Raw genomic sequence first — 56,423 nt, forward strand, 5'->3', positions numbered from 1 at the left:
CTCGAAGACCAACTCGAAGAAGCCCAACGCATCAACGCCGAATACCGCCGCGCCGCCAACACCACAACCAGCCCCTCCAGCCCCGCCTGACGCGCTGTGTCACCAGCTGACGGCGTCGTCCATCGACTGCTGCCAGTACGTGACCTTGAGGGAGTCGTCGACGTAGGTGCCCTTCGCGGGCAGCGAGGGGTTGGCGGCCCTGCCGACGGTCCCGTTGCCGGAGCGGCCCTGGAAGTAGACGGTCAGGGTCTTCGCGGTGTAGCCGTTCGCCCCGCTGCCGTCGGTGGCGGCGAGGTTCACGGAGGCGTAGCCGGACTCGCCCGGTGCGAGCGTGACGACCGCCTGCGGCTGCGAGTCCTCGATGACCGGCGGCACGGCCTGGGCCTCGCCGAAGCGGACGACCGGGTAGCCGTACAGGTAGCAGTTCTTGCTTCCGGTGTTGGTCACCGTGAGCAGCATGTGGTTCACGGGACGGGTCAGGGGGGCCGCGACCGTCCTGGTGGTGGAGCCCTCGCAGGTGACCGGCTTGGCGGAGGAGGGCGCCTTCGCCACGGGGGTCCGGTTGGCGGACGCCGGGGTGCCGTCCGTGGGCCCGGTGCCGGAGGAGGAGCCCGTGGCGGCCGCCGAGTGAGTGGTGGCCGAGGGAGCCGGGGAGGACGCGGCCGGGGAAGACGTCACGGCGGACGGGCTCGTGCCGGTCGCGCGGCCCTCGTCCTTGGTGCCCGTCCCGTCACTGCACGCGGTCAGCGAGAGCGCGGCGAGGACGGTGGTCGCGGCGGCGGCGACGAGACGGGTACGGGAGGTGCTGGACATGTCGATGTGCCCCTTCGGAGTTCGGGTGGCGGTGGTGATTGGATGACCGAAGCTTGTGAGGTGATCCGTCCCGACCGCCACGCTCAGCGGGCGGTTGGGGACACTGGAACGCCGAAATGGGCTCTGACCAGGGGGAACGCACATACCCTGGAATGCGTGAATGGGACGCGGGGGGTTGAGGGGAACGGGTGTCAGGGGCAACGGGGACCGAGCGGAACGAGGCGTTCGCGCAGCTGCTGCGGGAGCTCAAGGACCGGTCGGGGCTGAGCTACGGGACGCTCGCCAAGCGTCTGCACATGAGTACGTCGACGCTGCACCGCTACTGCAACGGCACCGCGGTGCCGGTCGAGTACTCCCCGGTGGAACGCCTCGCGCGGGTCTGCCGGGCCACACCGCAGGAGCTGGTGGAGCTGCACCGGCGCTGGATCCTGGCGGACGCGGAACGGGGGCGCAGGCCTGACCAGGCCGCGGCCAGGGGTTCCGCTCTGGAGGCCGGTTCCGATGAGGGCGACGCCGAGGCCGAAGACGGGACGGGGGCCGGGGACGGTGAGCCCGTCGTCATCGACACCGCCGCCGAGGCCGCACCACCCCCGCGCCCGTCCCGGTTCCGTCGTCGCGGTACCGCGCTGATCGCCGCCTTCGCGGTGGTCGCCGCGCTGGGTGCCGTCGCCTACGCGCTGCGTCCGACGGCCCTCCGGGCCGGGGACACCACGGTGCCGGCGTCCACCGGCACCCTGGACGCCGGCACCGCCGCGCGGCCCACCGCCACCCCGTCTCCCGGCGGCAGCGGACACAAGCCGTCCGCCTCGACCACCGCCTCTCCGACCAGGACAGCCGGTGCCGAAGGTGGAGGGTCCGCCACCTCGAAGGGCGGGGGCGGACAGGGCGCGGACAGCGGCGGCGGCGCCACCGACACCGTCCCGCTCACCGTCGGCGTCCGCCCCTACGTCTACGACAGTCCGTGCAGCCAGCACTTCCTCGTCGACAGCGACCCCGCGCAGGTCGGGCCGCCGGCGTCCGAGCAGGACGCGCCGCGCTGGGCCGCCGCGTACGGGGCGGTCTCCTCGGGCGAGCAGCGGATCGCGCTCACCGTCCAGGGCACCGGCGAGGAGACCGTCGTCCTGAACGCCCTGCACGTCCGCTTCCTCACCAAGGACGCGCCGCTCGCCTGGAACGACTACTCGATGGGCGTCGGCTGCGGAGGCGGGGTCGGCACCAAGTCGTTCGACATCGACCTGGACAACGGCAGCCCCACGGTCGCCGTGAAGAACGGCCAGCGCGACTTCCCGTACAAGGTCAGCGAGTCCGACCCGGAGGTCTTCTACATCAACGCCCACAGCACGGCGCACGACGTCCGCTGGGACCTCAGCCTCGACTGGTCCAGCGGCGGCCGCAGCGGCACCGTCCACATCGACGACGACGGCAGGCCGTTCCGCACCAGCGCCGACGTGGGCCGCCCGGGCTACGACTATCCGCTGGGCGGCGGCGAGTGGATCGAGCGGACGGGCGGCTGAGCCGGGCGCCCGCCGCGGTTCACAGCAGTTCGGGCTGCGGTTGCGGCGCTCGCGCCGGCGCGGTCGCCGGTTCCCACCGGGCGACGGTCCGCAGATAGCCGTAGATCACCGAGGCCATCGCCAGCAGGAGAAGCGGTCCGGCCAGCCACGGGTACTCGGCCATCCGTACCGGCAGGAAGCGGTACGAGATCAGGAGCGCGACGAAGACCGCCGCGCCGTAGGCGGTCAGCCGGAGGCCGGACCGGTCCCAGCCGTGGTCGAACGCGCGCACCCCCGCCTCGATGGTGAGGGTGAACACCACACCGGCGACGAGGTCCACGCCGTAGTGGTAGCCGAAGCCCAACGTGGCGCAGAGGGTGGCGATCAGCCAGAAGGTGCCCGCGTACCGCAGGAGGCGGGGGCCCGTGCGGGAGTGGATGAAGATCGCGACGGCCCAGGCGGTGTGCAGGCTGGGCATGCAGTTGCGGGGGGTTACCTCGTCGAACGGTATGGAGTGGGGGGCGGATATCGGCGGCGGTGTCTGCGGCCACAGGTTCGCCACCGCCCAATGCCCGTCGCTGGGTATCTGCGGTGACCACAGGGCGATCGACGCCCAGTGGTCGGTCCCGGTGCCGTAGGCGAAGACCGGTCCGACCACCGGGAAGATCATGTAGATGGCCGGTCCGAGGAGGCCGATCAGCAAGAAGGTGCGCACCAGGTGGTGGCGTGGGAAGCGGCGCTCGGTTCCCACGTTGCGCAGTTGGTACAGCGCGACGACCACCGCGGCCACCGCCAGCTGGCCGTAGATGGTGTCGAGGAAGTTGAAGCCGATCGCGCCGGTGGCGGTGACGATCCGGCCCATGATCCACGAGGGGTTGCCCAGGGCGTGGTCGGCGTTCGCCAGGTACGGGTCGAGGACCAGGTGCCGGCTCTTCGCGGTGATGAGAAGCCAGGTGTCACCGGTCTTGCGGCCTGCCACCAGGAGCAGGCCAAGACCGACACCCTTCAGCAGCAGGACGCGGTCCGGGCCGGTGCGGCGGGTGAGGGCGATGACCGCGCAGCCCACGATCACCCAGAGCGCGCCGTTGCCGAAGGGGTGGCCATGGGTCACCTTGATGTCGAGCGTCCACCGGACCGCCGCGATGGCGAGATCGACGCCGATCGCGGCACCGAGGGCGAGGAACCGTTGCCGCCAGGTGAGCACCACCATCATCAGGGCCAGACCGGCGTACAACAGGGGGCCCGACTTGGGCGGGTACACGAACTCGCGCATCTGAGTGCCGAGCGGCCCCGGCAGGCCGTAGCGATGTGCGGTGAGCTCCATCGCGACGAAGAACCCGAGCGTCACGACGGCCGCCACGGCCCAGAGTCTCGCCCGCGAACGAATCTGCGGTGGCATTTGTATCAATTTCGGCCAATTTCACTAGATGCTCGTCAGAGAACCGCCCGCCCGACTGAGAAAGAGGGAAGGATCGCGGTCCGGGTTCCTGTGTCCCCCCTGAGAAGCCCGGCTCACCGAAGATGCAGGGTATGACATGACGGCGGTAATCGAACACCGTTCGGCGGCGCCGTCCTGCACGAGGATCCGGATCAGGCCCCGGCCGATCGCCAGGCCGTGACGCCACCTGGATGGAGGTGCGTGTGATGGATCACGCCGACGTCCGGGGGGGATGTTTCGGGCGGTTCGGCGGAGTGCGAAAGTCTGGTGTGACGGCGTCACATATGCGTGGGCTCCGACATCAGGATCAGAAGTGCCTCGGCGTCCGGCTCTGCTCGTCCCGGGACCAAGGTGCCAGGGCCCGCCCAGGCCTCTCGGCGACGAAGGCCGACCCATCGGCACGACGGAGCGGACCTCCGACCCTCCCCTGAGACGACGAGACGCGTCGACCGCCCGACGAATAACTGTCGCCGCCACGACAGAATCACGTGCGGGGCGCGGCGAAGTTTTCGGAGCGGCCGCCACCAGAATGCAGGGCGACGTAGAGCCGCCCACCTACCGTGTGTTACCGTGATAAAAGTTGCAGTTTTGGTTTCCGGAGAATTTCTATGAGTTCACCGGCGTCTTTCCGGGTATCCCGGGGGGAGTCCATCGCGGCGACTCGGGGTCCGTACAGTGCGGGTCCCGGCACTGCCCCCTAGGGAGATTCAATATGGCATCTGGCACCGTGAAGTGGTTCAACGCGGAAAAGGGCTTCGGCTTCATCGAGCAGGACGGCGGCGGCGCCGACGTGTTCGCGCACTACTCGAACATCGCCACCTCCGGCTTCCGCGAGCTTCAGGAAGGCCAGAAGGTTACCTTCGACGTCACGCAGGGCCAGAAGGGCCCGCAGGCCGAGAACATCGTTCCCGCCTGACGCTGACGCGTATCTTCACGGCTGGGGCCCGCACTCTTCGGGTGCGGGCCCTGTCCCATTGCCGCGAAAGAATCTGATTGTCCCGAAGAATCTGATTTTCTTCGTTTCTCCCCGGCTCTTTCTTGCGAATTCTCGTGCGGTTTCGCCGCGCCTCGGAGGAATTCCTCGACACGTGCCGCACGCATCGAGGAAGGGTTCCCCTCCCATGGACCGCACCCGCCGAACCGGGAACACCGGGAACAACACGTCCCGCCTCCGCTCCCGGGGCGCGAGCCATCAGCGCTCCCGCCCGGCCGCCGCACCTCGCGGCGAGTTCACCCTCCCCACCACCGTCACCGAGGCCCTGCCCGCGGTGGAGGCGTTCACCGACCTCGACCTGCCCGAGCGCCTGCAGGCCGCGCTCCTGGCCGAGGGTGTGACCACGCCCTTCCCCATCCAGGCGGCGACCCTGCCGAACTCCCTGGCCGGCCGTGACGTCCTCGGCCGTGGCCGCACCGGCTCGGGCAAGACGCTCGCCTTCGGTCTGCCGCTGCTGGCCCGACTGGACGGAAAGCGCGCCGAGCCCCGGCACCCGCTCGCCCTGGTCCTCGTACCGACCCGTGAACTGGCCCAGCAGGTCACCGACGCGCTCACCCCCTACGCGCGGGCGCTGCGCCTGCGCGCGGCCACCGTCGTCGGCGGTATGTCGATCGGCCGGCAGGCGTCCGCGCTGCGGGCCGGCGCCGAGGTCCTGGTGGCGACGCCCGGCCGGCTCAAGGACCTCATCGAGCGCGGCGACTGCAGCCTGAACCAGGTGACGATGACCGTCCTGGACGAGGCCGACCAGATGACCGACATGGGCTTCATGCCCCAGGTCACCGCCCTGCTCGACCAGGTGAGGCCCGACGGCCAGCGGATGCTGTTCTCCGCCACGCTCGACCGCAACATCGACCGGCTGGTGCGCAACTACCTGCACGACCCGGTGGTGCACTCGGTCGACCCGTCCGCGGGCACCGTCACCACCATGGACCACCACCTGCTGCACGTCCGGGACGACGACAAGCACGCCACCGCCACCGAGATCGCCGCCCGCGACGGCCGCGTGATCATGTTCCTGGACACCAAGCACGCGGCGGAGCGCCTGGCCAAGCACCTGCTGTCGGTGGGTGTGCGGGCCTCGGCGCTGCACGGCGGCAAGTCCCAGCCGCAGCGCACCCGCACCCTCGGCCAGTTCAAGGACGGTCAGGTGACCGTCCTGGTGGCCACCAATGTGGCGGCCCGCGGCATCCACGTCGACGACGTCGACCTCGTCGTCAACTTCGACCCGCCCGCCGACCACAAGGACTACCTGCACCGCGGCGGCCGTACCGCACGCGCCGGTGAGTCCGGCACCGTCGTCACGCTGGTCCTGCCGCACCAGCGGCGCTCGGTGGACCGGCTGATGTCCGACGCCGGCGTCACCGCGCGGACCACCCGGGTCCGCCCGGGCGAGGCCGAGCTGAACCGGATCACCGGCGCCCGCACCCCCTCCGGCGTGCCCGTCACCCTCCCCGCCCCCGCGCCCGCCGAGGCCCCGAAGCGTTCCGGGTCCGCGGGACGCAACCGCAGCAGCCGCTCCGCGCGGGGCCGCCGCCGCTCCACCCCCACCAGCCGATAGCCGTACGACCGCTGACGGGCCCGGTGGCCGTGCCGCCGGCGTCCCCGTCGAGAAGGAGACGAACAGGGCCGCACCCTGGCCGTTCTCACCGTCACGTCCCGACCGCTCCCCGTGGAGGCACCATGCGCATCGTCATCGCACGTTTTCCCTTCGACCTGACCATGAGCGAGGTCGAGAGGTCGATGGACGGCGTCCAGCCCGAACCCGCCACCGGCCTGTGTGTGACCGTCGGCCCCCACGTCTACCCGGTCAAGCAGGTCGGTCAGGTGATCACCCGGCAGGACCGCCGCGACTTCACCGCCAGCGAGGTGGGCCGTGCCCTGACCCGGCTGGGCTTCACCTGTCACGAGGTCCAGCCGCCCCGCCAGGAAGCCTTCAACGACCCGGCGGCATCCCTCCCCTGGGCTGCCGACACCCCGCTGGGCTGACATCACCCGGCACCCGGCACGGCGGTCGCAGCACGGCGGTCACGGGACGGCGGCTCCGCACGGCAGAGCCGCCGTGTTCCTCCTGTCATCGCTTGACATCGCTTGACATCTCTTGAGCGGGGAGCTGAGCGGCGGGACGCTGGGAGCATGGACAGCAGGGGCGGCACACCCGGAGGCACCGTGGAGGGACGCGTACCCGAGGACCTGGCCGTCGTCGTCGACGCCGGCGGGACCATCACGGTGTGGAGCACCGGGGCGCGTCAGCTGCTCGGATACGAGGCCGAAGAGGTCGTGAGCCGGCCGGCCGCCGCACTGCTCGCCGCCGACCTGCCCGAGTCCGCGCGCCGCCATATGGCCGAGGGCCGCGGCTGGGCCGCCGAGATCGCGCTGCGGCACCGGAGCGGCGGCCGGGTCGTCGTACGGCTGAAGGCCACACCGCTCACGGACGGCGACGGCGCGCGGCCGTGGCTGATGACCGCCGTCCCGGAGCACATGGCCGGGCCCGTCGGAGCGGACGCGCAGGCCCTGTGGGACCTCACGCTCGCGCAGTTGCCCGTGCCGGTGGCGGTCTACGACACCGAGGCCCGGCTGGTGTCGGCCAACGAGGTCATGACCCAGGTCATGGGCCGCAGCGTGGCCGAGATGCGCGGTCTGAGCCTGTGGGAGATCGAGCCGACCCCGCCCTTCGACGAGTACGACCGCCTCCAGCGGCAGGTGTTGCGCACCGGCGAGCCGCTCTTCCACGAGAACTACGGACAGGCCCCCGGCGAGGTGCGGGGCCATGCCTGGTCGATGTTCCTCTCCCCGCTGAAGGACGAGAGCGGGGCGGTGCGGGGTCTGTCCGCGGCCGTCTTCGACACCACCGAGCAGTACTGGGCCCGCCGCCGCCTCGCCGTCCTCAACGACGCCAGCCTCCGCATCGGCAGCACCCTGGACGTGTCCCGGACCGCCGAGGAACTGGCCGAGGTGGCCGTATCGGGCTTCGCGGACTTCGTCACCGTGGACTTGCTGGAGTCGGTGGCGCTCGGGGAGGAACCGGCACCGGTGCCGCCGGACCAGCCGGTCACGGTACGCCGTACAGCGCAACGGTCGGTCCTGGACGGCTGCCCGGAGGCGGTGATCCCCACCGGCGGGAGGACCTTCTACCCGGTGGGCACGCCCCCGATGCGTGCCCTGATCGCCGGCCGCGGCACCCGCCCGGAGTCCGGGGACCCCGGGATGCGGGAGTGGATCCACTCCTCCCGGGCCCGCGCCGAGACCGTGGCCAAGTACATGATCCACTCGGTGATGATGGTGCCGCTGCGCGCCCGAGGGGTCACCCTGGGCCTGGTGCACTTCCTGCGGCACCGTACGGCCGAGCCGTTCAGCCAGGACGACCAGCTGCTCGCGGAGGAGATCGTCGCGAGGGCCGCGGTGAGCGTGGACAACGCCCGCCGCTACACCCACGAACGCCGTACCGCGCTCACCCTCCAGCGCAGTCTGCTGCCCGAGCGCCCGCCGGACCTCGCGGCCATGGAGGTGGCGTACCGCTATCTCCCTGCGGGCTCCGGCGCGGACGTGGGCGGGGACTGGTTCGACGTGATCCCGCTGTCCGGCGCCCGGGTCGCCCTGGTCGTGGGCGACGTGGTGGGCCACGGCATCCACGCCTCGGCGACGATGGGCCGCCTGCGCACGGCCGTACGGACCCTCGCTGACGTGGACCTCGCCCCCGACGAACTCCTCACCCAGCTCGACGACCTGGTCGTCAGGCTCGACCGGGAGGAGGGGCCGGACACCCGCGACCGGGGTGCGGAGGCCCCGACCCCGAGTGAGGTCGGGGCCACCTGCGTCTACGCCGTCTACGACCCGGTCTCCCGCCGCTGCACGATGGCCCGCGCCGGCCACCCGCCACCCGCCGTGGTCACCCCGGACGGTGAGGTCCGTTTCCTGAAGCTCCCGACCGGCCCGCCCCTCGGCCTCGGCGGCCTGCCGTTCGAGTCCGTCGAGGTGGAACTGGAGGAGGGCAGCCTGCTCGCCCTCTACACCGACGGTCTGGTCGAGGCGGCCGACCGCGACATCGAGGTCGGCCTGAACCTGCTGCGCGGGGCCCTCGCCGACAAGGCGGGGCCGCTGGAGGAGACCTGCGAGGAGGTCCTGCGGACCGTGCTTCCCGCCCGCCCCGCCGACGACATCGTCCTGATGCTGGCCCGCACCTCGGCCCTGGGTGCCGAGAGGGTCCGCACCTGGCACCTCCAGCGCGACCCGGCGGCGGTGGCACGGGCCCGGAAGGCGGCGAGCGAACAGGTGACGTCGTGGGGCCTGGGCGACGCGTCCTTCGCGACGGAGCTCATCGTCAGCGAACTGGTGACGAACGCCGTCCGCTACGGCGACGATCCCGTCGTCCTCCGGCTGATCCGTGACTCGACGCTGATCTGCGAGGTCTCCGACGGCAGCAGTACGGCTCCGCACCTGCGGCGGGCGAGGGTGTTCGACGAGGGCGGGCGGGGGCTGCTGCTGGTCGCGCAGATGGCGGAACGGTGGGGGAGCCGGCAGACGGCCACGGGGAAGACGATCTGGGCGGAGCTGGGGCTACCGGACGAGTGACATCGCGGGTGACTGGGTCTCCCGGGTTGCCCGGTCGCCGCGGGACGATAAACGGAACAGCGAATTCACCCGCCTGTGCGACGATGCGGCCGTGAACGCACCCTCCAGCCCTTCCGCCGGCCCGTCTCTCACCGAGCCGGCCCCCAAGTCCCCTGGTTTCGCGGCGGAGTTCAAGGACGCCGTCACGTTCAGGGCCTTCGGCCTGGTCCTCGGCGGCCTGCTGGTCCAACTGGCTTTCGTCGTCTCCTACGTAGGCGCCTTCCACTCCCCCACCCCCCACCGGATCGCCGTGGCGGTGGTGGCCCCCCAACAGGCCTCCGCGAAGATCGTCGCCCAGCTGAACGCGCTGGACGGCGACCCGGTGAAGGCGACTGCCGCTTCCAGTACGGCCGTTGCCCGCGACTGGGTCATGACGCGCCGCACGGACGCGGCCTTTCTCTTCGACCCGAAGGGCACCGAGGACACCCTGCTGGTCGCCTCGGCGGGCGGCCCGTCGGTCTCCCAGACGGCCACCCAGATCGCCCAGAAGATCGAGGCCTCGGAGAAACGCCGGATCACGGTCAAAGACATCCGCTCCCCCAACTCCGGGGACGGGCGCGGCATGACGTCCTTCTACCTGGTCCTGGGCTGGGTGATCGGCGGCTATCTGACCGCGACGATCATGGGCATGGCGTCCGGCTCCCGGCCGGCCAACCGCCCCCGCACCCTGATCCGCCTTGCGGCCCTCATCCCGTACGCGGTGGTGTCGGGCGTGGCCGGAGCGGTGATCGTGGGCCCGGTGTTCGACGCCCTCGGCGGCCACTTCTGGGCCCTGAGCGCGATCGGCACCCTGACCGTCCTGGCCTCGGCGACCACGGCACTGGCCCTGCAGACCCTGCTGGGCCTGCTCGGCACGGGCCTGGTCATCCTGTTGTTCGTGGTCCTCGGCAACCCGAGCTCGGGCGGCGTCTACCCGGCCCCCCTCCTCCCCGCCTTCTGGAGCGCGATCGGCCAGGCCCTGCCGCCGGGTGCGGGGACGACGCTGGTCCGCAACACGGTGTACTTCTCGGGGCATGCGACGGGGTCGGCGTTGTGGGTGCTGGGGGCGTACGCGGTGGGCGGGGCGGTGCTGGCCTGGGGAGCGTCCTGGTGGCGCGAAGGCCGAGGAGCTACTGCGGGGACGGAGGCCTCGGCGGCCGTCCGATGAGCGGTACGGCCGAGCCGTAGCCCCGGCTTCACATCGCGGTCGGCGCCCGACTACGTCGCCACGGCCGGCACCGGCCCCCGTGCCCTCCCCACGTGTGCCCTTCGGAGGAACGGCTTTTCGACGGCGTAGTACGACAGGAGGGCCATCAGCAGCGTCAGCGTCACCGTCGCCGCCAGTCGGCCCTCCTCCACGCCGAGGGAGGCGAGGAGGCGTACGACCGGGTAGTGCCAGAGATAGATGCCGTAGCTGAGGTTGCGGCCCACCCAGGTGAGCGGGGTCAGGGCCAGCAGGCGGGACAGACGATCGTCGGGGCGCAGTTCCAGGGCCGTGACCAGGGTGGCGGACAGGGCCGCCACGGCAAGGAAGCCGATCGTGTACCAGGCGGCCGTCCAGGCACCGAGATCCCCGGTGACCGGGAACCGCCAGGCGACCAGGCCCAGCAGGGAGAGGGCCGGCCAGGCGAGGCGGGCGGACCAGGTGCGCAGGAGGGCGAGGCGGGGGTCGTCGGACCGCAGGCGTGCCAGGGCTACGGCCACCAGGGCGCCGGCGAGGAGCTGGTCGGCGCGGGTGTCGGTGCCGTTGTAGATGCGGTGGGCCGCTTCCGGGTTCCACAGGACGCAGCGCCAGAGCAGGGGGAGCACGCACAGGGCCGCCGTGCACAGCAGGACCGTGCGGGCCCGCAGGCGTCGCAGCAGGAGGAGCAGGACCAGCGGCCACAGCAGGTAGAACTGCTCCTCCACGCCCAGGGACCAGGTGTGCGCGAGCGGGGCGGTGAGCTCGGAGTAGGGGCCGGGCTCCAAGGCCCGTACGACGTTGGTGAGGAAGGCGGCCGTGAAGCCCGCGGCCTGGAGGGAACCCCGGAAGCCCCACAGGTCGGTCGTGGACGCGAGCAGCACGCAGAACGCGCACACGGCCAGCATCGCGGGGACCAGTCGCAGCCAGCGGCGGCGGTAGAAGGACATGAGGGAGATGCCGCCGCGGCGGACGTACTCGGCGATCAGCAGACGGGTGATGACGAAGCCGCTGATGGTGAAGAAGACGTCCACGGCGACCGCGCCACCCGGCAGCACGTCGGGCTGCACATGGTGGACGACGACCAGCGCGACCGCGAGGGTGCGCAGTCCGTCCAGGCCGCTCACCCGGCCGGTGCGGGAGACCGCTGACGGAAAACCCCGGCTCGCACGGGGTGCGACCGGGGCTGGGGGTCTGCGGACGCCGACCGTCGGGTCCGCCGCCTCCCGTCCTTCCCGTTCCGTTTCCGCCGCGGCTGTCGAGTCCGGTGCCTTCGCCATGAAAGAGATCTCTGCTCACCTGCCCGCTGAATCGAGTAATCCCGGTGCGCCTAACCGGAATCCACGCTCGCATGCCTGCCTGGGCGCGGGCTGTGCCGCATCACACGGGGAGGGCGGGGTTTGGGTGAGCTGGTCGCCGCCTCGCCGGTCTGTGCCGAAAGCGGGCGCGGGCCGGGCCGAAAGCGGGCGCGGCTGAGTCTGGGCGCGACGAAATCTGGGCGCGACGAAGTCAGCGCCGGCGGAGATCCGCTCCCGCCTGCCGGACACGTAGGTCACCTGGGCGGGTCGTGTTGTCCGGGCCCCTGGCCTGCGCGCACGGCGCGAGCCAGGGGGGCGGCCCGATCCGGAAGCAGGTCCATTCGATGGCCCGCGCTCCGAACGGCAACGACCACGGAAAGGAGCTCATCGGGCAGCGCTGTCCGACCTCACCGCGCGGTGAGGCGGGCTAGGCCGCTTCCGGCCTCGGGAAGGTCTCGTCCTCGTCGTCCCCGAAATCCGGGGCCTTGAAGGGGTTCGTGGTGGGGGGCGGCAGGGCCGCGGGGGTGCGCTGGGGCTGCCCTTCGGGGGCGGAGAACAGCGAGGTCAGATCGATGAGAGGGGGTCCTTTCTCCTACAGCTTGGTCATCTTCGAGTACGGACTCAGGATCCGCATCTGCGACGAGCCGAAATCAACGAGGACCGCGATTCCGTCCTCGACGCCGATCACCCGGCCGAGTCCGTACATGTCGTGTGTGACCTGGTCGCCCACGGCGAAGTGCTTGGGAGCGGGTGCGACCGGTGCCTTGAAGGGGCTGGTGGGCAAGTGACGCTTCGGTGCAGCAGGCTTTGTCATCTTCCTCAGTATGCGCCTATGGCCGCCCCGCCCGCGCCGTCTGTCCCGGACCGATACGAACACGCAACGGGCCGCGGGCCGTGAAAGGCGTCGCGAAGGGCGTCGCGAAGGGCGTCGCGAAGATCGCCGGGAAGATCGCCGGGAAGGGCCCGACAGGGGTGGGCCACCGATCCGGCGGCCGTACTGAGCCGGCCGGCGCCCTCACCCCCGTGCGCTGCCCATCTCCGCCATGAAGCCCGTGGGGTTGCTGTCGAAGCCCCTGATCAGCTCCGCGAGGTGCCACGCCCCCGACGGGTCCCGGGTGAACTCCGCAATCGTCGCGGCCGTGGCGTCCGCGACGCCCGCGAAGTCGTCCGCCAGCAGCTGCCGGTAGCCCTCCACGACGAGCACCCCGGCGTGGGAGAGATCGCCGAAGGTGCGGGGACCGCCGTTCTGGTGGATGGCGACGCCGACCACCACCCGGCCGTAGGCGGACGACAGGCGCTCGAACTCCAGCTCCATCACCTCGACGAACCCGAGGCCGAGGCCGGTCTCGCTGTGCCGGGTCATGTTGATGGTGCCGTCCGGCGAGCGGCTCTCGGTGTGCACGACGTACTCCGGCCGTCCGTACGGGTCGCCCGCCGCGTAGGTCGCGGCGACGATGTCGAGGTGCCGGGCCGGTTCCCCGTAGGGGCTGGGGTCCCACTTGAGCCGCACCTGCACCTTGCCAAGACCCGCACCATCGGCATGCATCAAGCCGCTCCCCGTCGGAGTTCCCCCGGGACTCTCCCGCTTGCTGAAGTATGTGCTCCGATCAGCGTCTTGATACCTCGCTGACGGTTGTCTCCTGGTCAGGTCTCGCCCAGGAGACCGTCAGCCGGCCGCTGCCCCCGACCTGCGCCAGATGTCCGCCGTCTCCTCGGCGGCGCCCGGCGCGACTAGGAGCAACGGCTGGTTGTGGGAGGGCAGTTCGGGCAGGGCGACCGCTCCGGCCTCCCGCGCGATCAGCAGTGCCGGGAGCCCGTCGACCGCGTGGAAGCCGCCGATCGCCGCCGCGGTCGCCCGGCCCGCCGCGACCTGGGCGAGGGAGAGCGCCGTCGAACCCATCACGCGTACCGTGCAGTGCCGGTCGGCGAGTTCGGTGAGCAGGGCGTCCATGCCGGGCCAATGGGCGTGCGCGGCCCACTCGGTCAGGAAGAGGTGACCGGTGAGGGTGGTATGGGCGGCCGCGTGCACCCGGGTGCCGTTCAGATACGCCCCGCGGCCCCGGACCGCGGTGAACGTCTCGCCGCGCCACGGGTCCGCCACCACGCCGAGCAGCGGGGTGCCGTCGGCGGCGGCCAGGCCCAGCGAGTAGGAGCACCAGCCCAGTGAGTGGGCGTAGTTGGTGGTGCCGTCGACCGGGTCGACCACCCAGTGCGGGGCTTCGGCGGCGCCCCGCGTCGTGCCGTACTCCTCACCGACGATCCCGTGGTCGGGGAAGGCCCGCCCGAGCACCTCGCGGGTGTGTGTCTCCACCGCCTCGTCGGTGGCGGTCACGATGTCCGCGGGCCCGTCCTTCTCCCGCACCTCGGCACCCGGGTCGCGCGGGCGCCGGATCGTCTCCGACGCCCAGGCCGCGAGTTCCGTCGCGACCTCCAGTGCCCGGTCGAGATCCACGTCAGCCATGCCGGCCACCCTACGGGCCCGGGGCCCGGCGGCCGGCGACCTCCCGGTGAACCCCGGATGGACCCTGTCCCACGGCCGGGACCCAGCCGCTCACGCCGTCTCCTCCCCGCTCACCGAAGGCTGCAACGGCAGTGCCGTGCTCACCTCGAAGCCGCCCTCCGGGCGGGGTCCCGCCCTCAGTTCGCCGCCGATGGAGTGGGCGCGTTCGCGCATGCCCATCACGCCGAAGCCCTTCGCGGGCTCGGGGGCGGCCGCGGTGGGCGGGCCCTCGTCGGTGACCGTGATGAGGAGGCGGGAGCCGTCGTAGACGAAGCGGACGTGCGCGGTCTGGGTGGCCGCGTGCTTGGTGACGTTGGTGAGCGCCTCCTGCACGATCCGGAACGCGGTCAGGTCCACGCCCGGGGAGAGGGGCTGCCGCTCACCCTCCGTGGTGACGGTGACGGTGATCCCCGCGGAGGCGCACGAGGAGACCAGTTCGGGCAGCCGGGCCAGCCCGGGGGCCGGTTCCAGCGGGGCTCCCTCGTCGTCGGTCTGCCGCAACAGGCCCAGGGTGGCCTTCAGCTCGCGCAGTGCGGAGGAGGTCGTACCCGTGAGGTCGTGCAGGATCTGCTTGGTCTGCTGCGGGTTGGCGAGCGCGAGGTGTTCGGCGGTGCCGGCCTGGGCGTTGGCGAGGGCCAGGTGGTGGGCGACGACGTCGTGCAGCTCCCGGGCGATCCGCATCCGTTCCTCGGTGACCCGGAGCCGGGCCTCCTCCTCCCGGGTGCGCTCGGCGTGGTCGGCGCGGGCCTGGGTGGCCGCGAGGTAGGCGCGCCGCAGCCGGGTCATGGTGCCGGCGGCGAGGGGAAGGAGGAGCCAGAAGACCGGGCCGATGGTCCGCAGGAGCAGCGACACGTGGTCCATGGAGTCGGAGACGGCCGCCGCGATCGTCAGCACCACCATGGTCGGCAGGCCGTAGGCGCGGATGGTCTCGCGCTCGGTGAGGGTGGCCAGCCAGTACAGCGAGGCCATGACGGGACCGAGCAGCAGGGGGGTGAGGAGGTAGCCCTGCGCGATCACGACCGTGGCGCAGAGCGCGTTGACCACGACGGTGAAGCGCGGGTGGGTGCGGTGCACGAGCAGGGCGAGACAGGACACGCCCATGAGGACCACGGCCAGCCGGTCGTCGTCCGGCGGCGCGGCACCGGGCAGCGTGAGCGAGGCGCCGAGGGCCGCGGAACCCATCAGTACGAAGACCAGTGCGAGGTCGACGAGGAAGGGATGGCGTTCCGAGAACTCCTCCAGGCGGTCCGTGTAGCGCCGCTCCAGGCTGGTGGTCATCATGCTGCTCCGATGGGTGGGCCTGGGCCCCATGGTGGTCGAACGGGGCCGCCCGTGCCGTACGACACGGGCGGCCCCTGGTGGGGGGTGGGTCAGACGCGGGCGGCCTCCTGGTCGGCGGGGGCGGGCTCGGGGGTGTCGGCGGCCCTGGTGAGCGCCTCGCCCTCGACGTCCACCCGGGGCAGGGCCCGGTCCAGCCACTTCGGCAGCCACCAGGCCTTGTCGCCGAGCAGGGCGAGGACGGCCGGCACGATCGCCATCCTGACCACGAAGGCGTCGAGCAGGACGGCGGCGGCCAGGCCGAACCCGATCATCTTGATCATGGAGTCGCTCTCGCCGATGAACCCGGCGAAGACCGCGATCATGATGAGAGCGGCGGCCACGACCACCCGGGCGCTGTGCCGGAAGCCGGAGGTGACGGCCTGGTGGGCGCTCTCGCCGTGGACGTACGCCTCGCGCATCCGGGAGACCAGGAAGACCTCGTAGTCCATGGCGAGGCCGAAGACGATGCCCACCAGGAAGATCGGCATCAGGCTCATGATCGGGCCGGTGGTCTCCACGCCCAGCAGTCCGGCGCCGTGCCCCTCCTGGAAGACCACGACGACCGCGCCGAGGGAGGCCAGGACGGAGAGCAGGAAGCCGAGGGCCGCCTTCAGCGGGACGAGCAGGGACCGGAAGACCACCAGCAGCAGCACGATCGCGAGGCCCACCACGACGATCAGGTACGGCACCAGCGCGGACTGCACCTTCTCCGAGATGTCGATGTTCAGGGCGGTGGTACCGGTGACCTCGAAGGTGGCACCGGTCTCGGACTCGACGCCGGGGCGCTCACCGCGGATGGTGGTGACCAGGTCCTTGGTCTTCTCGTCGGTCGGCGCGGTGGACGGCACGATCGAGAAGACGGCGGTGTCACCGGCCTCGTTGAAGCGCGCCGGGGAGACGGAGACGACGCCTTCGGTCGCGCCTATCTCCTTCGCGATCGTCGAGGCCGCCCCCTTGGCGTCGTCGTCGCCCTTCGCGTCCACGACGACGGTCAGCGGGCCGTTGAAGCCGGGCCCGAAGCCCTGGGCGAGCGCGTCGTAGGCCCGGCGTTCGGTGGTGGAGGTGGGCTTGGCCTCGTCGCCCGGCATGCCCAGCTGGAGGGAGGTCATCGGCAGCGCGAGGGCGCCGAGACCGACCACGCCGAGCAGCAGCACGGGCAGCGGGCGACGCAGCACGAACCGGGCCCAGCGGGTGCCGCCGTTGTCCTTGGTCTCCGCTTCGACTCGGCCGCTCTTGCGGGCCTTGCGCCTGAGGACCGCGTTCGGCCAGAAGCCGAGGAACGCCGGGACCAGGGTCAGCGCGATCAGCACGCCGACGACGACGGCTCCGGCCGCGGCGAGGCCCATCTTGGTGAGCATCGGGATGCCGACCACCGAGAGCCCGGCGAGGGCGATGACGACGGTCAGGCCCGCGAAGACGACCGCCGAGCCGGCCGTACCGACGGCGAGGGAGGTCGCCTCCTGGGGTGCCCGGCCCTTGGCGCGTTCCTCGCGGTAGCGGGAGACGACGAACAGGGCGTAGTCGATGCCGACCGCGAGGCCCAGCATCATCGCCAGGGTTCCGGTCGTGGTGGACAGGCCGAGGGCGTCGGACAGGGCGAGGATCGTGGCCATGCTGACGCCGACGCCGATGATCGCGGTCAGCAGCGGGAGTCCGGCGGCGGCCAGGGAGCCGAAGGTGATGAGGAGGACGACCGCGGCGATCGCGACACCGATCAACTCGGCCGCGCCGCCCGCGCCGCCGCCGTCGTCCATGGCGGTGCCGCCGGCGTCGACGGTCAGCCCGGTGTCCCGGGCCTGGTCGAGGGCCTGGTCCAGTTGATGCTTGCTGGCGTCGGTGAGGTCGTTGGAGGCGACCTTGTAGGTGACGGTGGCGTACGCCGTCGTACCGTCCTTGCTCACCGCCTTCGCCTGGAACGGGTTCACGGCGGTGGCGACCTGTGAGCCGTCGGCCAGGTCGGCGACGGTGTCCTCGACGGCCTTCCTGTTCTCGGCCTCGGTGACCTTCTCACCCTTCGGCGCGACGAAGACGACCCGGGCGGTCGCGCCGTCGGCCGTGGCCCCGGGGAAGCGCTCCTCCATCAGGTCGAACGCCTTCTGGGACTCGATGCCCGGCATCGAGAACCCCTCGTCGGCCGCGCCGGGCGCCTTCAGGGCTCCCAGCCCGACGGCGGCCAGGACGGCCGCCCAGACCAGGGCGACGTACCAGCGTCGCCGGAAGGCCAGGCGGCCCACGCGGTAAAGGAAAGTAGCCACGGCGGGGGTCTCCACATCTGATGCCGAACGGTCCCTCCAGGCTGTCGGGACGAGGGCCGCGAAGTCGTCGTGCGCCTGCCGACAATCCCCCGTACGCAGAACGCAGTACGCGCCCCTTTGCGGGTAGGCCCCCGGGATGACGGCGTGGCGGTGGGAACCGGTACGCAGGTTTTTCTGTGTTCTCTCTGTGAGAGGACCATTTCTTTGAGGCTTGACCAGCCCAAGGGGGAACAAGAGCAGTGAAGTTGAGACGACTCAGACTCGCCGGAGCCGCCGTGAGCGCGCTCGCCGTGGCCTGGACCGCGTCCCCGGTCTCCGCGGCCGCGCAGGACACCCTGACCGTGCCGTCCCCGACCGTGCCGACCCTGACCTGGTCGGACTGTCAGGGCGGCTTCGAGTGCGCGAACGCCCAAGTGCCCCTGGACTACCGGGATCCGCAGGGCAGGACCATCACCCTGGCCGTCATACGCAAACCGGCGGCCGACCCCTCCCACCGCAAGGGCACGCTGTTCCTGCAGCCCGGCGGCCCCGGCAACTCCGGCGTGGACTTCGTCCGCAACAACCACGCGGACCTGCCGGCCGAACTGCGGGACGACTTCGACGTGTTCGGCTACGACGTGCGGGGCGTCGGCCGCAGCTCACAGGTCGTGTGCTGGGACGACCCGACCTACACCGGCGCCGTGACCGCCGCCAAGGGCGTCCCCGGCCCCGACGCCTACGAGCCCGCGGTCCAGCAGGCCGCCGACTTCGACCAGGCCTGCCAGAACAACGCGGGCGACCTGCTGCCGTACGTCGGCACCCAGTACGTGGCCCGGGACATCGACCTGCTGCGTCAGGCGCTCGGCGAGGAGCAACTGACCTACTACGGCCGCTCGTTCGGCTCCTACATCGGTACGGTCTACGCCGCGATGTTCCCGAAGCGGGTCCGCGCGCTCGCGCTGGACGGGGCCTACGACCCGGAGCACTACACCAACAAGCCCTACGCCTACGACCGGCCGCAGTACCTCGCCCTGGACGGGGCGATGAATCGTTTCCTGGACTGGTGCAAGGCCGACCAGGCGACCTGCGGCTTCGGCGACGGCGACCCGCGAGGGGCGTTCGAGAAGCTGAAGGCCGACCTGGACGCCAACCCGGTGCCGACGGCCAACGGGGGCCGGGCGAACGGCTACACGCTGGTCTACCGGCTGATGTTCAACATCAACGAGGGCAAGGTCATCTGGCCCTCCTTCGGCGAGGCCCTGCGCAAGGCACAGCTGCGCGACAACACCTCGTTCCTGCTGCGACCGCCGTCCCCGGCCAGCTTCGACTTCCTCAACCCGAACGTCGTCGTCGAGTGCGTCGACAAGAAGTACCCGAGCGACCCGGCCCTGCTGAAGCGCCAGGTCACCACCAACGCCAGGCTGGCCCCGCTGCTGGGCCCGGCCATGGCCTACGGCCCGCCCACCTACGACCACCAGCACGCCACGGCCTGCGTGCAGTGGAAGGGCGAGCACACCAGCCGCTACGGCGGCAACTTCCACGCGAAGGGCTCCGCGCCGATCCTCGTCATCGGCAACACCGGTGACCCGGACACCCCGTACCAGGACGCGGTGGCTCTCTCCCGTGAGCTCGACAACGGCCGGCTGCTCACCTTCAAGGCGGAGGGGCACACCGCCTTCAACCGCAGTGTGTGCGCGACGGACGCGATCACGGACTACTTGGTGGACCTGAAGGTCCCCGCCCGCGGCGCAAGTTGCGCGGACGAGACCCAGCCGCCGTCGTCCACCCCGACGGTGGCCCCGCCCGGCACGACGCTCTCGGAACTCCGCAACGGCGTGAGTGAGCGGGTCGACCACATCGGCTCGCTGCGGTAGCGGTGAAGCCAGGAGGGCCCAGGTCTCCGGTCGAGACCTGGGCCCTCACGCGTCACGACGAGCGCGCTCAGTACAGCGCGATCCTCGGCTGCACGGTGCCCTGGGCGTCGGGGTCGACGACCGTGATCCGGTAGACCTGGGTGAGGGTCTGGCCCGCGTGCAGGGTGCGCTGGGCGGTCGTCAGATCGGTGAAGAGCGTGCCGGTCTGGCTCGCGGTCTGCACCGGCCGCCAGCAGCCGTGCGCGGTGCGCTGCTCGACCACGACGTCCGCCGGTGTGAGGAAGGGACCCGCGTCCGGCGACTCCACCAGGAGCTGCGGGGCTACGGTCAGGTCCGCCGAAGTGTCGTTGCGGTAGGTCACGGTGACCTGGTGCGACCGGCCGTCGGCCACGAGCGCGGCGGCGGGCAGGTCCACGAAGTCGACGGGTACCGAGGCCTGTTGGGCCCGGACGGCCGTGGTCGTGGTCGTGGGTGCGGCGGCTGCCGGACCGGCCGCCGCCAGACCGGCGAGGGTCATGGCCGCGGCGACGAAAGCCACCTTGAGACGAGTGCTGTTCATCAACACGTTCGCTGTTCCTTGTCGTGCGTGGGGGATGTCGTTCAAGGGGACCGCGGCAAAGGGAAAATCGTTGGTCGATTCTCGTGGATATTTCGTGGATACCCCCCGGTAGCTCACCCGGAGCATCCATTACGGCCATAGCGGACTGATAACTTCCGCGTCACCGGCCTGGGGGAGCTTCGAAGCCGGTACCCCCCACCCCTTTCTCCGAATGACCGGACGGAATTCCTTGCGTACTTTCCGTGAAAGCAGCGGCGGAAGACACCGCTGGCGCGTACCGAAAAGCCGGCGCGGCCGTATAGCGGCGGCCGGCGCGATGTCCGTGCTCTCGCTGGCCCTCATCGCCCCGCTGGCCTCGGCGGCCCTGACCGACCCCGCCGACCCGACGTCCGCCCCGAAGGCGGACCACATCACCGACACCTCCCGACTCCCCTCCGGCTGGCAGAAGTCCGGCGACCGGATCGTCACCTACGACGGTGACGGCACCGGACTGCACGTCCTGGTCGCCGACGCGGCCGACGCCTACAAGTGGCACACCGCGGCCACCCTGTCCGAGCCCGGCATCGACACCGACCAGTGGATCGGCCAGACCTGTGTGACCGGGTCCGGCGACCGTGCCGTCGTGGTCTACGCGCCCCGGCAGGCCGTCAACGACCAACAGGGCTTCCAGCAGGGCGCGTTCGCGGCCGTGGTCGACCTGGCGGACGGCACCGTGACCAAGCTGCCCGCGCTGGTCTCCCTCGCCTACTTCAACCCGGGCTGCGGCGACGGCGAACAGGCCGTCCTGACCCGGCCGCAGGGTGACGGCACGCAACTGCTCACCGTCGACGCCGCGAAGGGAGAGCTGGTCCGGCAGCAGACCGTCGCCGGTCAGCTCACCTCCGCCGTGCCCTTCGGGAACGAGATCGCGGCCGCCCTGGGCGACTCCGTGGTCTCGGTGGACGCCAAGGGCGCGACCAGCACCCTGGCCAGGACGGGTGGCACCCCCTTCCGGCTGGTGCCGGACGCGCACAGCGGGCTCGCCTACCAGGTACCGGCCGGGAAGAAGGTCCAGGTCCGCCGGGTCACCTCGGCGGGCTCCGACCGGCTTCTCGGCTCCGGCGCGCTCGGCGCCCTCGCGGTGCACGGCAACGGCGGCCGGGTCTTCGTTACCGGCACGGACGCCGAGGACGCCGTCACGACCCTGCCGAAGAGCTGGCGGACACTGGACGTGCCGGCCTCCGCCGAGGTCTCCACCACCGGCGGCCTCGCCCTGACCTCCGTCGGCAACGGCACCGAGGCGGCCGGCGGCAGGAAGGCCGCGGCGGACATCGCCCCGTCCGTCGGGATCGGCGCCGTGCTCCCCGGCAGCGACAGCACCGTCGACTTCACGGTGAAGCCGAAGATCTCCCGGAAGTCGCAGGGCGCCGAGCAGTCCCCCGCGCTGTCCGACGGCGTGCACACGGACAGCGTCACACCGGGCGACGACGACCCGTCGACCTCCACCACCGACCCCGACCGCGCCTGCGCCGTCACCCGCAACGACCCGAAGCTCCAGTCGCTCCAGCCCTCGAACGCGCAGGCCGAGTGGGCGACGGACCTCGCCGTGCAGGGCAAGCTCGACGTGCGGCGGCGCAGCGGCTGGAACGGCAGCGAACTCCCGTCGTACACCCCGCAGGGCCTGTTCCCGTCCACCGCGCTCAAGGGCGGCGGCCGGGTGCCCGCGCAGATCATGCTCGGGGTGCTCTCCCAGGAGTCCAACCTGCTCCAGGCGAGCTCCCGTGCGGCCGCCGGCGAGAGCGGCAACTTCATCCAGGGCGGCTACTACGGCAACGCCGGCAGCGTCCACACCGTCAACTGGGCGGCGGCGGACTGCGGTTACGGCATCGCGCAGGTGACCAGCGGCATGGCGAAGGCCGACACCGCCTACACCGCCGAGCAGCAGCAGGCGATCACCGTGGACTACGCGGCCAACATCGCAGCGGGGCTGCAGATCCTCCAGGACAAGTGGAACCAGCTGTACGACAAGGGGCTGCTCGTCAACGGCGGCGACCCGCGGTACCTGGAGAACTGGTGGCTCGCGCTGTGGGCCTACAACAGCGGCTTCAACCTGCCCAGTTCGACGGACGCCACCGCCCCCTGGGGCCTGGGCTGGTTCAACAACCCGGCCAACGGCCTCTACCCGGCCGACCGCAAGATGTTCCTCTCCTCCGGCTACGACGACGCCCGCAACCCCAACCTGTGGACGTACCCGGAGCGGGTGCTCGGCTGGGCGGCCTACTCCCAGCAGAAGACCGATCCGGCGACCGGGGCGACCGTCAGGGCGTTCACCGTCGGCGACTGGCCCGCGGGCGCGCCGGCCGCCGAGCCCGCGCACGACACGTTCTGCAAGCCCACGGTCAACGACTGCGACATCACCAAGCCGCACAAGGTCGAGGGCTCGACCCAGCCCGAGGGCCCCTGCCAGCGGGACGACTTCAAGTGCTGGTGGAACCAGCCGGTGACCTGGACCGACTGCACGGCCACCTGCGGCACCGAGGTGCTGAAGTACCAGGCCGGTGACCCCGAGCCGAAGGTCGCGGCCCCCCACCCGGCCGCCTGCGCGTCCACCCTCCCGGCGAACGCCCTGATCGTGGACGACGTGCCGAACACGGTGAAGTTCCGGGTCGGGGCCGCCAACCCCTGCGCGGGCGAACGGAACTGGAGCAGCCGGGGCAGCCTGACGTTCACCTTCGGGTCGGCCCAGCAGAACGGGGCGACCGTCTACCCCTCGAAGATCGACTTCCATCAGCTGGGCGCCGGTCTCGGCGGGCACTTCTGGCTCACCCACACCCGGGCGCCGAGCTACACCGACTCGGTCGTCACCGGCACATGGACGCCGGACCGGAAGCTGACCGGGTCGGCGGAGGTGATGGTGCACCTGCCCGACCACGAGGCCAACACCCCGTCGGCCGCGTACCGCATCGACCTCGGTGACGGCACGGTCGTGGAGAAGACGATCTCGCAGGACACGGGCGGGAAGAACGCCTGGGTGTCGCTGGGCTCGTACGAGTTCAAGGGCACCCCGAGCGTCTCGCTGAGCTCGGCCACGGCCGACGGCACCGGCGACGCCTCGATCGCCTGGGACGCGCTGGCCTTCGTCCCCCTGCAACAAAAACCGACGGACGCGTCGAAGTAACGAAAAGCCCGCGTCCGCCGACCCGCTCGGCGGACGCGGCACACCCCCTCAGGGGCGCGAGGAACTGCGCGACAACCCACAACGAGCCCGCGCCCGGGCCTCAGGGGCGCGGGGAACTGCGCGACAAGCCACGACGCACCCGCACCCGACGACAAACCCGCACCCCATCCCCCCAGGGGCGCGGGGAACTGCGCGACAAGCCACAACGGACCCGCACCCGGCAACAAGAGCGGCACCCCCGCGGCGCGTCCCCCAGGGGACTCACCCCAGAACCGCCCCCGCCCGAGCCGCCTCGACGAACGCGGTGATCAGGGCGGGGTTCTTCACACCCCGGCTCGCCTCCACGCCACTCGACACGTCCACACCCCAGGGCCGCGTGACCTCCACCGCCTCCCGCACGTTCTCCGGCGTGAGCCCCCCGGCGAGCAGCCACTTCTCCCCCGCGGCCGCGACCTGCTTCCGCGACCAGTCCCAGGCGATGCCGGAGCCCGGCACCGGGGCGTCGAGGAGCAGCATGTCCTCGCCGAACTCACCGCAGCGCGGCACGGAATCGCCGAAAGCGGCCGCGCGGATCAACGTCCAGCCGCCGCCGGAGAGTTCGTCGTAGTAGCCGCGGTCCTCGGGGCCGTGCAGCTGGACCGCACCGATGCCCGACTCGGCGGCAACCGAGCGGACGTAGTCGAGAGGCTCGCGGCGGAACACCCCCACGGTGAGGACGCTCTCGGGGACCCTCGCGGCCAGCCGTGCGGCCAGGGCGGGCTCGATGCGGCGCGGGCTGTCGGAGAAGACGAACCCGATGGCGTCGGCACCGGCCTCGACCGCCGTGTCGACGTCCTGCTCGGTCCTCAGGCCGCAGATCTTCACGAAGAGCGTCATGCCGCCCACCGTATCCAATTCGCATGCATGAACAACGATCACATACACAACCGTTGACGCGCCCATGGCAAGCGCTTACCTTCCGAACAATACGTGCCCCCGTCGCCGCACACCATGGAGACGAACGATGCACCTGAGACCAGTCATCGCATCCGTCGGCCTCATCGCCGGCACGCTCGTCGCACTGTCCGGCACCACCGCCCAGGCCGCCAGCACCCGCTACGAGGCCGAGGCATCCCCCGCCATCTGCACCGGAGCCGTCGAGACCGAGTACGCCGGCTATTCCGGCAGCGGATTCTGCAACGGCACCAACGCCACCGGCGCCTACGCCCAGTTCACCGTGTCCGCACCCGCATCGGGCACGGCGACCCTGAGCGTCCGCTTCGCCAACGGCACCACCACCGCCCGCCCCGCGGACATCATCGTGAACGGCTCGACGGTCTCGTCGGCGTCCTTCGAGTCCACCGGCACCTGGACCGGCTGGACCACCAAGACGCTCACCGTCCCGGTGAACGCGGGCAGCAACACGATCCGGCTGAACCCGACCAGCGCGAACGGTCTGCCCAACGTCGACTACCTGGACGCCGAGACGTCCGGCACGACGACCCCGCCACCGTCCAGCAGCGCCCTGTACGTGGCGCCGAGCGGCACCGACAGCGCGGCCGGCACCGTGACCGCGCCCACCACGCTCACCTCGGCGATCAGCCGGATCTCCGCCGGCGGCACGATCTACCTGCGCGGAGGGACGTACGCCTACTCCTCGACGGTGACCATCCCGGCCGGGAACAACGGCACCTCGGCCGCCCGCACCACCATCTCCGCCTACCCGGGCGAGACCCCGGTGCTCAACTTCTCGGCACAGAGCGAGAGTTCGACCAACCGCGGGATCCAGCTCAACGCCAACTACTGGAAGATCTACGGCCTGGTCGTCGAGCGGGCCGGTGACAACGGCATCTACATCGGCGGCAGCAACAACGTCGTCGAGCGCACGGTGACCCGCTTCAACCGGGACACCGGGCTCCAGCTGGGCCGGATCGCCTCCTCCACCCCGGCGAGCCAGTGGCCGGCCAACAACCTGATCCTGAGCGCGGAGTCCCACGACAACGCCGACTCCGACGGCGAGGACGCCGACGGCTTCGCCGCGAAGCTCACCACCGGCACCGGGAACGTGTTCCGGTACACCGTCTCGCACAACAACATCGACGACGGCTGGGACCTCTACACCAAGACCGACACCGGCGCGATCGGCCCGGTGACCATCGAGTACTCGCTGTCCTACAACAACGGCACCCTCAGCGACGGCTCACAGGCCGGCAACGGGGACCGCAACGGCTTCAAGCTCGGCGGCGACGACATCGCGGTCAACCACGTGGTGCAGCACTCCATCGCCTACCACAACGGCCATCACGGGTTCACGTACAACAGCAACCCCGGCTCGATGACCATCACCAGCAACGTCTCCGTCGGCAACACCGAGCGCAACTTCAACTTCGAGACCGGCACCTCGGTCTTCCGCGGCAACACCTCCTGCGACAGCGGAGGCAACGACCGGTACGCCGGTGACGCCGACAGCTCCAACCAGTTCTGGTCCGGCACCAACGGCTCCCGCTGCGCCACCTACGCGGGCGCCCTGGGCTGGTCCTACGCCTCCAACGGCAGCCTGGTCGTGACCTTCGGCGGCAAGCAGGTCACGCTGTAGGACACGGGGACCCCGGGCCGCAGGCCCGGGGTCCGCTCAGGTCACTGCTTGGGCGCGGCCTGCTGCACGACCTCGAAGCTCCACAGCGTCGACCCGGAGGCGGCGGGCCTGGGGCGCTCCCCCTCGCCGCCGCCCCCGTGCGAGGCCTGAGCCATCCCGGACATCCACGTCTGGAACGACTCCTCGTCCCGCCAGCGCGTGTACACCAGGTAGGTGTCGGTGCCCTCGACGGGCCGCAGCAGCTCGAACCACTCGAAGCCGTCCGAGTTCTCCACGGTCCCCGCCCGGGAGGCGAACCGCTTCTCCAGCGTCTCGCGCTGCTCCTCGGGGACCGTGAGTACGTTGATCTTGACGATGCTCATGTCGGCCATTGTGCGCCAAGGGGCATCAACGGGACGTCAGCGGGACGCAGACCCGGCCGGCACCTCGCCCTTCGTGTCCACGACGGCGGTCTCCATCACGGCGCTGGTGCCGGACAGGGTCTCCTTCGTGATGCCCCGCTGCGGGTCGGTGATGTAGAAGCGGGAGCCGAGCATCGCCAGGGTCTGCCTGTCGAAGATCCACTCGTCGCGGGTCGCGAAACCGGTGTCGTCGAGAGTGATGGCGATGCCGTGCCGGCCGGCCGCGTCGACGGCATCGGGGATCTCGCGCACACCGGGCAGCTTCGCGGCCGCCCGGTAGAACGCGGCGGCGTTGGCGGGCGGCATGATCGCGCCGCTGATCAGGCTGCCGATCAGGGAGAAGACAGCCTGGTCCGTCGTCTCGCCCTCGACCGGCCTGGCCTCCTTCCGGAGCCGGGCGAGCAGGGCGTCGGGATCGGTTGGCAGCGAGGCGAGCCAACGGTAGGTGGGGTGGTCGACGCCCTCCTGGACGGGCTCGCCGGCGTCGACCGGGATGAGCTGCCCGGGCATGATCGCGCCCTTGCCGCTCGACCTGAGCCATCCGGTGATCCGCAGCGGGGCCGGGTCCTGCGCGGTCCAGCGCTCCTCGGTGTGCAGTGCGCCGAGCTTGATCGGCCCTGCGAAGGTCCCCGTGTTCGAGCGGTCCAGCGTCCGCACGTACACGAACTGGTCGTCGCGCACCGGGACCTTGTCGCTCGCCATCGCGGCCGTGGCGATCCGGTTCAGGGTGCCGGAGGCGCTGGAGGTCCGGGCTTCCGGCGGCTGCCCGCCCGTGGTCAGCGTGGTGAGCAGGACTCCCGCCAGGGCCGCCGAGACCAGGGGGACCAGCACGGCCGGCCGGGCGAGCCGACGCCGTACGGAAGGTTTACCGGCTCGGTTCTTGTCGTCGTCGATGCGCTGCATCAGTACGTCCTTGAAGTGACGGTGACGCTCCCGCGGGAGGTCCCACTCCGCCGTGGCCAGGAGTTCCTCGGCCTCGTTCATAGGGTCTCCTCCTTCAGGAACAGGGCCGCGAGCGCGGCCTCACTCTCCATCTCTCCGTGGGCCGGGGGCGGTTCCGCCTCCGAGCTCAACCGGGCGAGCCGGGCACGGGCCCGCGACAGCCGGGACCGCACGGTGCCCACGGGCACCCCCAGGGCCTCGGCGGCCTGCCGGTAGTCGAGGCCGGCCGACACGCACAGCGCGAACACCTCACGGTCCTGCCGCCTGAGCCGACCCAGGGCGCGATGCACCACCGCGAGCCGCCGGGCGTCGTCGATCCGGCCCGCGGTCTCCTCGGCGAAGTCCTCGACCGGACGCGGCTCCGGACTGCGCGCCAGGAAGGCGAGCCTGCGCCGCACACCCCGGTTGGCGTTGTACGCCTTGTGCGTGGCGATGCCGAGCAGCCAGGGTTTCAGCGAGCCGCCCTCCGGCTCGACGGTCTCCCTCGTCCGCCAGGCGGCGAGGAACGTCTCGGACATCGCCTCCTCGGCCTCCGCCCAGTTCCCGGTCAGCCGCAGGGCGTGGTTGTAGACCGCCCGCGCGTACCGGTCGTACAGCTCGCCGAACGCCGCCCGGTCACCGGCCCGTATCCGCGCCCGGTCCGGTTCCGCCACCTCTGTTTCCCTCACACCCGTAACGCTCCGTACCCCTGTACCGAGTTCCTGTGCGCTGGATCACATGACGCGTTCCGTGGAGCACATACGCTGCGGTGTCATGGAACAACGCGAGGTCATGCAGAACGTCGTCGGCATCCTCACCGAGGCCCTGGAGATGCGTCGCCAGGTGCGTGAACACCCCGGCCGGCAGGCTTCGTTGACCGGAGCCATCTCCGCACTCCTCGTGGAGACCCTCCCGCGGATCCACCTCCCCGCCGACGCCAGCGGCCACGCCGCCGCGGACGCCGTGGTCGAGGAGCTGGGCCCCGCCATCGCGAGCATCGCCAACTGCTTCGCGTTCGCCTTCGTGCAACTGGCCGAGGTCCACGACGAGGGCCGTACCGACACCTCCGCCGCGGACGTCCTGCGCCGCATCTCGCTCCAGTTCGCGAACGGGTCGGGGAAGGAGAGCGGCGAGTCCGGCTGAAAATTGCCGTGCCACAACGACATCCGATCCACCGCGAGCGACGAACAGTTGCCGGGGATGCACCGAGACGGGCTCCCGGGGCGACGAGGGAGGCGCCGGGAGCCCGTACACGGATCGCAGGACACGGTCACCGCCGGGGCAGGCCCAGCCGCCCCCGCGTCGCGATCAGCAGGACCAGCGCGGCCGCCGTCGCCGCGAGCAGCACCGACAGCGCCGCGTCGCTCTCCTTCAGCGAGGGGAACATGTCCGACCAGGCGATCGAGAGGTAGTTGTTGACGCCGGTGTGCAGCAGCATGACCAGCGGCATGCTCTCGCCGGACCGGTTGAACACCCAGGTCATCATGCAGCTGAACGCGACCGTCATCGCCATGAACTGCGCGGGCACGGTCCACGCGACGTGCGGCCCTCCGCCCCACTCCGTCAGGAACAGCGGCAGGTGCCAGCAGCCCCACAGCACGCCGACGACGAGGGTCGCGGTCAGGGGGCCGTAGCGGCGCTGCATCCGCGGCATCGCGAACTCCCGCCAGCCGGGCTCCTCCGCGAGACCAGTGGTGATCATCTGGATGAGCAGTCCGGGGAGATACGCGGCGAGGATCATCGCGGACGGCAGTGCGGGGCCGCGGCCGGCCAGTGCGACCGAGGCGAGGGTCAGCGCGGCCGGCACCGCGAGCAGGACGACCAGGTACCAGCGCAGGCTCACCTTGAACTTCGTCATCCTGGCCCGCCAGGTCCGCAGCCCTGCGCGTCCCTCCGTGATCCCGGTGACCAGCAGGGCCGAGGCGATCGGGCCGAGGTAGGCGCCGGGCAGGACGCCGGTGAGCTGGCTGCCCGCGCGGCCGCCTGGGAAGACGAAGTGCCAGACGCCGAGGCCGTTCCCGGACAGCACGTACGGCGTCCAGGCGGCCCAGCTCAGTGCGAAGGCGAGCGCGAAGAACCAGGTCAGGGGGTTGCGGCGGATGCTGCCGCGCAGGCCGCCTGCGTCTTGCGCAACCGGTCGGGTCTCGATGCTGACGGGGGCTTGGACGCTCACCGCGGGTCCCTTCGGAGGGGGCTGATGTGATGCGTCCAGCACACCAGCGCCAGGTCCGCGGATCACTGCCGTACAGGGCCCAAGTCCGGTGCAGCAGGCTGTACTACGACCGTCGCCGCGCGTCCTCGAGATAGTGGAGTACGGCCGCCACGCGCCGGTCGACCTGGTCCGTCGGCGCCAGGTCGAGCTTGGCGAAGATGCTCCGGATGTGCTTGTGCACGGCCCCGTCGGTCACGAACAGCCTCTCCGCGATGGCGCTGTTGCCGAGCCCCTCGGCCATCAGGGCGAGTACGTCCTTCTCGCGCGGGCTGAGCCGCTCCAGCCGCACGTCCTGGTGGGACCGTGTGAACAGCTGGGCAACGACCTCGGGGTCGATGGCGGTGCCGCCGGACGCCACCCGGTGCAGCGCGTCGAGGAACTCCTCGACCCGGCCGACCCGTTCCTTGAGGAGGTAGCCCAGCCCGCCGACCCCGCCGGTCAGCAGCTCGGTCGCGAAGCTCTGCTCGACGTAGGCGGACAGCACGAGCACGGCGAGGTCGGGCCTGCGCCGACGGGCCTCGACGGCCGCGCGGACCCCCTCGTCGGTGTGTGTCGGTGGCATCCGTACGTCGAGGATGGCCACGTCGGGCTTGTGCGCGTCGATGGCGTCGAGCGCCCCCTCGGCGGTGTCGGCCGTACCGACCACGTCCAGCCCCTCGGCACGCAGCAGCAGCGCGAGCCCCTCCCGCAGCAGGGGGTCGTCCTCGGCGATCACGATCCGCATGACAGGTCCGTCTCCAGTGTCCTGATACCGCCCGGCGGGCCCGCCGGGCGAAGAGTGCGGCCACAGCCGCCGGGTCCGGTTCCGGCGCAGCCCCTCACCCGGCGCATGGCACACCGCCGGGCAGAGAATCCCCCCGCGGACCGCCGCCCCGCACGGCAGATCCGGACCCCGTCATACCCCGCACGGCAGATCGACCTCCAGCACCGTCGGACCGCCCGGGGGGCTCGTCAGGGTGAGGGTGCCGTCGTGGGCGGCGACCCGGTGGCGGATGCCGGTGAGTCCGGAGCCGCCCTTCTCGTCGGCACCGCCCAGGCCGTCGTCGGTGATCCGCAGCAGGAGCCGTGCGCCGGGGGCTCGGACGGTGATCGTGGCCCGGGACGCCCCGCTGTGCTTGGCGATGTTGGTCAGCGCCTCGGCCACGACGAAGTACGCGGTCGCCTCGACGGAGGCCGCGCAGCGCCCCGGCGTCTCGACGTCGACCGTGCACGGCACCGCGCTCTCCGCCGCGAGCCCGGTCAGCGCCCCCGCGAGACCCCGGTCGGCGAGCACCGGCGGCAGGATGCTGCGGGAGACGCTCCGCAGCTCCGCGAGGGCCTGTTCGGCCGCGGACTGGGCCCGCTCCAGGAGTTCGTCGGCGCCGGCCGGGTCGCGGGCGACCATCCGGCGGGCGGCCCCGAGCAGCACGGTGACCGTGACGATCCGGTTCTGGGTGCCGTCGTGCAACGAGCGCTCGATGCGCCGCAGTTCGGTGGCGTGGGCGTCCAGCGCGGCCGCCCGGGTCGCGGTCAGCTCCGCGACGCGCAGGGAGAGGTCGGCGTCGGGGCCGGCCGACAGGAGGCGGCGCCCCGGGTTCCCCTGGAGCCGTGCCAGGCCGGGCGTGAGCCCCAGGATGATGGCGATCCAGCCCACGCCGAGCAGGCACACCGCGAGGGCGTCCGCCCAGGAGTGCGCGACGCCGATCCCGATGGACGTGGCGGTCGCGTCCTTCGGGGCGAGCCGCCAGTACAGCGGGAACGCGGTGTCCCGCAGGGCGAGTACCGGCAGGACGAAGCCGACCAGGCCCAGCGGGAGGCCCACGGCCAGATGCCGGACCAGCCACAGCACCTCACGCCGGGTGGTGTCATCACCGAGGGCGGCCCGAAGCCGCGCGGGGGGTGGCGCGGGGGCGATGACCTCGGGGCCCCAGCGGGCGAGCCGGACGCGTTCCATACCGGCCAGGGCGTGCAGCACGCGCACCCCGCCGGGCGCCAGCACCAGCCACAGCAGCACGAACGGCGCGAGGACCGCCGTACCGAGTCCGGAGACCAGCTGGCCGAGCGCGGCGGCCGCGGTCGTCGCGGTCCCCACGGCAAGGCTCTTGACGTCGGCGGCGGCCATGCGAACCCTCCTCGGGCCGGAGGACAACGACCCTAGGCGGCGGGCGGGGTCACCGACAGGCCGGGAGACGGAAAGTACAGCCTGCTGTACCCCGGACCGGGCGGAGTGCTGGATCGTCCGGACCGGGCGCCGGCTCATAGCGTCGCCACCACCGGGAACGACCCGGCGACCCGTCCACCCTGGAGCGAACCGTGAACCTTCTTCTGTGGCCCCTGCTCGTCCTCAGCGTGCTCGGCAACGCGGTGGCGTCCTTCACCCCCGCCGACACCGCCGTCCACCTGGCCTTCGGCACGGTCACCGCGCTGACGGCCACCGCGCTCGTCGTACGACGGGTGCGCACCGGCCCCTGAGGGACGGCTACTTGAGGCCGATCGCCGCGCAGTCCGCCGCGTACTCGGCGGTGCAGATCTGCTTCACGGTGTAGACGTCGTCCTTGATCACCGTCTGCCGGATGTTGTCCCTGGTCAGGGCGACCACCGGCACCAGCAGCGACGGGATGTCCTTCTGGGTGGGGCTGTCGACCTTGTCGCGGATCAGCGCGTCGAACTGGAGGTCGCGGCCCTGGATCTTGTACACCGCGATCTGCGCCGCGTTCGTCGCCTCCAGCAGGAACGACTTGTACACGGTCATGTACTGCTCGCCCGACACGACCCGCTGCACCGCGGCGAGGCTCGCGTCCTGCCCGGTCACCGGCGGGATCTTGGTGGCCCCCGCCTCCTTGAGCTCCTCGATGACCGCACCCGCCATGTCGTCGTTGGCCGAGTACACGGCGGCGATGTTGTGCAGCCCGAAGGAGGCGATCGCCGCCTTCATGTTGGCCTTGGCGACCGACGGCAGCCACTCCCGGGTGTCGTACTGCTTGGCGATGACGACCTTGCCGTTGAGCTCGTCCAGCGCGCCCTTCTCGAAGAGCGCGGTGTTGGGGTCGGCGGGGGAGCCGTTCATCATCACGATCTTGCTGGTCTCGGCCTTGTCTCCGAGCGCCTCGACGACGGCCCGGCCCTGCACCTCGCCGACGAGTTCGTTGTCGTGCGAGACGTAGGCGTCGATCGGACCCTCGGCGAGCCGGTCGTAGGCGATGACGGGAATGCCCGCGTCCTTGGCCTTCTGGACGTCCGGCCCGATCGCCTTGGCGTCGACCGCGTCCACCAGGATCACGTCCACCTTGTCGGTGATCATCTTCTGGAACTGCTGACTCTGCCGCTTCGCGCTCGCCTCGGCGTTGGCGTAACTGACCTTGCCCTTACCGCGGGTGAGGCTCGCCACCTCCTTCTTGAACAGGGGGTAGTCGAACCGGTCGAAGCGGCTGGTGTCCCGGTCGGGCAGCAGCAGACCGAGCGTGATGTCGTCGCCCTTCTTGGGGCTCACCGCGGTGTTGCTGTCGCCCACTCCGCAGGAGGTGAGCAGCAGGGCCGACACGCAGACGGCCATGACAGGGGGGATGCGACGCATGGCGATCCTGTGGGTGGGGGGCTGTCACGTAGGCGCAACAGTAAGTGCCCTCAATCCCGATCAAACGCCCTGACGGTTTCCTTCAAGGGATCACCACCCGGTGTACGCAACTGGGTGCCGATGTGCACAAGTTGTACGTCGGTCAGGGCACGCACCATGAGGATCCCGGCCACGGCCGCGCCGACCACGGCGAGGTCGGCGACCAGCAGCGTGGTCACGCCGTGGTAGGCGCGGGCGATGACGTCGTCCGTGTCACCGTCGTACATCAGCCCCACGCCGGTGACCATGCCGACCAGCCACAGCGCCCACCACACGTTCACGACGACGGGGAGCTTCCGGTCGGGGGCGCTCTTGTGGTGGATGTCGGCGACGATGCCGCGGGGGATCCAGAGGTTGGCGACGGGCACGAACCAGGAGACGTAGACCCAGATGCCGGCGTAACGCGGAGGCTCGCCGGACAGGGCCCGCGCGTTGTCCCGCATCCGCCCCAGCCAGCCGATGAACAGGGCGGCGCACAGCAGCGTGAGGATGCTTCCCGCGGTGCTGACCAGGTGGTACGAGTCCTCCAGGGCGTTCAGCGGCCGGTGCCGGCCCTCGCCCTGGTCCGGCGGCCCCGAGGCGGGCTCCCCGGCGACGGCGAGCCGGACATGCCACACGGCCCGCACCGCCCAGGCGCCCCCGGCGAGCCCTAGTCCCACGACGGCGAGCCGGGCGGAGCCACGCACACTGCACAACTCGGGCCGAACAGCCTTCTCACTCACGGGGTCCCCCTTCGAAAGGATCACTTCACCCTCTCATCGCGACGAACCCGGGAATCGGTTCACGGGGAGATCGCGGGCGGGACCGACGGAGGGGTGGGGGTGGGGGTGGGGGCGGGGGCGGTGGGTACGAGGCCGACGGGTCGCGGGGCCAACGGGGCCCCGGGCCAGCGGGCCAGCGGTTGGTTGGTCCCGAGGTTGGTGAGGTTGGTTGGTCCCGGGGCGGACGGCTCCCGAGGCCGGTCGGCCCCGAAGCCGACGGGCCCGAAGCCGACGGACCCGAGGCTGGGAGTCCCGAGGCCGGTCGGTCCCAGGGCTGACGACTCTCGAGGCCGAAGGGGCCCGGAGCTGGTCGCTCCCGAAGCCGACGGGTCCCGAAACTGGTCGCTCCCGAAGCCGGGGCCCGAGGCTGAGGGCCTCGAAGCCGGTCGGCCCCGAAGCAGACGGCTGCCGAGGCTGACGGGTCCCGAAGCCGGGAGCCCCGAGGCCGACGGGCCCCGAAGCCGACGGGTCCGAGGCCGACGGGCCCCGAAGCTGGTAGGTCCCGGCGCCGGGGGTCCCAGGTCCGGGGGTCCCAGGTCCGGGGGGCCCGGGCCTGGCGGGTTCCGGGCCCGGCGGGTTCCGGGCCCGGCAGGTCCCCGGCCCGGCAGGTCCCCGGCCCGGCAGGTCCCCGGCCCGGCAGGTCCCCGGCCCGGCAGGTCCCCGGCCCGGCAGGTCCCCGGCCCGGCAGGTTCCCGGCCCGGCAGGTTCCCGGCCCGGCAGGTTCCCGGCCCGGCAGGTTCCCGGCCCGGCAGGTTCCCGAGACGCCGCACGGGCGATCGTCGCGCGGAAGTCCGGCCGACGGCATGTCACTTGTGGTCCACGCAACACCTCACGCCCCGGTTACGTTTCGCTCAACCTCTGGTTGCGGGGCGGTGAGCGGGCGACGATGGGCACATGACTCTGGCCGAGCGTGCCCTGGAGCGCCTGGAAACGTGGTCCGACCTCAGCACGGGCCTGCCCAGCTGCGGAGCGGGCCTGGCGCTGCGCTCCGCGCACAGCGAGATCGTGCACTTCCACCCGGGGCGGGACGTGGATCTGCACCTCACCGAACCGGCCATCCGCAGGTTCCACGACGACCTCCAGGAGTCGACCGCGGTCCGGCTGCTGCCGGGCTCCCGCTGGGTCACCGTCCACCTCGACTGCGAGACCGACGTCGACCTGCTGATGAGTCTGGTCAGCGTGGCGCTCAAGGCCCACCAGGCGGCTCCCCGCGCCCTCGGCCCGGCCGCGTGCAACTTCCACCGGGTCACGGTGGTCCCCAGGGACGTCTCTTTCGCGCCGATCCGGTGAAATAGGCGATAATCGGACTATGAGTACCGCGACGTTTGTCCTGGCGGCCTCGTCGAGCGAAGTACTCAACGTGATCGCCGCCTTTGCCGGAGGGTTGTTCATCGCCGGCGCGCTGGTGTGGGCCGTGCAATTCGGCATGCGGGTCCAGGACCGGGAGCTTCCACGGCCGCTCAGCGAGGAGCAGCCGCACCTCCCGGAGACCGGACCGATCCGTGAGGTCCGGGAGATGCGGGAGCCGGACGAGTTGCCGGCCCCGGCGGAGGGGCAGGACCGGCTGATGCCGTACCAGCTCCGTCACTCTGGAAGCAGACGAGGAGAGGACCAGCAGCGAAAACGCTGGCTGCCCGGCTCCAGCGGCGGTTTCGGCAGCGGCGGCCTCGGCCACGTGTGACCGGGTCGCCGAGTCACCGGGGAGGCCCGGCGTGCCGCCGGGTCAGCCCCGCATGTCCGGCCGGTACACCGCCAGCGCCCAGATGACGAAGAAGTCGATGCCGATCATGATGACCGACCACACCGGGGCGTAGGGCAGGAAGAGGAACTGGGCGAGCATGCTCAGCGAGGCGAGGAAGATACCGGTCATCCGTGCCCAGGCGGCGCCCCTGAGGATGAACGCGCCCGTGACGGCGGCGAGGGCTCCCAGACAGAGCAGGATCACTCCCCAGCCGGTGAGGTTGATCTTGTAGACGTAGTCGCCGACGCGGGCCCAGACGTCGTCGTCGGCGAGCAGGGAGATGCCCTGGAAGATCGCCAGAATGCCGTTCATCAGCATCAGCACACCCGCGAAGACGACCCCGCCGGCGGCCCACGCGGTCTCGGTCGGCGTGGGGCCGTGGCCCGGCACCGGGGTCGGGGTCGGGGTCGGGCCGGCGGACGGCTGGGTGGCGTGCGGTTGCTGCGTCATGGCCCTGTCCCGCCTTTCGTGGTCGATGTGCTTCGACCATCCGGCGGGGCGGGCCCGGCCACCACGGGAGTGGACCGTTCGGGTGACATGGGGCGTGCGGCCGTGGCGCGGGGGCCCTTCACTGGAGGGACCCGCACCCGGGAGGCGGGACGAGGAGGCGACATGACCCGCTGGACGACGGCCGCACTGGTGGCGGCCCTGGCCCTCACCGGCCTGACCGCCTGCTCCGACGACGACACCCCGTCGTCGGTGGCGAGCAAGGTCGCGTCGGCCGCCTCCCGCGCCGGGGACGCGGTGGCGTCGGCGACGGCGGAGGCGGGCAGACGGTTCGACGACATCAAGAACGGCGTCGACGCCAAGGACGCCGTACGGCTCGGTACGCCCGCGACCGCCTCCGACGGCCGCACGGCGGTCGAGGTCAGGGCAGCCAACGGCGCGGACTCGGCGAAGTCCTTCGCCGTCCAGGTCGACTTCACCGACGGGTCGGGCAAGCTGCTGGACGCGGTGGTGGTGACGGTTCGGGACGTCCCGGCGGGCGGCACCGGGAAGGGCACCGCCCGCAGTACGCACGACCTGTCGGGCGACGTGCGGGCGAAGGTGTCCCGGGCGGTGCGCTACTGACCAGCGGCCGGGGTCACGCCATCCAGAAGAAGACGGCCGTCATCCGCTTCTCCTCCAGCGTGCTGCCGCAGTAACCGGTCGCGCTGTGCACGAGGTTGGCGTTGTAGAGGAGCAGCCGGTTGTACTTGTGCGGTACCCGTACGTCCTCCTCGAAGGCGTCGGGCGCGACGAACCGGGTGCCCAGGGCCTCGACGAGGTTGTTGTGCGGGGCCTGTACGACATTGCCGCCGAGCCGCCCGCCGGGCATGGACTGCCGGTAGAAGCTGGTGCCGCAGTCCTTGTGCACGCCGGGGTTGAGATACAGCACGGCGGCGTACCGGCACAGCGCCCGGGAGTCGGTGTGCGGCCGGGGCTCGCTCTCGCCCTCCCCGACGACCTGGACGCAGTTGTGGTTGAGGGTGCCCCCGCCGGGCGCCTGCTGCACCCACAGCTTCCCGGCCCCCGTCGCCTTCCTCACCTGCCGCTCCACGCTCGCGAGTTCGGCGGGTTCGAGCCCGGGCATGGCCCGCAGTCCCGGCCAGGTCTCCGAGGTGTACGGATGTCCCCGCACCCAGTCGTCCTTGGCGAGACAGCGTTCCCGTACGGCGTCGGCGTCCGGGAGCACGTCGTCGATCACCCAGTAGTCGCGGCCCCTGGTGGGCTTGCGGTACGGGAGGACGGGGAGGGGACGCTGCACCCGCGGTGGCATGGACATGCAGCGAATCTAGGTCCGGGGCCCGTCAGGTCTCTCCCGCGATTTCCCCCGGAGTTCCCCGCGAACCGGTCAACGAACGGTCAACCGGTGAGGGCGGACGCTGTCCTGACGCGCCGTGGTGTGAGCCAGATCATCCTCCGGGAGCGGCGATGAACATCCGCGCCCCGGCGTGCGTACTTCTGTGCGTCCGACCCGCCTCCTGGCGGGAAACCCCTACCGGGCAGGAGGCACGGTGCCACTCTCGCGCAATGCGATGGGAACGCTGTTCGTGGGCGGAGCCCTCACGCTGACTCTGGGCGCTCTCGCGTATCCGTCCATGCTGGGTGTCAGCCAGGCGTCGACCGCGCAGGACAGAATCATCGCCCAGACGCAGTGGGGCCCGCTGACCGAGTTGGACCGGGACTTCGTCGTCAAGGTGCGGGCGGCGGGCCTGTGGGAGTACCCGCTGGGCCAGGTCGCCCTGCAGAAGGGGACGACCCCGGAGGTGAAGGAGGCCGGAAGGCACCTCATCGACGGACACGCGGCCCTGGACGACGCCTGCCGCAAGATCGCCCCGATGCTCAACATCACCATCCCGAACGTGGCGAGCCCGCAGCAGGTCGGCTTCGTGAACACGATCGAGTCGAGCAGCGGCCAGCAGTTCGACACGAACTTCGCCAACATCCTGCGCGTGACACACGGCTCGATCTTCAACACGATCTCGAAGGTCCGCTCCACCACCAAGAACTCGCTGGTGCGGTCGCTGGCCGACATGGCCAACGACACGGTGCTCGACCATATGACGGTCATGGAGAAGACCGGCTTCGTCAACTTCGACCAGGCCCTCTTCATGCAGACCACTCCGCCGAAGCTGCCCGCCACCGACCTGACTCCGCCCGCACCGCAGCCCGGCGCACAGATGGTCGTGCTCACCCCGCCGCCGAACCCGACGTCGACGCCGCTCGCGATCCCGGGCGAGAACGCGAACGGCGCCACCCCGGCCACGGGCGCGACCCCGACGCCGACCGTCGGATAGCCCTAGCCGAGCCAGACCGTCGTGTCCGGTGCCAGCAGCCCGTCCTGCGACGGGCCGCTGGCCAGGAGCACCTCCCCGGCCGGGAGCGGGACGGCGGCCTGCGAGAGGTTGGTGACACACCGCCAGCCCTCATGGCGGACGAAGTCCAGCACGTCGGCCGGCCCGTTGTCCGACCACGTGAGCTCCTCCCCCTGGAGGAGCTTGCGGCGCAGGCGCAGGGCGGTGCGGTACAGCTCCAGCGTGGAGCCCTCGACACCGTCCTGGGCCTCGACGGCGTACTCGGCGAACCACGGCGGCTGCGGCAGCCAGGCACCGCCGGCGCCGAAGCCGTACGACGGACCGCTCGTCGTCCACGGCAGCGGCACCCGGCACCCGTCGCGCCCCTTGCGGACCCGGCCCGTCTGCTCCCAGATCGGGTCCTGGAGCACCTCGACGGGCAGGTCGGCAACCTCGGGCAGCCCGAGTTCCTCGCCCTGGTAGACGTACGACGATCCCGGCAGCGCGAGCATGAGCAGCGTGGCCGCGCGAGCGCGTCGCAGGCCTCGGGTGAGGTCGATCCCGGGCGCGTGGCCGCCGGACAGCAGCCAGGCGTTCTCGTCGGTGCCCGGCGGAAGCACGAGACGCGAGGCGTGCCGTACGACGTCGTGGTTGGAGAGCACCCAGGTGGCCGAGGCGTGAGCCGCACGGGCGGTGGCGAGGGAGTCGGTGATGGCCTGGCGCAGCTCGCCGGCGTCCCAGGGCGTCTGGAGGTACTCGAAGTTGAAGGCCTGGCCGAGTTCGTCCGCGCGGGCGTACAGCGCGCGGCGCGGGCCCGGGACCCAGGCCTCGGCGACGGCCGTGCGCGGCGGGGTGTAGGAGTCGAGGATCGCGCGCCAGTCGCGGTAGATCTCGTGGACCTCGTCGCGGTCCCAGTAGGGATGGCCGCCCGGCGGCAGCTGGTCCAGTGCCTCCTCCGCGACGCCGGGCAGGTCGCCGAGGTCGCGCAGCGGCTCGGTGAGGTCCTTGGCCAGCGCGTGCGCCACGTCCACCCGGAAGCCGTCGACCCCGCGGTCGGACCAGAAGCGCAGGGTGGTGCGGAAGTCCTCGCGGACCTCCTCGTGGGACCAGTTGAGGTCGGGCTGCTCGGGGGCGAACAGATGCAGGTACCACTGCCCGTCGGCGACCCGCCGCCAGGCGCTGCCGCCGAAGACGGACTGCCAGTCGCTGGGCGGGAGTTCGCCGTGCGCACCTCGCCCGTCACGGAAGACGTAGCGCTCGCGTGCGGCGGATCCGGGCCCGGCGGCGAGAGCCTCCTGGAACCAGACGTGCTGGTGGGAGGTGTGGTTCGGGACAAGATCGACGATCACCTTCAGGCCGAGCCGGTGGGCCTCGGCGACCATGGCGTCGAAGTCGTCGAGGGTGCCGAGCCGGGGGTCGACATCACGGTAGTCGGCGACGTCGTAGCCGCCGTCGGCGAGCTCGGAGGGGTAGAAGGGGCTCAGCCACAGGGCGTCGGCGCCGAGGGCGGCCAGGTGCGTGAGGCGCTCGGTGACGCCCCTGAGGTCCCCGAGGCCGTCCCCGTCGGCGTCGGCGAAGCTGCGGGGATAGACCTGGTAGACGACGGCCTGCCGCCACCAGTTCGGGTCGTTGCTGGAGAGGTCGGGCGAGGGGTCTGGCGTGGTGGTGCGCGAGATCACGCGGGCTCCTCTGGAATGCGGGTGCGATATGTGCGGTCCATGGAGGCGACAAAGGGGATATCTGTCCACGTCACCGGAAAAGTGAACCTGGGTTTTGCGGAGTGATCCCTTCCCGGTGTGTCGAAATTGTGATGGTCGTCGAACCGGCCATGTATCACCGCAGGTTGACAGCATTCCGCAAGGAGATCCACGATGTGTGAACACCGTGGCGCATGTGACCAATGGGCCCAGTGTTTCTGATGCTTGCTGTTACCACTCACTCTCATCCTGACGGGATACGTATGTCCATAGCGAGACGTGTCACCATGCGGCGCCTGTTGGGGACGGGCGCCGCGACGCTCGCCTTCTCCGCCGCCCTCGCCTCCGTCGCCTCCGCCTCCGACTGCCCCGGCGGCAAGGGCTGGGGCAACGGCGGGCACTACCAGCCGGGCACGGGCGCCGGCTCGAAGACCGAGACCGACCGCTGCGAGTTCTCCCTCGACGGCAAGAACTTCTACGCCTCGGTCAAGGTCGACGACCAGAACCTGAAGCCGGGCGACGACGGCAAGGTCCACGTCAAGGTCCGTGCGGCGGGCGACGCGTCCACCTGCACCGCCTCTCTGGCGTCCTACCTCGCGCACGGCCCGACGTTCGCCACCTCCGGCGAGCAGGTCTTCCACGACTTCGACACCGTGACCGTCAAGGCCGGCTCCGTCGACACCCTCGACGTCGCGATCCCCGACGCGGGCTGCTACGGACAGGTCGACCTCTACCGGGGCAACACGAAGTTCGACGGCAAGCTCGACGCCAACGACGGTTTCACGCACGGCGACCTCCCCAAGGGTCCGGACCACCCGGTCATCAAGGACAAGCTGATCGCGGCCTGGAACGGCGGCACGAAGGACTGCACGACCACGCAGACCACGCCTCCGGCGACCCCGCCGGCCTCGGAGACCACTCCGCCGGCCTCGGAGTCGACCCCGCCGGCCTCCGAGTCCACCCCGCCGGCGTCCGAGAGCACGCCCCCGGCTTCCGAGACGCCGGGCACGGGCACTCCGACCCCGTCCGCCTCGGAGTCCACCACGACTCCGGCCGCCCCCACCCCGAACGGTGGCGGCGGTGACAACCTCGCCGAGACCGGCGCCAGCAGCAACACCCCGCTGATCGCGGGTGGTGCGGCGGTGCTGCTCGCGGGTGGCGCGGGCATCGTGCTGGCCACGCGTCGACGCAAGGCTTCGCGCGCCTGACGAACAGTCGCTGAACATCACTGACCGTTCCTGAGCATTCCTGAACGTTCCCGAAGGGGCCGTCCCACCGTCCGCGGTGTGGGCGGCCCTTTCGGGTTCGGAGTGCCGGACGGGTCAGTGGAGTGTGGGCCGGTAGACGAGTTCCTGGATGTGTCCGTCGAGCGTCCGGTGCTCCACCAGCTCCAGATCGAAGTCGGCCGCGCCCGCGAAGACCGGGTCCTGCCCGGTCCGGCCGGTGATGACGGGGAAGAGCGTCACCTGGACGCGGTCGACCAGGCCGGCGGCCATCAGTGCCCGGTTCATCGCCAGGCTGCCGTGCGAGCGCAGCGGCACCTCGGACTCCTTCTTGAGCCGGGCGACGACGTCCACCGCGTCCCCGCTGACGACGGTCGCGTCCGGCCAGTCCAGAGGGCCTTCCAGGGTGGTGGACACCACCGTGGTCGGCAGGTTCCGCATCCGGGTGACCCACGGGTCGCGCACGTCGGAGTCCTCGGTGCTCTCGGCCAGCATCCGCGCGAAGGCCCGGTATGTGGTGGCGCCGAAGACCATCCGCTGCTCCGGCCCGTACAGGGCGAGGCGGCGGTCGAGGAGTTCGGGTCCCTGCTTGCCCCAGTAGCCGGTCCAGTCGCCACCGGCGCTGCCGTAGCCGTCGAGGCTGGAGAAGACGTCGAAGGTGTAGGTGGCGGTCATGTCGGTGTCTCCTTCGTCGGACGGGCGCCGGTGTCACCCGCACCCCGTAACCCGTAGACCTCGCCCGCCGCCGGAACTCATCGCCGACCGCCGCCCGCCGTCCGTGGCTCACGTCGTTACGTCACGCCGGGACGCCTTTGGGCTTCCGCGTTCTCTTCGGCTTGTCCGTCGTCTCCTGGGCCGAGCGGTCCGCGGTGCCCTGGTAGACCGCCAGTGCGAGGAACAGGATCTCGGCGACCGCGGTGATGCCCGCCGTCCGGAACTTCCCCGAACCCGTCGAAGCCGTACCCACCATCACCGGGATCCTCCCCTCGGTGTCCACGGTGACGGTGAGGGTCTGGCCGGCCTTCAGTCCGTCCCCGGACACGATGCCCGGTATCGACCGTCCCCACGGATCAGCCAGCCGCGCGACGTGCGTCGGTGGATCGGCACCCCCGTTGGACCAGTACACGTCGGTCACCGTCGCCCGCTCTTGTCGGCCGTGGGCGTGCAGCGCCCGCTGGTCCAGGCCGGAGTAGGTCAGGTGCATCACGGCCAGGGCGCCGATGGGCACTGTGATCAGCGCCACGATGGCCCAGGCCTTGGGCTCCTCCTCCACGCCCGGCACCAGCAGCGCGAGGAGGAAGAACGACAGGAGGTAGACCAGTGGATACACGAGCAAGGTCACCCAGACGTTCTGCGTGACGTAGAGCAGGACGGCGGCGCCGATCTCGAGGCCGAGGAACACCACCGTCGAGCGCATCAGGAGCAACACGGCCACGCCCACCAGACGGGCACGCCTCAGTATTCGTCCGGCCACAACCCACCCCCGCCATCGGATCTTCCGCGTCGACGCGCCACCGAGAAGCGCGTGGCAGCACGTCACACAGGTGCTTGTACCCATGGCCCATAAAATCGAACACATGATTGAATCCACTCATGTGCTCGCTCCCCGCCGACCTCATCCGGCCACAGCAGGAACGGAACGCCGCCCACCAGCGGCCCACCCGGCATGCCGCCCGGACCGGGCCTCGCCGATGACGGGCCGGAATGCGGGACCGGACGCTCAGGACGATCCTGAGGACATGTCCGGACCGATTCGCGTGACCGTACATCCACCGTCCCCCACCGGCGGCCGACGCGTCCGCGTGGACGGCGAAATCCTCGGACTGGCCCACAACATGGCCGACATAGCCGAGTTCCTCCGGCGGGCGGGACTGGAGATCGACCCGTCGGAGGTGGCGACCTCACCGTGGATCGACTGGCGGGGGGCCGGCCCCGGGCAATGGGGCCCGGAAACGAGCGGCTGACACCCTCAGCACCGCCCTCACGGCGGCCGCTCCCCCCTGCGCCGAAAGAGCGCGTGCCGATGAGCGTGTGGTGAAAATTGGTGACGCAGTCGCGCATCAATTCGCGTGCGCTTCCCGTGAGACAAGGGTTTCCCAAGATCATTCGGCCGTGGGCTTCCCGCCTCGTGGTCAATTCGGATATCCCGCAGATACTCCCGCCCATATCCCTGGCGGTGCACCTGCCGTTGTTCCTCGCCCCGGCCCCGGAACGCGCGCCTCGGCCACCCTCGCGGAAAGCGCGGTCCCCGCGCCCTGAGCGACGGTCACCGAGTGACGAGGCCCCGGAACGCCTCCGGTTCCGGCGCCGATCCGTCGCCCCTACGACCCCGACGAGTCCTGCGCGCGCGGGGGTTCGAGCGCCTCCGAGAGCCGGAGCGGCTGTGCACGTCGCTCCGTCGAGGCGTTCGGCTTCCGGCGGCTGACGAGTCGGCGCCATCGGACGACCGGCGGTCCTCCTCGTCCCGCCCGGACCCTCGCCCGGCGCATGTCCGTCGGAGGCGGCGTTACGGCTGACGAGGGCGGCTCAAGGTAATCAGGGGATCAACAATCGGCAGTGCGCCGCCTTTCGGTTGTCCAAGTCTTGTCCCCGGAGGTTCACCTGCGGCAATGGAGCCGCATCGTGCCGGTACGCCACGGCTGAGCTGCCGTATCGTTCCGCCCACTCCAGCAGACAGGTGACTGGATTTCAGTGGCTGTGCGTGCCGACGTCCGACGTCTTCCCACGGCCCCGGGGGAGTGTGTCCATGCGTCACAGGCGATCGCTCGTGAGATCCGCTGCCGTCCTCTCCGTACTGCTCGGCGGTCTCAGTACCGGCGTCGCCCACGCCGACACGGGTACAGCCCTGTACGTCGACGACGTCGCCGCCGACTGCAGCGACACCGGACCCGGCTCACAGGCGGAGCCCTTCTGCCAGATCCAGCCGGCTGCGGACGCGGCGACCCCCGGGGACACCGTCGACGTGGCGCGGAACACGACCCCGTACGCCCCGGTGACCATCGCCTCGACCGGCACCGCGGATGCGCCCGTCACCTTCGTGGCGGTTCCCGGCAACAGCACGGCCGCTACCGCCGCTGTCGTCGTCCACACCACGACCTCGGCCCCCGCGATGACCTTTTCCGGCGCCCGGTATGTCGACGTGACCGGGTTCAACCTCTCCTCGGTCGGGACGAACACTCTGGTCGTCTCCGGGTCCCAGCACATCGCCTACGACACGGGCGCGGTCACCACCGCTCAGGCGGCCCCCGCCACGGCCGAAACGATCACCGTCGACGGACTGTCCTCCGGCATCTCGCTCACCCGGCTGCGGATCGTCGCCGAATCCGGCGGCCTGGCCTTCGCCGGCGCGGCCGGAGCACAGGACGTCACGCTCGCCGACGACGCCGCTTCCCTCGGCGGAGGCATCGCGGCCGCAGGCACCACGGGTATCCATCTGGCAGGCGACACCATCGAGACAAACTGCGGCGATGCCGTCAGCCTGACCGACGGCAGCTCCGGGTCCGTGGAGAACACCCTCGCCCTCGTCGACCCGTCCGGATCCTGCTCCGGTACCGGCACCCCCGCCGAGATCACCGTGGACGCCAGTTCCGCCCCGCACGTCACCGTGGACTACAACGCGGTCGAACCGTCGTCGGCCGGAACCGACTACGACTGGGCCGGCACCGCGTACGGGACCCGGCAGGCATTCCTGACCGGCACCGGCCAGGGGGCCCACGAGCTGGACCAGACGGACCTGGCGCCCTCCCTCACGTCGGGACCGTCCGCGAAGCAGTCGCCGCTGATCGACTCGGCGGACGCCGACGCGCCCGGTGAGCTCGCCACGGACCTCCACGGGGCGCAGCGGGTCGACGACCCGCTCGCCCCGGACACCGGCACGGGCGTCGGCTACTACGACCGGGGCGCGTCCGAAACCCAGGATCCGCTGAACGTGGACATGCCTGGCCGTTCGTCGGTGGACGTGTATGCCGGTGTGCCGGTCACCTTCAAGGCCGGCTTCAGCAACCCGTGGTCGGACTCCGTCGACGGATACACCTACACCTTCGCCTTCGGGGACGGCACCACCGCCACGTCCTCCACCGGTTCGGCCACGCACACATACACACAGCCCACCACGGGCAGCACCATCTACGTCACGGTCACGACGTACCGCCCCGACGGCACCGAACTGGGCGTCCGGAACAGCTCCTCCTTCGCCGTCCAACCACTGCCGTCACTGACCGGGAGCCTCAACTGCCAGACCGCTCCCGCCAAGCCGGACACCGCCGGCTGCAACTTCACCGCCTCCGGCTACCAGATCACCAGTGACCGGGTCACCTTCGGCGACGGCTCGGCGGCCGTGTCCGTGTCCGGCTCCAAGGGCTTCGTCCAGCACACGTACACCGCAGCCGGCACCTACACCGTCACGCAGCAGTTCACCGACGCCGCCGGGCGCACGGCCACCGACACCACGCGGACCACCGTGGGACCGGCGTACATCGCCACCACCCCGAAGCGCATCCTGGACACCCGCTCCGGCACCGGTGCCCCCAAGCGTCGCGTGGGCCCCGGCGGCCTGCTCCGCCTCAAGGTCCTCGGTGTGGGCGGTATCCCGACCACCGGGGTGACAGCGGTCACGATGAACGTCACCGACACCGACGCCACCGCGAGCAGCTACGTCACGGTGTACCCGGACGGCACGAGCCGCCCGACCGCGTCCGACCTCGACTTCACCGCGAACCGGACCAACCCGAACCTGGTCACGGTCCGGGTGGGCGCGAACGGTTATGTCGACCTGTACAACGCCCACGGCTCGGTCGACCTCATCGCCGACACCCAGGGTTACTTCACCACCAAGGCCAGCTTGACCGACGATCGCATGAGCGACCTCGCGCCCGTCGCCCCGACCCGGGTACTCGACACCCGCTACGGCACCGGTGCTCCCAAGGGCAAGGTCGCGCCCGGCAGCACGACGACCCTCACCCTGCCGAAAGAGGGACAGGGCGCGGGCACCATCGGCGCCGTCCTGAACGTCACCGTGACCGCGGGCACCGGCAGCGGAGTCGTCACCGTGTACTGCGGCAGCCGCCCGAGCACGTCGGACCTCAACTACCACGCCGGTCAGACCGTCTCCAACCTGGTCGGGACGCAGGTGTGCAGCGGCGGAAAGATCAAGATCTACAACAGCGGTGGGCACGTCCACCTGATCGCCGACCTTCAGGGCCTCTACACCTACGCCGTCGACGGCACCTCCCCCCAGGGCAGCCCCTTCGTGCCGACCGACCCCACCCGCTTCCTCGACACCCGCAACGGCACAGGCGCTCAGGTCAGGCCCCTCGGCCCGAACAGCACCCTCACCGTGAAGGTCACCGGTGTCGGCGGCGTCCCGGCCGACGCGACAGCAGTCCTGATCAACCTCACCGCTGTCGGCCCGACCGCCGGCACGCACCTGACCGCCTACGGGGCCGGCAGCCTGCCGAACGTGTCCAACGACAACGTGAGCGCCGGGGAGACCCGGCCGGTCCTGGCCGTGGTGCCCGTCGATGCCGACGGTGACATCCACCTCCACAACTCGAGCGGATCCGTCAACGTCGTCGCCGATCTCGAGGGCTACCTCGGCTGACCGCACCCGACCCGCAAGGTGGTGAACACTCGCCTTGCCTGTGAGAGCGGACCCGCAGAGCAGAGGGAGACAGAGCAGTCCGTAGGCGCGGCACCGCACGACCGCCGCACTCCGGGGACGGCGCGGACGCCCCACGGACCCGGATCGGAAGGCACGGTGCGTCACCACCCGCCGAGTCGGTGAACACCTCGCCACCGCGGCCTGCCCGCCTTGTTCTTTGACGCTGCCTCCTTCGGCCTGGCCGCTACGGCGCCGAAGTGCTGTCCTGCGCAGCGTCCCTGGCCACGCTCGCCGACGGCGCGATGTCCGCCGTAGTCGGCTCTGTCGTGGCCTCGGGCGTGGGTGCCTGCGACGCGCCGGCCGTGGTGCGGGGCGTTTCGCCGGGCGTTCGGCTCGGGAGGGAGGGCGTCCGGGAGGGGACGTCGGCGGGGTCGCGGGTGGCGGGTTCGGACGGCCGCGGTGTGGCGGGGGACGGTGACGGCGAGCGGTCGACGGGGGGTGTCACCGGGCTGCTCGCGGGGGGCGGGGCCTGGGGGACCGTCGGGGAGCGGGGGCTCTGCGCCGTCGTGAGGTTGAGGGGGAGGACGATGAGGGCGGCGACGGCGCAGACCACGCCCACTCCGGCCGCCACGCGGGTGCGGCGACGGCGGGTCGCGGTGCGGCGGATCTCCTCGTAGCGACCCGGGGGAGCGCCCAGGTAGGCGGGGGCGGACGCGGGCCCGAGGAGGATCAGGAGAGGGTCGTCGGGGTCGTGGTCCGCGGCGGAGGGGTCGAACTCCGGGACTTCGTCGTCGTCAAAGCGTGTGGTCAAGGCTTTTCCTCAGGTGGGCACGGAGTAGTTCACGGGCCGCGTGGAGGTCGGCCTTGATGGTTCCTTCCTTGCGTTCGGTCAGCGCGGACACTTCCCGAATGGGCATGTCAGCGTAGTAGTGGAGGAGGATCGGCACCCGCAGTCGTTCCGGCAACGACTGGACGAGGAGACGTACGGACGGGTCCGACGCCTCCGTGTGCGGGCGCAGAGCCGCTTCCGTGGTCGCGCGCCGCATGGCCTTTCGCTCGCGCTCCATTTTGCGCCAGTGGTCCCGGACGATGTTCGCCGCCGTCACATAGAGGAAGCCGCGCGGCTCCTCCACCGACGTCCAGCGGGCCCACAGGCGCGTGAACGCCTCCGAGGCGATCTCGTGGGCCGTCTCGTCGTCGTCGACGAGGCGGCGGCACCAGCCGGCCAGGCGCGGGTAGAGGGCGGCGAATAGCTCGGACGCTGCCGCCTCTTTCTCGCGGGACCGTTTCAACGCTCTCCATGGGCCTGTTGCCACCGGCGTGGCACTCGTGGGGGAGGACGGCGGGCCGCCGGCGTACGTTCCGGCGGCCCGCCGTCCTTCGTGTTCCAGGGTGCTCACGGTGTCGTGGACGACGTGAGCGCGGCGAAGACGATCACGTTGTCGAGGTAGCCGTCCTCGTCCTTGGGGCCGCCGCACGTGATGAGCCGCAGCTCGGGCCGGCTCACGTTGCCGTAGACGTCGTCCGTCGGGAAGTCGGCCTTGGCCACCGTCCGCAGGGAGGTGACCGTGAACTCCGTCTCCGTGCCGTTCTCCAGACGCGCCACGATCTTCTCGCCCCGGCGCAGCCGCGACAGGCCGTGGAAGACGCCGTCCCCGTACGCGCCGACCGTGACATGGCCGAGGATCACCGACGGGCCGGTCTGGCCGGGCGTCGGCGAGTGCTCGTACCAGCCGGCCTGGTCGTGGTCGCTGATCGGAGGGACCTGCACGGTGCCGTCGGACGCCAGCCCCAGCCGCATGACCGGGGTGTCGACCCCGATGGCGGGGACTGTGAGCCGGACGGGGGCCGAACGGCCCACCGCCCGGCCGGACTTCGCGGCGGTGTGCTTGCCGGTGGTCTGCGGCGACGCGGCGGCGTCGGGAGCCGCGGTCCCCGTCGTGCGTACGCCCTCGGCGTCGGAGGAGCAGCCCACGAGCAGTGAGGCCGCGGCAGCCGTGGCCCCGGTGCCGAACGCCCGCCTGGAGAGCAGGGTCACGCTCCGGTCGCCCGCCGACGGCGTACGACGATCACCGCGGCGCCGGCCACGGCGAACGCGGCGGCAGCACCGCCGCCGATCAGCGCTCCCGGCGTTCCGGAGTCCGTCGACGTCGGCGTCACCCCGGTGTCGGGCGCGCCGGCCGGAACCTCGGCGACCTGGGACGGGGCGGTGCGGGTGTCGGTGGTGGGGGCCGCGCTGGGCACCGCGCTGGCCTCGTCGGACGGTGCCTCGCTCGGCTGCGGGGTGGCCCTGGTCGGCGCGACGGTGGGGGCCGAGGACGGGCTCGCGCCATCGGCGAACGCGGGCGCGGTGCCCGCCAGTACGGCGGTGGCCGCGAGTGCCACGGCGCTGAGGACGGTACGGCGCACGGTACGGCGCATGGAATCGCTCTCTTTCGTCGGTCCGCCCGGAAAGTGGCCCGGCCCGGTGGTCGGGCCGGCCGGGCGGCTGAGTGACGGAACGTGCGGAGAGACGAGCCGGCGCAGGAGCCGGTTGTAAAGGAATGGCAAAGTCGTCGAGGTGGGGTAACTCCGTTGCGGAGCAGGGCTGTTCAGCGGCTCAACCGCCGGCTTCCAGCGAACGGCCCCGACCGCCGGTTCAGGCTCACGGCACCTGCTTCAACAGCCCCCGCACTCCCTCGTCCACCACCGAGTACCGCACCACCCGCCCCTCCTTCTCCCCCGCCACCACGCCCGCCGCCCGCAGCAGCCGCAGGGCCTGGGACACGGCGGGGTCGTTCATGCCCGTGGCGATCGCGAGGTCGGAGACCGCGAGGGGGCCGGTCCGGTGCAGGGCGAGGAGGAGGGAGAGGCGGTTGGGGCCGGCCAGGAGGGCGAAACGGTCCGACCAGGCGCGGACTTGGCCGGGGTCACCGATCGCGGCGATGGCGTCGCACACCCGGTGTCCGTCGATGGTGCGGCGGTCCGCTCGGTCCGCCGGGACGAGATGCATGGGGGTCATCCTCGCAGGCGGCCGGTGTGATCTTCCATACCTGCGCAGGTATGCAGCTATGCAGGAGACGCCTCGCACCCCTACCGTGGTCGGGCCGTGGTGCTCGGGAAACCGGTGACGACCCCTCAAAGGTCCATGCCGGTGCGGCCCTCGCCACTGTGATCGGGGAGTTTCCCTCCCACGTCCCTCGCGGGACAGCCACTGGCCGTCACCATCAGGCCGGGAAGGCGGGCAGGGAAACGCACGACCCGTAAGCCAGGAGACCGGCCACGGCAGCTCACGCGTTCATCCACGAGGTGCTGGAGTGACCACCGTATGACTGATCCTGCCCTGCCCGAGGTCTCCGCCACGTTCCGCTGGCGCCGCGAGGACACCGTCAAGACGGTCGGCCTGATGGCCGCCATAGCCGCGCTGCACGTCCTCGCCTTCGGCATCCTGTTCCTGCTCGTCGTCCCGGCGCACTACGAGGTCGGCGACAAGGCGTTCGGTATCGGCCTCGGCATCACCGCCTACACCCTAGGCATGCGGCACGCCTTCGACGCGGACCACATCGCCGCGATCGACAACACCACCCGCAAGCTGATGGCCGACGGCAAGCGGCCGGTGTCGGTGGGGTTCTGGTTCGCGCTCGGGCACTCCAGCGTCGTGGTCCTGCTCGCCGCGCTCATCGCGGGCGGCACCCAGCTCGCCGGCAAGGTCATGAACGAGGGGTCCGGCACCCACCAGGTCCTGGGTTTCCTCGGTACGACGATCTCCGGGACGTTCCTCTACCTCATCGCCGCCCTCAACCTGGTCGCCCTGCTGGGCATCCTGAAGGTCTTCCGGTCGATGCGGGCGGGATCGTACGACGAGAAGGAGCTGGAACAGCACCTGGATTCCAGGGGCTTCATGAACCGGATCCTCGGGCGGCTCACCAAGTCCATCACCCGGCCCGGGCAGATGTATCCGCTGGGCTTCCTGTTCGGGCTCGGCTTCGACACGGCCACCGAGGTCACGCTGATGGTGATGGCCGGGTCGGGTGCGGCCGCCGGGCTGCCCTGGTACGCCATCCTCTGCCTGCCGCTGCTCTTCGCCGCCGGCATGAGCCTGTTCGACACCCTCGACGGCACCTTCATGAACTTCGCCTACCAGTGGGCCTTCTCCAACCCCGTCCGCAAGGTCTTCTACAACCTCGCCATCACCGGGCTGTCCATCGCGGTCGCCTTCTTCATCGGCACGATCGAGCTCGTCGGTGTCCTGCACGACAAGTTCGACCTCACCGACGCCCTCACCACCTGGATCGCCGACATCGACCTCGACAACGTCGGCTACGTCATCGTCGGGCTGTTCGTGGTGGTGTGGGCGGCGGCGATCGCCTACTGGCGGCTCGCGAAAGTGGAGCAGCGGTGGGGCGTCAGCAGTTCTTGAGGGACCAGATGGGGCTCCAGTTGTAGGAGTTGCTGCTGCCGCCCGCCGGTACCGACGTGACGGTGCTGCCGTTCTGGCCGTAGAAGTGGGCGGTCGCCCCGCCGGTCTGGGAGTTGCGGTAGGAGCCCGTCCCGACCCAGTTGGACAGGGTGTAGGTGTCGCAGTAGTAGAAGTAGTAGACGACGTAGTCGCCGCGCGTGGCGTCGTAGGTCGCGGTGCACAGGTTGCCGCTCGCGCAGGTGATGGACTCACGCGCCGCCACGTGCAGGATCTTGTCGGGCTTCGGCCAGGCGGTCGGAGGCTCCGCGGCCGCCCCCGCGGGCAGCGCCGAGGCGGGCGGCGCGGCCGGCATGGTCAGGACCTGGCCGAAGTCCCGGTTGTCCGGGGTCGCGTCGGCCGGGGCGGCCGTGAACACGGCCGTCAGCGCCAGCCCCAGGGCGCCGAGGCCCGCGAGCAGAGAACGTCGTTTGTCGCGCATGTGGTGTCGAACCCCCTGTGGAAAATGGGCTTCCTTCGCGCCCACAGGCTGGCTTCGGCCCGCCGGTCCACGCCACACCCTGAAGCTCTGCCTTAAACGGAGCCCGGCCCTTCGAGCAGGGCACTGCCCGCCGGCGTGATGGTGTGCAGCACATGTCTGCCGCGTCGCACGCTCAGCAGCAGTCCCGCATTGCGCAGTACCGCCGTGTGCTGGCTGGCGGCCGCGCCGGAGATGCCGAGGCGGTGGGCGAGTTCGCCGGTCGTACGGCCCGGGACGACATCCTCCAGGATCGCGGCGCGGGTCCGGCCGATGAGGGCGGCGAGTTCCCCGCCGGGTGCCGGGCGGCTGGGGAGGCGGGCCCAGCCGAGGGAGTGCTGGATGGGGTAGACGAGGACGGGCGGCAGGTCGGGAGCGGCGAGCGTGACCGGTCTGCGAAGGCAGAACAGGGACGGCTGGAGGAGCAGACCCCGTCCTTCGAGCCGCAGTTCACGTTCCACGGGGTAGTCGGCCTCCAGCACGGGCGGTCGCCAGCGCAGTACCGGACCGAGGCTCGCCAGCAGCCCGTCGGTGCCGCCCCTGAGCACCTCTCGGGTACGGAGCGCCCGGTCGGCGTCCACCTGGGCGCGGACCTGCGGCCAGAACGGGGCGAGCGCGCAGCGGTGGTATCCGCGCAGGGCGGCGCCCAGGTGGCGCAGCGCCGAGGGCTCGCCGTCGGCCAGCGCGCGGACCTCGGACGGCAGTGGGCGGGTGCGGCGCGGGGAGGCCGCGAGCGCGGTCAGGTCTCTTCGCAGGGCGGTACGGGGTGTCCGGAGCACGGTGTCGACCGCGCCCTCCAGGTCGTGGGAGCCGCCCAGTTCGGGAGTGAGGAAGTCCGGGGTGTAGCCGCGCGGTGGCAGCAGCGCGGCGAGCAGCGCGTGCGCCGGACGCAGTCGCGAGCGGACCAGCCGCCGCCAGTCGCCGAACAGCAGGGGCGCCTCCTGCCCGGCCAGCGCCTGGAAGCTGTTGGTGATCTCCCAGAGTGGGTCGGGAGCGGTGGCCACACGCACGCGTGCGATGTCGTCGGTCGTGAAGTGCACCCGCAGCATGGGGGGTCTCCGATGGTGGTCGGTCATCGGGTGGGTGGCGGTGCCCCCTGACCCTGACCCAGCCGCACATGCCGCGGCAAGGGGGCATTCGGTCACCCCGCCCGGTGCCACGGCGGTGCGGTTGCCCCGACGGCGCTGCGGGTGCTCCGGGTGGCTAGACCCCCTCCACCGCGGTCAGCCACAGCTTCACGTACCGCTCCACGTTCACCGCCAACCCCACGTCCACGAGGGTCACTTCACGCTCGCCCTCGTGGATCTCGGACTCGCCGGGACGGGGACGGCGGTCGACGACGGTCTGACCGCGGGTCGGGCCCGGGGCCAGGCTCACCTCCACCGGCAACAGCTCGGTGGTCAGTCCCTCGGGGTCGACGACCGCGCACACCGCGCCCGCGTCGCCGAGACCGCCCGTGGGGGTGGGGTCGCCGGAGGTGGCCGGGTCACGGTGGGCGAGGAGTTCGCCGGCCATGCGCAGGGACGGTTCCGAACTCGCGCGCAGCCGCTGGACGTCGGCGGCCGGCACCAGGACCCGCTCGAAGACGTCCAGGCCGTACATGGTGATCGGCACCCCGGCGGTGAGCAGGATCGCGGCCGCCTCGGGGTCGTGCCAGACGTTGAACTCCGCGACCGGGGTGGCGTTCCCGGTCGCCACCGCGCCGCCCATGAACACGATCTGCTCGATGTTCCGCACCACTTCGGGATGCGTACGAAGGAGCAGCGCGATGTTGGTGAGCGGCGCGGTCGGGACGAGCGTCACGGGGGTGGGCGAGGCGAGGATCTCCCGCCTGAGCAGCGTCACCGCGTCCACGTCCACCGCCACCCGGGTGGGCGCGGGCAGCCCGAGGTCGCCCATGCCATCGAGGCCGTGCACGTGCTGCGCGGTGCGCACGGGCTCGATCAACGGCCGCGCGGCCCCCCGGGCGACCGGGATGTCCCCGGCGCCGGCCTGCTCCAGGACGGTCAGCGTGTTGCGGACGACGCCGTCGACGTCGGTGTTCCCGGCGACACAGGTGACCGCGCGCAGGTCGATGCCGGGATGCCGTACGGCGAACAGCAGGGCCAGGGCGTCGTCGACACCGGTGTCGCAGTCGATGATCACCGGGATGGGCTGACCGGTCACGGCGGGAGTCCTTTCGTCACTGGCGTACGGGACCGACCTTACGCAGCCGCCCAGAGTTCGGGCCCGCGATCACCGGCCCGAGCTGCGATCCGCTCCACCAGGGCGTCGACGGGCACAGCTCCCGGCTTCCGTCCGTCCCGCAGCCGTACGGCCGCACAGCCGGCGTCGGCCTCCCGCTCGCCGATCACCGCCTGGTACGGCACGAGGCGCGCGGCGCGGATCCGGGCGCCGAGGGTGCCGTCGCCGGGGCCGGACAGTTCGGCCCGGATGCCGCGCGCCTCGGCCCGCCGTACGAGATCAACGGCCCGCTCCTCCTGCCCTTCCGCAACCGGCAGGACCACCAGTTGCACGGGGGCGAGCCACACCGGGAACGCGCCGCCGTGCGCCTCGATGAGATGCGCGACCGCCCGCTCCACGCTGCCGATGATGCTGCGGTGGACCATCACCGGGCGGTGTTTGCCACCGTCGGGGCCGATGTAGTGGAGGTCGAAGCGTTCGGGCTGGTGGAAGTCGATCTGGACGGTGGAGAGGGTGGACTCGCGGCCGGCGGGGTCGGTGATCTGCACGTCGATCTTGGGGCCGTAGAAGGCGGCCTCGCCCTCGACGGACTCGTGGTCGACGCCGTCCAAAACCTCTTCGAGGAGGGCGGTGGCGCGGCGCCAGAGGTCCGGGTCGGGGACGTACTTGCCGCCGTCCGCCGGGAGGGAGAGACGGTACCGGCTGGCCCGGATGCCGAGGTCGTCGTAGGCGCGCCGGATGAGGTCGAGGGCGGCGCGGGCCTCCGCCACGGCCTGCTCCGGGGTGCAGAAGATGTGGGCGTCGTTGAGCTGGATGGAGCGGACCCGGGTGAGACCGCCGAGGACGCCCGAGAGTTCGGAGCGGTACATGCCTCCCAACTCGGCGAGACGCAAGGGGAGTTCACGGTAACTGTGGGACCGTGACCGATAGATGAGGGCGTGGTGGGGGCAGAGGCTGGGGCGCAGGACGACCTCTTCGCCGCCGCTCAGCCGCATCGGCGGGAACATGTCCTCGCTGTAGTGGTCCCAGTGCCCGGAGATCTCGTACAGCTCCCGCTTCCCGAGCACGGGCGAGTACACATGCCGGTATCCGGCGGCCCGCTCGGCCTCCCTGACGTACTCCTCCAGGACATGCCGTACGACGGCCCCGTCGGGCAGCCAGTACGGCAGCCCCGCGCCCATCAGCGGATCGGTGTCGAACAGATCGAGCTCACGGCCGAGTCGGCGGTGGTCGTGGACGGGGTTCATGGGGTTCATGGGGTTCTCCCTCGCGATGGGGGGCGAGGAACCGACGGGAACGACAAAACCCCGGGGCACTCGCCCCGGGGCTTCGGACTGCGTCAGCGGTCAGCGCGCCGGGACCTGCTCCGGCGTCGTCGTGATCGACGGGATGACGATGGCTTGGGCACGCTGCATGACGTGAGGGTAGAGGGAGGGGTGGGGGTGGGGCCACGGGTTTTCGGCGGGACTGCCCCGGTACACGCACTCGCCGTTGCCGCTGCTGTGGCTGGACTTGGCGAACTCGAAGTGCGGCACGGTCACAGCTCCTTGCGGATGCGTTCGATCACTCGACGGAATCGTGAAGAGCGAGCCCGTTCCTCGCGATCCGCTCGAACTTGGTGTTGTGACGGGCGGTCGGTTCTCGCGGCCTGCCTTCTGTCTTCGCCCCGGCTGGCCGCGCCCAGCGGCGCGCTACGTGGTGCGGGCAAGGGCGAGAACTCCTCAGCGGGCTCAGGCGATGCCTCCGGCGGGGGCGCTCAGACTCTGGGATGGCGGAAACCTGGACGGCGACCGCAGGTCGTTCGTGGTCGAGGTGGGGAGCTGCCATCCGGGAACGTTGTGGCTTGACCACCCGGACACCAGTCACGTAGCCGTACCTCTGAATGGCCGCGTACCCCGAGCGTCTCGGTTCGTGTTCTGGTCAGCTGGGAGCAGCCCCAGCAACCAATCGAGAGCGGGACTTCAACGTGTCGATCATCATCGTCCTCGAGTACCCGGGCGCTACGCAGGCCCAGTACGAGCAGGTCACCAACAACCTGACCGGCGGACGCGGCGGGCTCAAGAAGCCGTCGGACTGGCCGGTGCCCGGCTTGATCTCCCACGCCGCCGGCCCGACCCCCGCTGGCTGGTTCGTAACGGATGTCTGGGAGTCCAAAGAAGCGTTTCAGAGCTTTGGGGAGAGGCTCAAGCCCCTTCTGCAGGAGGCCGGGATGCCTGACGTCGAACCTAAGATCTATGAGGCGTTCAACGTGGTGACCTAGCAGGAGCGGAGTATCGCATCACAGCAACCGGCAACGCCCCGTAGCGGTCCCTGGAAGCCCCTCAGGAACCGGGGGGCGGAGGCACACGATGAAGGGCCAGTTCAGAGGCTTGATCCTCTC

The 56,423-nt window shown here is 71.1% G+C and carries 53 protein-coding genes, 1 pseudogene and 1 riboswitch; of the genes and pseudogenes, 21 read left to right on the forward strand and 33 right to left on the reverse strand.

What is annotated here, in order from left to right:
* A pseudogene (locus ABZT93_RS25410) lies at positions 1-90 on the forward strand (MerR family DNA-binding transcriptional regulator); the annotation flags it as partial.
* A gap of 9 nt (positions 91-99) precedes the next feature.
* On the opposite strand, the gene ABZT93_RS25415 reads toward ABZT93_RS25410, so the two are convergent.
* On the reverse strand, positions 100-813 hold the full coding sequence (locus tag ABZT93_RS25415) for a DUF4232 domain-containing protein (protein WP_356108530.1): 714 nt from the start codon (positions 811-813) through the stop codon (positions 100-102).
* 188 nt (positions 814-1,001) lie between these two features.
* Between ABZT93_RS25415 and ABZT93_RS25420 the strand changes: the two genes are divergently transcribed.
* Positions 1,002-2,327 carry a helix-turn-helix transcriptional regulator gene (locus ABZT93_RS25420; RefSeq protein WP_356108533.1) on the forward strand — a complete coding sequence of 442 codons (1,326 nt, stop codon included), beginning with the start codon at positions 1,002-1,004 and terminating at the stop codon, positions 2,325-2,327.
* Between the two features lie 19 nt (positions 2,328-2,346).
* Here the strand turns inward: ABZT93_RS25420 and ABZT93_RS25425 are convergent, their stop codons facing one another.
* Positions 2,347-3,666, reverse strand: a complete 1,320-nt coding sequence (locus ABZT93_RS25425; protein ID WP_356108535.1) for a phosphatase PAP2 family protein — start codon at positions 3,664-3,666, stop codon at positions 2,347-2,349.
* A gap of 790 nt (positions 3,667-4,456) precedes the next feature.
* On the opposite strand from ABZT93_RS25425, the gene ABZT93_RS25430 reads away from it, so the two are divergent.
* From ABZT93_RS25430 to ABZT93_RS25450, 5 genes are all read left to right on the forward strand, one after another.
* Positions 4,457-4,660, forward strand: coding sequence for a cold-shock protein (locus tag ABZT93_RS25430; RefSeq protein WP_007383480.1), 204 nt, complete (start codon positions 4,457-4,459; stop codon positions 4,658-4,660).
* A 205-nt stretch (positions 4,661-4,865) separates the two neighbouring features.
* A complete protein-coding gene (locus ABZT93_RS25435; RefSeq protein ID WP_356108538.1) occupies positions 4,866-6,296 on the forward strand; it encodes a DEAD/DEAH box helicase in 1,431 nt (476 codons plus the stop codon).
* 122 nt (positions 6,297-6,418) lie between these two features.
* Positions 6,419-6,724 (forward strand): SCO5918 family protein, encoded by a 306-nt coding sequence (locus ABZT93_RS25440; RefSeq protein WP_356108541.1) that lies wholly within the window; start codon positions 6,419-6,421, stop codon positions 6,722-6,724.
* A gap of 147 nt (positions 6,725-6,871) precedes the next feature.
* Positions 6,872-9,307: a SpoIIE family protein phosphatase gene (locus ABZT93_RS25445; protein WP_356108544.1), complete on the forward strand. Its 2,436-nt coding sequence runs from the start codon at positions 6,872-6,874 to the stop codon at positions 9,305-9,307.
* 91 nt (positions 9,308-9,398) lie between these two features.
* Positions 9,399-10,493, forward strand: coding sequence for a DUF3533 domain-containing protein (locus tag ABZT93_RS25450; RefSeq protein ID WP_356108547.1), 1,095 nt, complete (start codon positions 9,399-9,401; stop codon positions 10,491-10,493).
* A 50-nt stretch (positions 10,494-10,543) separates the two neighbouring features.
* Here ABZT93_RS25450 and ABZT93_RS25455 read toward each other — a convergent pair whose 3' ends face one another.
* The 6 genes from ABZT93_RS25455 to ABZT93_RS25480 form a co-directional block, all read right to left on the reverse strand.
* Positions 10,544-11,785 (reverse strand): acyltransferase, encoded by a 1,242-nt coding sequence (locus ABZT93_RS25455; protein WP_356108549.1) that lies wholly within the window; start codon positions 11,783-11,785, stop codon positions 10,544-10,546.
* Between the two features lie 610 nt (positions 11,786-12,395).
* The gene (locus ABZT93_RS25460) at positions 12,396-12,617 is read right to left on the reverse strand and encodes a hypothetical protein (RefSeq protein ID WP_037706913.1); all 222 of its coding nucleotides are present in this window, start codon (positions 12,615-12,617) and stop codon (positions 12,396-12,398) included.
* Positions 12,618-12,818: 201 nt separating this feature from the next.
* On the reverse strand, positions 12,819-13,349 hold the full coding sequence (locus ABZT93_RS25465) for a TerD family protein (RefSeq protein ID WP_356108552.1): 531 nt from the start codon (positions 13,347-13,349) through the stop codon (positions 12,819-12,821).
* 120 nt (positions 13,350-13,469) lie between these two features.
* Positions 13,470-14,264, reverse strand: a complete 795-nt coding sequence (locus ABZT93_RS25470; protein WP_356108555.1) for an inositol monophosphatase family protein — start codon at positions 14,262-14,264, stop codon at positions 13,470-13,472.
* Between the two features lie 90 nt (positions 14,265-14,354).
* Positions 14,355-15,581 carry a sensor histidine kinase gene (locus ABZT93_RS25475; protein ID WP_356108871.1) on the reverse strand — a complete coding sequence of 409 codons (1,227 nt, stop codon included), beginning with the start codon at positions 15,579-15,581 and terminating at the stop codon, positions 14,355-14,357.
* Between the two features lie 92 nt (positions 15,582-15,673).
* Positions 15,674-17,878, reverse strand: a complete 2,205-nt coding sequence (locus ABZT93_RS25480) for an MMPL family transporter (protein ID WP_356108557.1) — start codon at positions 17,876-17,878, stop codon at positions 15,674-15,676.
* A gap of 239 nt (positions 17,879-18,117) precedes the next feature.
* Between ABZT93_RS25480 and ABZT93_RS25485 the strand changes: the two genes are divergently transcribed.
* Positions 18,118-19,731, forward strand: coding sequence for an alpha/beta hydrolase (locus tag ABZT93_RS25485; protein ID WP_356108560.1), 1,614 nt, complete (start codon positions 18,118-18,120; stop codon positions 19,729-19,731).
* 67 nt (positions 19,732-19,798) lie between these two features.
* Here the strand turns inward: ABZT93_RS25485 and ABZT93_RS25490 are convergent, their stop codons facing one another.
* Positions 19,799-20,290, reverse strand: coding sequence for a signal peptide protein (locus ABZT93_RS25490; protein ID WP_356108563.1), 492 nt, complete (start codon positions 20,288-20,290; stop codon positions 19,799-19,801).
* A gap of 316 nt (positions 20,291-20,606) precedes the next feature.
* On the opposite strand from ABZT93_RS25490, the gene ABZT93_RS25495 reads away from it, so the two are divergent.
* A complete protein-coding gene (locus tag ABZT93_RS25495) occupies positions 20,607-23,447 on the forward strand; it encodes a transglycosylase SLT domain-containing protein (protein WP_356108566.1) in 2,841 nt (946 codons plus the stop codon).
* A gap of 261 nt (positions 23,448-23,708) precedes the next feature.
* Here ABZT93_RS25495 and ABZT93_RS25500 read toward each other — a convergent pair whose 3' ends face one another.
* Entirely contained in the window at positions 23,709-24,323 is a 615-nt protein-coding gene (locus tag ABZT93_RS25500; protein ID WP_356108569.1) for a phosphoribosylanthranilate isomerase, read from the reverse strand.
* A 127-nt stretch (positions 24,324-24,450) separates the two neighbouring features.
* On the opposite strand from ABZT93_RS25500, the gene ABZT93_RS25505 reads away from it, so the two are divergent.
* A complete protein-coding gene (locus ABZT93_RS25505) occupies positions 24,451-26,022 on the forward strand; it encodes a carbohydrate-binding protein (protein WP_356108572.1) in 1,572 nt (523 codons plus the stop codon).
* A 41-nt stretch (positions 26,023-26,063) separates the two neighbouring features.
* Here the strand turns inward: ABZT93_RS25505 and ABZT93_RS25510 are convergent, their stop codons facing one another.
* From ABZT93_RS25510 to ABZT93_RS25520, 3 genes are read right to left on the reverse strand one after another with little or no spacing between them, the layout of a single operon-like run.
* On the reverse strand, positions 26,064-26,384 hold the full coding sequence (locus ABZT93_RS25510; RefSeq protein WP_037707293.1) for an antibiotic biosynthesis monooxygenase: 321 nt from the start codon (positions 26,382-26,384) through the stop codon (positions 26,064-26,066).
* A gap of 36 nt (positions 26,385-26,420) precedes the next feature.
* On the reverse strand, positions 26,421-27,407 hold the full coding sequence (locus ABZT93_RS25515) for a CU044_5270 family protein (protein WP_356108575.1): 987 nt from the start codon (positions 27,405-27,407) through the stop codon (positions 26,421-26,423).
* Positions 27,404-28,033: an RNA polymerase sigma factor gene (locus tag ABZT93_RS25520; RefSeq protein WP_356108578.1), complete on the reverse strand. Its 630-nt coding sequence runs from the start codon at positions 28,031-28,033 to the stop codon at positions 27,404-27,406. The genes ABZT93_RS25515 and ABZT93_RS25520 overlap by 4 nt, the downstream gene beginning before the upstream one ends.
* 85 nt (positions 28,034-28,118) lie before the next feature.
* Here ABZT93_RS25520 and ABZT93_RS25525 point away from each other — a divergent pair, with 85 nt between their 5' ends.
* Positions 28,119-28,487: a hypothetical protein gene (locus ABZT93_RS25525; protein ID WP_037707296.1), complete on the forward strand. Its 369-nt coding sequence runs from the start codon at positions 28,119-28,121 to the stop codon at positions 28,485-28,487.
* Between the two features lie 127 nt (positions 28,488-28,614).
* Here the strand turns inward: ABZT93_RS25525 and ABZT93_RS25530 are convergent, their stop codons facing one another.
* The 3 genes from ABZT93_RS25530 to ABZT93_RS25540 all read right to left on the reverse strand — a co-directional run bounded on the left by ABZT93_RS25530 (position 28,615) and on the right by ABZT93_RS25540 (position 31,657).
* Complete coding sequence (locus ABZT93_RS25530; RefSeq protein WP_356108581.1) at positions 28,615-29,517, reverse strand: type II CAAX endopeptidase family protein; 903 nt, start codon at positions 29,515-29,517, stop codon at positions 28,615-28,617.
* 103 nt (positions 29,518-29,620) lie between these two features.
* A complete protein-coding gene (locus ABZT93_RS25535; RefSeq protein ID WP_356108583.1) occupies positions 29,621-30,280 on the reverse strand; it encodes a response regulator transcription factor in 660 nt (219 codons plus the stop codon).
* A 171-nt stretch (positions 30,281-30,451) separates the two neighbouring features.
* Positions 30,452-31,657 (reverse strand): sensor domain-containing protein, encoded by a 1,206-nt coding sequence (locus tag ABZT93_RS25540; protein WP_356108586.1) that lies wholly within the window; start codon positions 31,655-31,657, stop codon positions 30,452-30,454.
* 191 nt (positions 31,658-31,848) lie between these two features.
* On the opposite strand from ABZT93_RS25540, the gene ABZT93_RS25545 reads away from it, so the two are divergent.
* The gene (locus tag ABZT93_RS25545; RefSeq protein WP_356108588.1) at positions 31,849-32,007 is read left to right on the forward strand and encodes a hypothetical protein; all 159 of its coding nucleotides are present in this window, start codon (positions 31,849-31,851) and stop codon (positions 32,005-32,007) included.
* A gap of 7 nt (positions 32,008-32,014) precedes the next feature.
* Here the strand turns inward: ABZT93_RS25545 and ABZT93_RS25550 are convergent, their stop codons facing one another.
* Together ABZT93_RS25550 and ABZT93_RS25555 are read right to left on the reverse strand one after the other, a co-directional pair.
* Positions 32,015-33,109, reverse strand: a complete 1,095-nt coding sequence (locus tag ABZT93_RS25550) for a substrate-binding domain-containing protein (RefSeq protein ID WP_356108591.1) — start codon at positions 33,107-33,109, stop codon at positions 32,015-32,017.
* A 50-nt stretch (positions 33,110-33,159) separates the two neighbouring features.
* Positions 33,160-33,870, reverse strand: coding sequence for a DUF4328 domain-containing protein (locus tag ABZT93_RS25555; protein WP_356108593.1), 711 nt, complete (start codon positions 33,868-33,870; stop codon positions 33,160-33,162).
* 933 nt (positions 33,871-34,803) lie between these two features.
* Here ABZT93_RS25555 and ABZT93_RS25560 point away from each other — a divergent pair.
* Entirely contained in the window at positions 34,804-35,199 is a 396-nt protein-coding gene (locus ABZT93_RS25560; protein WP_356108595.1) for a luciferase family protein, read from the forward strand.
* A 19-nt stretch (positions 35,200-35,218) separates the two neighbouring features.
* Positions 35,219-35,590 (forward strand): DUF6479 family protein, encoded by a 372-nt coding sequence (locus ABZT93_RS25565; RefSeq protein WP_356108598.1) that lies wholly within the window; start codon positions 35,219-35,221, stop codon positions 35,588-35,590.
* Between the two features lie 42 nt (positions 35,591-35,632).
* Here the strand turns inward: ABZT93_RS25565 and ABZT93_RS25570 are convergent, their stop codons facing one another.
* Positions 35,633-36,100, reverse strand: a complete 468-nt coding sequence (locus ABZT93_RS25570) for a hypothetical protein (RefSeq protein ID WP_356108601.1) — start codon at positions 36,098-36,100, stop codon at positions 35,633-35,635.
* 162 nt (positions 36,101-36,262) lie between these two features.
* On the opposite strand from ABZT93_RS25570, the gene ABZT93_RS25575 reads away from it, so the two are divergent.
* Positions 36,263-36,721, forward strand: a complete 459-nt coding sequence (locus ABZT93_RS25575) for a hypothetical protein (RefSeq protein WP_356108604.1) — start codon at positions 36,263-36,265, stop codon at positions 36,719-36,721.
* Positions 36,722-36,734: 13 nt separating this feature from the next.
* On the opposite strand, the gene ABZT93_RS25580 is transcribed toward ABZT93_RS25575, so the two are convergent.
* Positions 36,735-37,415 (reverse strand): DUF6445 family protein, encoded by a 681-nt coding sequence (locus ABZT93_RS25580; protein WP_356108607.1) that lies wholly within the window; start codon positions 37,413-37,415, stop codon positions 36,735-36,737.
* Between the two features lie 253 nt (positions 37,416-37,668).
* Here ABZT93_RS25580 and ABZT93_RS25585 point away from each other — a divergent pair, with 253 nt between their 5' ends.
* Positions 37,669-38,430, forward strand: coding sequence for a DUF4142 domain-containing protein (locus ABZT93_RS25585; protein ID WP_356108874.1), 762 nt, complete (start codon positions 37,669-37,671; stop codon positions 38,428-38,430).
* A gap of 2 nt (positions 38,431-38,432) precedes the next feature.
* On the opposite strand, the gene ABZT93_RS25590 is transcribed toward ABZT93_RS25585, so the two are convergent.
* Positions 38,433-40,106, reverse strand: a complete 1,674-nt coding sequence (locus ABZT93_RS25590) for an alpha-amylase family glycosyl hydrolase (RefSeq protein ID WP_356108610.1) — start codon at positions 40,104-40,106, stop codon at positions 38,433-38,435.
* 281 nt (positions 40,107-40,387) lie between these two features.
* On the opposite strand from ABZT93_RS25590, the gene ABZT93_RS25595 reads away from it, so the two are divergent.
* Positions 40,388-41,332, forward strand: a complete 945-nt coding sequence (locus tag ABZT93_RS25595) for an LAETG motif-containing sortase-dependent surface protein (RefSeq protein WP_356108613.1) — start codon at positions 40,388-40,390, stop codon at positions 41,330-41,332.
* A 114-nt stretch (positions 41,333-41,446) separates the two neighbouring features.
* Here the strand turns inward: ABZT93_RS25595 and ABZT93_RS25600 are convergent, their stop codons facing one another.
* Positions 41,447-42,022 (reverse strand): dihydrofolate reductase family protein, encoded by a 576-nt coding sequence (locus tag ABZT93_RS25600; RefSeq protein ID WP_356108616.1) that lies wholly within the window; start codon positions 42,020-42,022, stop codon positions 41,447-41,449.
* 121 nt (positions 42,023-42,143) lie between these two features.
* The gene (locus ABZT93_RS25605; protein WP_356108619.1) at positions 42,144-42,782 is read right to left on the reverse strand and encodes a hypothetical protein; all 639 of its coding nucleotides are present in this window, start codon (positions 42,780-42,782) and stop codon (positions 42,144-42,146) included.
* 304 nt (positions 42,783-43,086) lie between these two features.
* Between ABZT93_RS25605 and ABZT93_RS25610 the strand changes: the two genes are divergently transcribed.
* Both ABZT93_RS25610 and ABZT93_RS25615 read left to right on the forward strand, forming a co-directional pair.
* Entirely contained in the window at positions 43,087-43,311 is a 225-nt protein-coding gene (locus ABZT93_RS25610; protein ID WP_356108620.1) for a hypothetical protein, read from the forward strand.
* A gap of 803 nt (positions 43,312-44,114) precedes the next feature.
* The gene (locus tag ABZT93_RS25615; protein WP_356108622.1) at positions 44,115-46,946 is read left to right on the forward strand and encodes a PKD domain-containing protein; all 2,832 of its coding nucleotides are present in this window, start codon (positions 44,115-44,117) and stop codon (positions 46,944-46,946) included.
* Positions 46,947-47,190: 244 nt separating this feature from the next.
* Here the strand turns inward: ABZT93_RS25615 and ABZT93_RS25620 are convergent, their stop codons facing one another.
* The 5 genes from ABZT93_RS25620 to ABZT93_RS25640 form a co-directional block, all read right to left on the reverse strand.
* Positions 47,191-47,757, reverse strand: a complete 567-nt coding sequence (locus tag ABZT93_RS25620; protein WP_356108625.1) for a hypothetical protein — start codon at positions 47,755-47,757, stop codon at positions 47,191-47,193.
* Positions 47,741-48,238 carry an RNA polymerase sigma factor gene (locus tag ABZT93_RS25625; RefSeq protein WP_356108628.1) on the reverse strand — a complete coding sequence of 166 codons (498 nt, stop codon included), beginning with the start codon at positions 48,236-48,238 and terminating at the stop codon, positions 47,741-47,743. The genes ABZT93_RS25620 and ABZT93_RS25625 overlap by 17 nt, the downstream gene beginning before the upstream one ends.
* Positions 48,239-48,342: 104 nt before the next feature.
* A complete protein-coding gene (locus ABZT93_RS25630) occupies positions 48,343-48,984 on the reverse strand; it encodes a class F sortase (protein ID WP_356108631.1) in 642 nt (213 codons plus the stop codon).
* Entirely contained in the window at positions 48,981-49,355 is a 375-nt protein-coding gene (locus ABZT93_RS25635) for a sortase-dependent protein (protein WP_356108877.1), read from the reverse strand. The genes ABZT93_RS25630 and ABZT93_RS25635 overlap by 4 nt, the downstream gene beginning before the upstream one ends.
* Before the next feature lie 235 nt (positions 49,356-49,590).
* Positions 49,591-49,938, reverse strand: a complete 348-nt coding sequence (locus tag ABZT93_RS25640; RefSeq protein WP_356108634.1) for a metalloregulator ArsR/SmtB family transcription factor — start codon at positions 49,936-49,938, stop codon at positions 49,591-49,593.
* Positions 49,939-50,018: 80 nt separating this feature from the next.
* Positions 50,019-50,225, forward strand: a riboswitch (cobalamin riboswitch).
* A 28-nt stretch (positions 50,226-50,253) separates the two neighbouring features.
* Here ABZT93_RS25640 and ABZT93_RS25645 point away from each other — a divergent pair.
* Positions 50,254-51,345, forward strand: a complete 1,092-nt coding sequence (locus ABZT93_RS25645; RefSeq protein WP_356108636.1) for a HoxN/HupN/NixA family nickel/cobalt transporter — start codon at positions 50,254-50,256, stop codon at positions 51,343-51,345.
* Here the strand turns inward: ABZT93_RS25645 and ABZT93_RS25650 are convergent.
* The 5 genes from ABZT93_RS25650 to ABZT93_RS25670 all read right to left on the reverse strand — a co-directional run bounded on the left by ABZT93_RS25650 (position 51,332) and on the right by ABZT93_RS25670 (position 55,578).
* A complete protein-coding gene (locus ABZT93_RS25650; RefSeq protein WP_356108637.1) occupies positions 51,332-51,823 on the reverse strand; it encodes a hypothetical protein in 492 nt (163 codons plus the stop codon). The two genes, ABZT93_RS25645 and ABZT93_RS25650, sit on opposite strands and share 14 nt — an antisense overlap.
* 92 nt (positions 51,824-51,915) lie before the next feature.
* On the reverse strand, positions 51,916-52,908 hold the full coding sequence (locus tag ABZT93_RS25655) for a helix-turn-helix domain-containing protein (protein ID WP_356108638.1): 993 nt from the start codon (positions 52,906-52,908) through the stop codon (positions 51,916-51,918).
* A 154-nt stretch (positions 52,909-53,062) separates the two neighbouring features.
* Positions 53,063-54,025, reverse strand: coding sequence for a nucleoside hydrolase (locus tag ABZT93_RS25660; protein WP_356108640.1), 963 nt, complete (start codon positions 54,023-54,025; stop codon positions 53,063-53,065).
* 38 nt (positions 54,026-54,063) lie between these two features.
* Entirely contained in the window at positions 54,064-55,290 is a 1,227-nt protein-coding gene (gene thrS / locus ABZT93_RS25665) for a threonine--tRNA ligase (RefSeq protein ID WP_356108880.1), read from the reverse strand.
* A 99-nt stretch (positions 55,291-55,389) separates the two neighbouring features.
* Positions 55,390-55,578 carry a hypothetical protein gene (locus ABZT93_RS25670; RefSeq protein ID WP_356108642.1) on the reverse strand — a complete coding sequence of 63 codons (189 nt, stop codon included), beginning with the start codon at positions 55,576-55,578 and terminating at the stop codon, positions 55,390-55,392.
* 431 nt (positions 55,579-56,009) lie between these two features.
* Here ABZT93_RS25670 and ABZT93_RS25675 point away from each other — a divergent pair, with 431 nt between their 5' ends.
* The gene (locus ABZT93_RS25675) at positions 56,010-56,303 is read left to right on the forward strand and encodes a hypothetical protein (RefSeq protein WP_356108644.1); all 294 of its coding nucleotides are present in this window, start codon (positions 56,010-56,012) and stop codon (positions 56,301-56,303) included.
* The last annotated feature ends 120 nt before the right edge of the window (positions 56,304-56,423 follow it).

Source organism: Streptomyces sp. NPDC005303 (assembly GCF_040607335.1).
In the GTDB taxonomy this organism is placed as follows: Bacteria; Actinomycetota; Actinomycetes; order Streptomycetales; family Streptomycetaceae; genus Streptomyces.

Excerpts from the sequence above, each read along its gene's own strand:
- ABZT93_RS25415 (WP_356108530.1), bottom strand. The coding sequence starts at position 813 with ATGTCCAGCACCTCCCGTACCCGTCTCGTCGCCGCCGCCGCGACCACC.
- ABZT93_RS25430 (WP_007383480.1), top strand. The coding sequence starts at position 4,457 with ATGGCATCTGGCACCGTGAAGTGGTTCAACGCGGAAAAGGGCTTCGGC.
- ABZT93_RS25435 (WP_356108538.1), top strand. The coding sequence starts at position 4,866 with ATGGACCGCACCCGCCGAACCGGGAACACCGGGAACAACACGTCCCGC.
- ABZT93_RS25440 (WP_356108541.1), top strand. The coding sequence starts at position 6,419 with ATGCGCATCGTCATCGCACGTTTTCCCTTCGACCTGACCATGAGCGAG.
- ABZT93_RS25445 (WP_356108544.1), top strand. The coding sequence starts at position 6,872 with ATGGACAGCAGGGGCGGCACACCCGGAGGCACCGTGGAGGGACGCGTA.
- ABZT93_RS25455 (WP_356108549.1), bottom strand. The coding sequence starts at position 11,785 with ATGGCGAAGGCACCGGACTCGACAGCCGCGGCGGAAACGGAACGGGAA.
- ABZT93_RS25460 (WP_037706913.1), bottom strand. The coding sequence starts at position 12,617 with ATGACAAAGCCTGCTGCACCGAAGCGTCACTTGCCCACCAGCCCCTTC.
- ABZT93_RS25465 (WP_356108552.1), bottom strand. The coding sequence starts at position 13,349 with ATGCATGCCGATGGTGCGGGTCTTGGCAAGGTGCAGGTGCGGCTCAAG.
- ABZT93_RS25470 (WP_356108555.1), bottom strand. The coding sequence starts at position 14,264 with ATGGCTGACGTGGATCTCGACCGGGCACTGGAGGTCGCGACGGAACTC.
- ABZT93_RS25475 (WP_356108871.1), bottom strand. The coding sequence starts at position 15,581 with ATGACCACCAGCCTGGAGCGGCGCTACACGGACCGCCTGGAGGAGTTC.
- ABZT93_RS25490 (WP_356108563.1), bottom strand. The coding sequence starts at position 20,290 with ATGAACAGCACTCGTCTCAAGGTGGCTTTCGTCGCCGCGGCCATGACC.
- ABZT93_RS25495 (WP_356108566.1), top strand. The coding sequence starts at position 20,607 with ATGTCCGTGCTCTCGCTGGCCCTCATCGCCCCGCTGGCCTCGGCGGCC.
- ABZT93_RS25500 (WP_356108569.1), bottom strand. The coding sequence starts at position 24,323 with ATGACGCTCTTCGTGAAGATCTGCGGCCTGAGGACCGAGCAGGACGTC.
- ABZT93_RS25505 (WP_356108572.1), top strand. The coding sequence starts at position 24,451 with ATGCACCTGAGACCAGTCATCGCATCCGTCGGCCTCATCGCCGGCACG.
- ABZT93_RS25510 (WP_037707293.1), bottom strand. The coding sequence starts at position 26,384 with ATGAGCATCGTCAAGATCAACGTACTCACGGTCCCCGAGGAGCAGCGC.
- ABZT93_RS25515 (WP_356108575.1), bottom strand. The coding sequence starts at position 27,407 with ATGAACGAGGCCGAGGAACTCCTGGCCACGGCGGAGTGGGACCTCCCG.
- ABZT93_RS25525 (WP_037707296.1), top strand. The coding sequence starts at position 28,119 with ATGGAACAACGCGAGGTCATGCAGAACGTCGTCGGCATCCTCACCGAG.
- ABZT93_RS25535 (WP_356108583.1), bottom strand. The coding sequence starts at position 30,280 with ATGCGGATCGTGATCGCCGAGGACGACCCCCTGCTGCGGGAGGGGCTC.
- ABZT93_RS25540 (WP_356108586.1), bottom strand. The coding sequence starts at position 31,657 with ATGGCCGCCGCCGACGTCAAGAGCCTTGCCGTGGGGACCGCGACGACC.
- ABZT93_RS25550 (WP_356108591.1), bottom strand. The coding sequence starts at position 33,109 with ATGCGTCGCATCCCCCCTGTCATGGCCGTCTGCGTGTCGGCCCTGCTG.
- ABZT93_RS25560 (WP_356108595.1), top strand. The coding sequence starts at position 34,804 with ATGACTCTGGCCGAGCGTGCCCTGGAGCGCCTGGAAACGTGGTCCGAC.
- ABZT93_RS25565 (WP_356108598.1), top strand. The coding sequence starts at position 35,219 with ATGAGTACCGCGACGTTTGTCCTGGCGGCCTCGTCGAGCGAAGTACTC.
- ABZT93_RS25570 (WP_356108601.1), bottom strand. The coding sequence starts at position 36,100 with ATGACGCAGCAACCGCACGCCACCCAGCCGTCCGCCGGCCCGACCCCG.
- ABZT93_RS25575 (WP_356108604.1), top strand. The coding sequence starts at position 36,263 with ATGACCCGCTGGACGACGGCCGCACTGGTGGCGGCCCTGGCCCTCACC.
- ABZT93_RS25580 (WP_356108607.1), bottom strand. The coding sequence starts at position 37,415 with ATGTCCATGCCACCGCGGGTGCAGCGTCCCCTCCCCGTCCTCCCGTAC.
- ABZT93_RS25585 (WP_356108874.1), top strand. The coding sequence starts at position 37,669 with ATGGGAACGCTGTTCGTGGGCGGAGCCCTCACGCTGACTCTGGGCGCT.
- ABZT93_RS25595 (WP_356108613.1), top strand. The coding sequence starts at position 40,388 with ATGTCCATAGCGAGACGTGTCACCATGCGGCGCCTGTTGGGGACGGGC.
- ABZT93_RS25600 (WP_356108616.1), bottom strand. The coding sequence starts at position 42,022 with ATGACCGCCACCTACACCTTCGACGTCTTCTCCAGCCTCGACGGCTAC.
- ABZT93_RS25610 (WP_356108620.1), top strand. The coding sequence starts at position 43,087 with ATGTCCGGACCGATTCGCGTGACCGTACATCCACCGTCCCCCACCGGC.
- ABZT93_RS25640 (WP_356108634.1), bottom strand. The coding sequence starts at position 49,938 with ATGCATCTCGTCCCGGCGGACCGAGCGGACCGCCGCACCATCGACGGA.
- ABZT93_RS25645 (WP_356108636.1), top strand. The coding sequence starts at position 50,254 with ATGACTGATCCTGCCCTGCCCGAGGTCTCCGCCACGTTCCGCTGGCGC.
- ABZT93_RS25650 (WP_356108637.1), bottom strand. The coding sequence starts at position 51,823 with ATGCGCGACAAACGACGTTCTCTGCTCGCGGGCCTCGGCGCCCTGGGG.
- ABZT93_RS25655 (WP_356108638.1), bottom strand. The coding sequence starts at position 52,908 with ATGCTGCGGGTGCACTTCACGACCGACGACATCGCACGCGTGCGTGTG.
- thrS (WP_356108880.1), bottom strand. The coding sequence starts at position 55,290 with ATGAACCCCGTCCACGACCACCGCCGACTCGGCCGTGAGCTCGATCTG.